This window comes from Aerococcaceae bacterium DSM 111021 (assembly GCA_020112395.1).
Taxonomy (GTDB): domain Bacteria; phylum Bacillota; class Bacilli; order Lactobacillales; family Aerococcaceae; genus Ruoffia.
The window spans coordinates 1,095,757-1,153,427 of the sequence record JACCEK010000001.1; the positions used below are offsets into that span (position 1 = coordinate 1,095,757).

General features: G+C 36.7%; 56 protein-coding genes (2 of these 56 only partly in view). 13 read left to right on the top strand and 43 right to left on the bottom strand.

Annotation, left to right across the window (positions count from 1 at the left end):
• The 3 genes in view from HYQ40_05030 to HYQ40_05040 are tightly spaced (at most 28 nt apart) and all read right to left on the bottom strand, a layout consistent with a single transcriptional unit that may run on beyond the window.
• A protein-coding gene (locus HYQ40_05030) for a metal ABC transporter permease (protein ID MBZ6527133.1) crosses the window boundary here: on the bottom strand, positions 1-350 show its 5' portion. Its footprint begins 484 nt before the window's first position; only the first 350 of its 834 coding nucleotides appear in the window; its start codon is at positions 348-350; the stop codon falls past the left edge of the window.
• Positions 311-1,003 carry a metal ABC transporter ATP-binding protein gene (locus HYQ40_05035; protein MBZ6527134.1) on the bottom strand — a complete coding sequence of 231 codons (693 nt, stop codon included), beginning with the start codon at positions 1,001-1,003 and terminating at the stop codon, positions 311-313. Before HYQ40_05035 ends, HYQ40_05030 begins: the two co-directional genes overlap by 40 nt.
• A 28-nt stretch (positions 1,004-1,031) precedes the next feature.
• Positions 1,032-1,985 (bottom strand): zinc ABC transporter substrate-binding protein, encoded by a 954-nt coding sequence (locus HYQ40_05040; protein ID MBZ6527135.1) that lies wholly within the window; start codon positions 1,983-1,985, stop codon positions 1,032-1,034.
• Positions 1,986-2,302: 317 nt separating this feature from the next.
• On the opposite strand from HYQ40_05040, the gene HYQ40_05045 reads away from it, so the two are divergent.
• Positions 2,303-3,241, top strand: a complete 939-nt coding sequence (locus tag HYQ40_05045) for an ABC transporter ATP-binding protein (protein MBZ6527136.1) — start codon at positions 2,303-2,305, stop codon at positions 3,239-3,241.
• Positions 3,225-3,986: a hypothetical protein gene (locus HYQ40_05050; GenBank protein MBZ6527137.1), complete on the top strand. Its 762-nt coding sequence runs from the start codon at positions 3,225-3,227 to the stop codon at positions 3,984-3,986. Before HYQ40_05045 ends, HYQ40_05050 begins: the two co-directional genes overlap by 17 nt.
• Before the next feature lie 19 nt (positions 3,987-4,005).
• Here the strand turns inward: HYQ40_05050 and HYQ40_05055 are convergent, their stop codons facing one another.
• From HYQ40_05055 to HYQ40_05110, 12 genes are all read right to left on the bottom strand, one after another.
• The gene (locus HYQ40_05055; GenBank protein MBZ6527138.1) at positions 4,006-4,413 is read right to left on the bottom strand and encodes a YbaN family protein; all 408 of its coding nucleotides are present in this window, start codon (positions 4,411-4,413) and stop codon (positions 4,006-4,008) included.
• A gap of 146 nt (positions 4,414-4,559) precedes the next feature.
• Positions 4,560-5,768, bottom strand: coding sequence for a 50S ribosome-binding GTPase (locus tag HYQ40_05060; GenBank protein ID MBZ6527139.1), 1,209 nt, complete (start codon positions 5,766-5,768; stop codon positions 4,560-4,562).
• Between the two features lie 27 nt (positions 5,769-5,795).
• Complete coding sequence (locus tag HYQ40_05065) at positions 5,796-6,476, bottom strand: zinc metallopeptidase (GenBank protein ID MBZ6527140.1); 681 nt, start codon at positions 6,474-6,476, stop codon at positions 5,796-5,798.
• Between the two features lie 206 nt (positions 6,477-6,682).
• Positions 6,683-7,963: a uracil permease gene (locus HYQ40_05070; protein MBZ6527141.1), complete on the bottom strand. Its 1,281-nt coding sequence runs from the start codon at positions 7,961-7,963 to the stop codon at positions 6,683-6,685.
• 400 nt (positions 7,964-8,363) lie between these two features.
• A complete protein-coding gene (locus HYQ40_05075) occupies positions 8,364-9,176 on the bottom strand; it encodes an ATP-binding cassette domain-containing protein (GenBank protein ID MBZ6527142.1) in 813 nt (270 codons plus the stop codon).
• The gene (locus tag HYQ40_05080; protein MBZ6527143.1) at positions 9,176-10,093 is read right to left on the bottom strand and encodes an ABC transporter permease; all 918 of its coding nucleotides are present in this window, start codon (positions 10,091-10,093) and stop codon (positions 9,176-9,178) included. Before HYQ40_05080 ends, HYQ40_05075 begins: the two co-directional genes overlap by 1 nt.
• Before the next feature lie 70 nt (positions 10,094-10,163).
• Positions 10,164-11,114 carry an ABC transporter substrate-binding protein gene (locus HYQ40_05085; GenBank protein ID MBZ6527144.1) on the bottom strand — a complete coding sequence of 317 codons (951 nt, stop codon included), beginning with the start codon at positions 11,112-11,114 and terminating at the stop codon, positions 10,164-10,166.
• A 12-nt stretch (positions 11,115-11,126) separates the two neighbouring features.
• Positions 11,127-12,083, bottom strand: coding sequence for an ABC transporter substrate-binding protein (locus HYQ40_05090; protein MBZ6527145.1), 957 nt, complete (start codon positions 12,081-12,083; stop codon positions 11,127-11,129).
• A 19-nt stretch (positions 12,084-12,102) separates the two neighbouring features.
• Positions 12,103-13,125 (bottom strand): ABC transporter substrate-binding protein, encoded by a 1,023-nt coding sequence (locus HYQ40_05095; GenBank protein ID MBZ6527146.1) that lies wholly within the window; start codon positions 13,123-13,125, stop codon positions 12,103-12,105.
• 449 nt (positions 13,126-13,574) lie between these two features.
• On the bottom strand, positions 13,575-14,666 hold the full coding sequence (locus HYQ40_05100; GenBank protein ID MBZ6527147.1) for a D-2-hydroxyacid dehydrogenase: 1,092 nt from the start codon (positions 14,664-14,666) through the stop codon (positions 13,575-13,577).
• 103 nt (positions 14,667-14,769) lie between these two features.
• Positions 14,770-15,402, bottom strand: coding sequence for a YdcF family protein (locus HYQ40_05105; protein MBZ6527148.1), 633 nt, complete (start codon positions 15,400-15,402; stop codon positions 14,770-14,772).
• A 246-nt stretch (positions 15,403-15,648) separates the two neighbouring features.
• A complete protein-coding gene (locus tag HYQ40_05110) occupies positions 15,649-16,698 on the bottom strand; it encodes a branched-chain amino acid aminotransferase (GenBank protein ID MBZ6527149.1) in 1,050 nt (349 codons plus the stop codon).
• Positions 16,699-16,911: 213 nt separating this feature from the next.
• On the opposite strand from HYQ40_05110, the gene HYQ40_05115 reads away from it, so the two are divergent.
• The gene (locus HYQ40_05115) at positions 16,912-17,616 is read left to right on the top strand and encodes a hypothetical protein (GenBank protein ID MBZ6527150.1); all 705 of its coding nucleotides are present in this window, start codon (positions 16,912-16,914) and stop codon (positions 17,614-17,616) included.
• Positions 17,617-17,689: 73 nt separating this feature from the next.
• On the opposite strand, the gene HYQ40_05120 is transcribed toward HYQ40_05115, so the two are convergent.
• The 4 genes from HYQ40_05120 to cls all read right to left on the bottom strand — a co-directional run bounded on the left by HYQ40_05120 (position 17,690) and on the right by cls (position 23,072).
• Complete coding sequence (locus HYQ40_05120; GenBank protein MBZ6527151.1) at positions 17,690-18,991, bottom strand: RNA polymerase subunit sigma-54; 1,302 nt, start codon at positions 18,989-18,991, stop codon at positions 17,690-17,692.
• 158 nt (positions 18,992-19,149) lie between these two features.
• Positions 19,150-20,499, bottom strand: coding sequence for a polysaccharide deacetylase family protein (locus HYQ40_05125; protein ID MBZ6527152.1), 1,350 nt, complete (start codon positions 20,497-20,499; stop codon positions 19,150-19,152).
• Between the two features lie 36 nt (positions 20,500-20,535).
• On the bottom strand, positions 20,536-21,486 hold the full coding sequence (locus HYQ40_05130) for a neutral zinc metallopeptidase (GenBank protein ID MBZ6527153.1): 951 nt from the start codon (positions 21,484-21,486) through the stop codon (positions 20,536-20,538).
• Between the two features lie 26 nt (positions 21,487-21,512).
• Positions 21,513-23,072, bottom strand: coding sequence for a cardiolipin synthase (gene cls, locus HYQ40_05135; protein ID MBZ6527154.1), 1,560 nt, complete (start codon positions 23,070-23,072; stop codon positions 21,513-21,515).
• Positions 23,073-23,242: 170 nt separating this feature from the next.
• Here cls and HYQ40_05140 point away from each other — a divergent pair, with 170 nt between their 5' ends.
• Complete coding sequence (locus HYQ40_05140; GenBank protein MBZ6527155.1) at positions 23,243-23,686, top strand: YaiI/YqxD family protein; 444 nt, start codon at positions 23,243-23,245, stop codon at positions 23,684-23,686.
• Between the two features lie 78 nt (positions 23,687-23,764).
• On the opposite strand, the gene HYQ40_05145 is transcribed toward HYQ40_05140, so the two are convergent.
• The 6 genes from HYQ40_05145 to HYQ40_05170 form a co-directional block, all read right to left on the bottom strand.
• Complete coding sequence (locus HYQ40_05145) at positions 23,765-24,472, bottom strand: hydrolase (GenBank protein ID MBZ6527156.1); 708 nt, start codon at positions 24,470-24,472, stop codon at positions 23,765-23,767.
• Between the two features lie 218 nt (positions 24,473-24,690).
• On the bottom strand, positions 24,691-25,053 hold the full coding sequence (locus HYQ40_05150; protein MBZ6527157.1) for a winged helix-turn-helix transcriptional regulator: 363 nt from the start codon (positions 25,051-25,053) through the stop codon (positions 24,691-24,693).
• A 50-nt stretch (positions 25,054-25,103) separates the two neighbouring features.
• Positions 25,104-25,853 carry a CPBP family intramembrane metalloprotease gene (locus HYQ40_05155; GenBank protein MBZ6527158.1) on the bottom strand — a complete coding sequence of 250 codons (750 nt, stop codon included), beginning with the start codon at positions 25,851-25,853 and terminating at the stop codon, positions 25,104-25,106.
• Between the two features lie 9 nt (positions 25,854-25,862).
• Positions 25,863-27,014: a hypothetical protein gene (locus HYQ40_05160; GenBank protein ID MBZ6527159.1), complete on the bottom strand. Its 1,152-nt coding sequence runs from the start codon at positions 27,012-27,014 to the stop codon at positions 25,863-25,865.
• Between the two features lie 26 nt (positions 27,015-27,040).
• Positions 27,041-27,748 (bottom strand): HAD family hydrolase, encoded by a 708-nt coding sequence (locus HYQ40_05165; protein ID MBZ6527160.1) that lies wholly within the window; start codon positions 27,746-27,748, stop codon positions 27,041-27,043.
• A gap of 106 nt (positions 27,749-27,854) precedes the next feature.
• A complete protein-coding gene (locus tag HYQ40_05170; protein MBZ6527161.1) occupies positions 27,855-28,541 on the bottom strand; it encodes a hypothetical protein in 687 nt (228 codons plus the stop codon).
• Positions 28,542-28,754: 213 nt separating this feature from the next.
• Between HYQ40_05170 and HYQ40_05175 the strand changes: the two genes are divergently transcribed.
• The 3 genes from HYQ40_05175 to HYQ40_05185 all read left to right on the top strand — a co-directional run bounded on the left by HYQ40_05175 (position 28,755) and on the right by HYQ40_05185 (position 31,343).
• Positions 28,755-29,483, top strand: a complete 729-nt coding sequence (locus tag HYQ40_05175) for a glucosamine-6-phosphate deaminase (protein ID MBZ6527162.1) — start codon at positions 28,755-28,757, stop codon at positions 29,481-29,483.
• Positions 29,484-29,579: 96 nt separating this feature from the next.
• Positions 29,580-30,314, top strand: coding sequence for a helix-turn-helix transcriptional regulator (locus HYQ40_05180; GenBank protein MBZ6527163.1), 735 nt, complete (start codon positions 29,580-29,582; stop codon positions 30,312-30,314).
• 219 nt (positions 30,315-30,533) lie between these two features.
• Positions 30,534-31,343 (top strand): helix-turn-helix transcriptional regulator, encoded by an 810-nt coding sequence (locus HYQ40_05185; GenBank protein MBZ6527164.1) that lies wholly within the window; start codon positions 30,534-30,536, stop codon positions 31,341-31,343.
• Positions 31,344-31,584: 241 nt separating this feature from the next.
• Here the strand turns inward: HYQ40_05185 and HYQ40_05190 are convergent, their stop codons facing one another.
• The 3 genes from HYQ40_05190 to HYQ40_05200 are packed head-to-tail and all read right to left on the bottom strand — an operon-like array spanning position 31,585 to position 34,596.
• Positions 31,585-32,769 carry an ABC transporter substrate-binding protein gene (locus HYQ40_05190; protein MBZ6527165.1) on the bottom strand — a complete coding sequence of 395 codons (1,185 nt, stop codon included), beginning with the start codon at positions 32,767-32,769 and terminating at the stop codon, positions 31,585-31,587.
• A 25-nt stretch (positions 32,770-32,794) separates the two neighbouring features.
• On the bottom strand, positions 32,795-33,544 hold the full coding sequence (locus tag HYQ40_05195) for a hydratase (protein MBZ6527166.1): 750 nt from the start codon (positions 33,542-33,544) through the stop codon (positions 32,795-32,797).
• Positions 33,541-34,596: a branched-chain amino acid aminotransferase gene (locus HYQ40_05200; GenBank protein MBZ6527167.1), complete on the bottom strand. Its 1,056-nt coding sequence runs from the start codon at positions 34,594-34,596 to the stop codon at positions 33,541-33,543. The genes HYQ40_05195 and HYQ40_05200 overlap by 4 nt, the downstream gene beginning before the upstream one ends.
• Before the next feature lie 833 nt (positions 34,597-35,429).
• On the opposite strand from HYQ40_05200, the gene mgtA reads away from it, so the two are divergent.
• Positions 35,430-38,096 (top strand): magnesium-translocating P-type ATPase, encoded by a 2,667-nt coding sequence (gene mgtA / locus HYQ40_05205; GenBank protein MBZ6527168.1) that lies wholly within the window; start codon positions 35,430-35,432, stop codon positions 38,094-38,096.
• A gap of 43 nt (positions 38,097-38,139) precedes the next feature.
• Here mgtA and HYQ40_05210 read toward each other — a convergent pair whose 3' ends face one another.
• The 9 genes from HYQ40_05210 to HYQ40_05250 all read right to left on the bottom strand — a co-directional run bounded on the left by HYQ40_05210 (position 38,140) and on the right by HYQ40_05250 (position 46,790).
• On the bottom strand, positions 38,140-38,949 hold the full coding sequence (locus HYQ40_05210; GenBank protein ID MBZ6527169.1) for a helix-turn-helix transcriptional regulator: 810 nt from the start codon (positions 38,947-38,949) through the stop codon (positions 38,140-38,142).
• A 333-nt stretch (positions 38,950-39,282) separates the two neighbouring features.
• The gene (locus tag HYQ40_05215; protein ID MBZ6527170.1) at positions 39,283-40,164 is read right to left on the bottom strand and encodes a methyltransferase domain-containing protein; all 882 of its coding nucleotides are present in this window, start codon (positions 40,162-40,164) and stop codon (positions 39,283-39,285) included.
• Positions 40,165-40,253: 89 nt separating this feature from the next.
• Positions 40,254-40,682 carry a GNAT family N-acetyltransferase gene (locus HYQ40_05220; protein MBZ6527171.1) on the bottom strand — a complete coding sequence of 143 codons (429 nt, stop codon included), beginning with the start codon at positions 40,680-40,682 and terminating at the stop codon, positions 40,254-40,256.
• Between the two features lie 90 nt (positions 40,683-40,772).
• Positions 40,773-42,125, bottom strand: coding sequence for a phosphoglucosamine mutase (locus HYQ40_05225; GenBank protein MBZ6527172.1), 1,353 nt, complete (start codon positions 42,123-42,125; stop codon positions 40,773-40,775).
• Positions 42,126-42,152: 27 nt separating this feature from the next.
• Positions 42,153-43,274 (bottom strand): hypothetical protein, encoded by a 1,122-nt coding sequence (locus HYQ40_05230; protein ID MBZ6527173.1) that lies wholly within the window; start codon positions 43,272-43,274, stop codon positions 42,153-42,155.
• Positions 43,274-44,092, bottom strand: coding sequence for a TIGR00159 family protein (locus HYQ40_05235; protein MBZ6527174.1), 819 nt, complete (start codon positions 44,090-44,092; stop codon positions 43,274-43,276). The genes HYQ40_05230 and HYQ40_05235 overlap by 1 nt, the downstream gene beginning before the upstream one ends.
• A 714-nt stretch (positions 44,093-44,806) precedes the next feature.
• Complete coding sequence (locus tag HYQ40_05240) at positions 44,807-45,784, bottom strand: NERD domain-containing protein (GenBank protein MBZ6527175.1); 978 nt, start codon at positions 45,782-45,784, stop codon at positions 44,807-44,809.
• A 115-nt stretch (positions 45,785-45,899) separates the two neighbouring features.
• Positions 45,900-46,172, bottom strand: a complete 273-nt coding sequence (gene yidD / locus HYQ40_05245) for a membrane protein insertion efficiency factor YidD (GenBank protein MBZ6527176.1) — start codon at positions 46,170-46,172, stop codon at positions 45,900-45,902.
• A 15-nt stretch (positions 46,173-46,187) separates the two neighbouring features.
• A complete protein-coding gene (locus tag HYQ40_05250) occupies positions 46,188-46,790 on the bottom strand; it encodes a TVP38/TMEM64 family protein (GenBank protein ID MBZ6527177.1) in 603 nt (200 codons plus the stop codon).
• Positions 46,791-46,933: 143 nt separating this feature from the next.
• On the opposite strand from HYQ40_05250, the gene HYQ40_05255 reads away from it, so the two are divergent.
• Positions 46,934-47,980 (top strand): aminopeptidase P family protein, encoded by a 1,047-nt coding sequence (locus tag HYQ40_05255; protein MBZ6527178.1) that lies wholly within the window; start codon positions 46,934-46,936, stop codon positions 47,978-47,980.
• A 47-nt stretch (positions 47,981-48,027) separates the two neighbouring features.
• Here the strand turns inward: HYQ40_05255 and HYQ40_05260 are convergent, their stop codons facing one another.
• The gene (locus tag HYQ40_05260) at positions 48,028-49,524 is read right to left on the bottom strand and encodes an amidase (GenBank protein ID MBZ6527179.1); all 1,497 of its coding nucleotides are present in this window, start codon (positions 49,522-49,524) and stop codon (positions 48,028-48,030) included.
• A gap of 60 nt (positions 49,525-49,584) precedes the next feature.
• A complete protein-coding gene (locus tag HYQ40_05265; protein ID MBZ6527180.1) occupies positions 49,585-50,394 on the bottom strand; it encodes an aldo/keto reductase in 810 nt (269 codons plus the stop codon).
• Positions 50,395-50,641: 247 nt separating this feature from the next.
• Between HYQ40_05265 and HYQ40_05270 the strand changes: the two genes are divergently transcribed.
• The gene (locus HYQ40_05270) at positions 50,642-52,999 is read left to right on the top strand and encodes an LPXTG cell wall anchor domain-containing protein (protein ID MBZ6527181.1); all 2,358 of its coding nucleotides are present in this window, start codon (positions 50,642-50,644) and stop codon (positions 52,997-52,999) included.
• 72 nt (positions 53,000-53,071) lie between these two features.
• Here the strand turns inward: HYQ40_05270 and HYQ40_05275 are convergent, their stop codons facing one another.
• The 3 genes from HYQ40_05275 to HYQ40_05285 are packed head-to-tail and all read right to left on the bottom strand — an operon-like array spanning position 53,072 to position 54,528.
• Positions 53,072-53,755, bottom strand: a complete 684-nt coding sequence (locus HYQ40_05275) for a hypothetical protein (GenBank protein MBZ6527182.1) — start codon at positions 53,753-53,755, stop codon at positions 53,072-53,074.
• Positions 53,756-53,776: 21 nt separating this feature from the next.
• Positions 53,777-53,932: a helix-turn-helix transcriptional regulator gene (locus HYQ40_05280; protein MBZ6527183.1), complete on the bottom strand. Its 156-nt coding sequence runs from the start codon at positions 53,930-53,932 to the stop codon at positions 53,777-53,779.
• Positions 53,933-53,985: 53 nt separating this feature from the next.
• Positions 53,986-54,528, bottom strand: a complete 543-nt coding sequence (locus HYQ40_05285) for a cysteine hydrolase (protein MBZ6527184.1) — start codon at positions 54,526-54,528, stop codon at positions 53,986-53,988.
• Between the two features lie 149 nt (positions 54,529-54,677).
• On the opposite strand from HYQ40_05285, the gene HYQ40_05290 reads away from it, so the two are divergent.
• A complete protein-coding gene (locus tag HYQ40_05290; protein ID MBZ6527185.1) occupies positions 54,678-55,544 on the top strand; it encodes a polyphosphate--nucleotide phosphotransferase in 867 nt (288 codons plus the stop codon).
• A gap of 136 nt (positions 55,545-55,680) precedes the next feature.
• A complete protein-coding gene (locus tag HYQ40_05295; GenBank protein MBZ6527186.1) occupies positions 55,681-56,160 on the top strand; it encodes a tryptophan-rich sensory protein in 480 nt (159 codons plus the stop codon).
• Between the two features lie 290 nt (positions 56,161-56,450).
• Here the strand turns inward: HYQ40_05295 and HYQ40_05300 are convergent, their stop codons facing one another.
• Positions 56,451-57,359, bottom strand: a complete 909-nt coding sequence (locus HYQ40_05300; protein ID MBZ6527187.1) for an acetamidase/formamidase family protein — start codon at positions 57,357-57,359, stop codon at positions 56,451-56,453.
• 238 nt (positions 57,360-57,597) lie between these two features.
• Here HYQ40_05300 and HYQ40_05305 point away from each other — a divergent pair, with 238 nt between their 5' ends.
• On the top strand, positions 57,598-57,671 hold the 5' end (the start) of the coding sequence (locus HYQ40_05305) for a hypothetical protein (GenBank protein ID MBZ6527188.1). Its footprint extends 556 nt past the window's final position; 74 of the gene's 630 nt are visible here — the first part of the coding sequence; the start codon lies at positions 57,598-57,600; its stop codon lies beyond the right edge, outside the window.

Consider the following 57,671-nt stretch of genomic DNA (forward strand, 5'->3'; position numbering starts at 1 on the left):
TCTATTTGAAAATTACCCGAGTTCGAATTTAAACTTACCAAGACTAAGGCGATGGCCATCCCCGCTGACATCATGATTGCGACAGATATTTCCGAGAATGTACTATAGATTGTTCGTAAATATTCTATAATAATAGACGCACCTATAACAAATAATAAAGTCGAAAGTGTTGGATCTGTTTGAAGGAACATTCCTAGAGCCACACCGGCTAAAGAAATATGAGATAAAGTATCAGCCAATAAAGACTGTCTGCGTAAAATTAATAATAAGCCAATAATGGGTGTTATAAATGAAATCGCAACGCCGGCAATTAATGCACGTTGGATGAAGTCATACTGAAGCAACTCCATGGTGTTCCCTCCTCTCTGACAAGGCGAATCTCACGGTCAAATAAGCCTTCTAACTCATTATCTGCGTGAGTTACCATCAGAATTGCTTTTCCGTGAGCTTTAGATGTATGGTGAAGTAATTCATAGAATGATTTTCTCGACGCCACATCCATACCCGTCGTTGGTTCATCAAAGACAAAAAAGTCTGGGTCCATAGCAAACGTACGTGCTAAGTTAATCCGTTGCTTTTGACCCCCTGATAATTCTCCGACCTTGCGGTCTCTCAAGTGATCCATCCCTACTGACTTCAAAGCTCTGTCCACATGTTCATAATCCGTTGTATCTAATTTCTTGAACCAACGACCTTTAGGATAGCGTCCTGATTCAACAAGTTTTTGAACAGTACTCGGAAAACCTGCATTAAATGACGTCACATTTTGCGGAACATACCCAACAGAGAGTTTCTCACCATGTTGGTTTAATTTCGCATAAATAACTCTTCCTGTTGCTGGTTTTAAAAGCCCTAGCACATTTTTTATTAAAGTTGATTTTGCTGCACCATTTTCTCCAGTTAAGATAACAAACTCACCGGGTTCAATGGCAAAGCTAATATTATTTAGCACTTTCTCATCATCATAGTAAAATGATAAGTCATGCACTTCTAATAAAGACATAATTGTTACACCTTTCTTCCAATTCACATTATTTCGTTAATTGAGCTAAATTCTCTCTCATTATACTAAAATAATCTTCGCCTTGCTCAAGTTCTTCGTTTGAGATGAATTCTAATGTTCGCAGTGGTCGCATTTGCACACCGGTAGCATGGCTAACGGTTTCTGAGATATTCGTTGACGTCGTTGGATCTACGTAGATGACTTGGACATTATTTTCTTTTACAAAATCCGTCATTTCAGCAAGTACTTTAGCACTTGGCTCTGCGTTATTCGCTAATCCTGTGATAGCCAATTGTTCCAAATCATAGGCATGGGCTAAGTATCCAAACGCTTCATGTTGGACAACAATCGTTCGATCCTCTAACTCAGATAATCCAACATTAAATTCTTCATCTAAGGTAATTAACTCTTCAATTAATTGTTGTGCGTTTTCTTGATAGATTGACTCATTGCTTGGGTCTAATTCAATCAATGCATCCCTAACATTCTCTGCTTGTAGCGAGTAAAACTTTGGATCCAACCAAGTATGCGGATCATAATCGTGTGAATGACCTTCTTCATGATCGTGGTCATGATCGTGGTCTTCTTCATGATTAGGCTCTTCCTCTTCGTGATCATGATTGTGATCACCAGATAATAACTCTATACCTTCTGTTGATTGAATTACTTGAGTTCCTTCTTGGTCTACAATACTTAACAAATCACTTACAAAAAATTCCATCTCATCATCTTGATAGATAAACAAGTCGGCTTCTTGCACGGCAACAGCATCTTTAGCTGTGGATTCATAAGAATGTGCATCTTGGCCACCTTCTAAAAGCATCTCAACATTAACTACGTCCTCACCAATTCTTTGGGCTAAGTAATAGACAGGGTAAAATGTTGTCATGACTGTTTTTTTGTCTTGTGCATGTATGCCTGCTCCAGGAATAACCATCGCTACTGTAATCAAAGTTAATACTAATGTCTTAAAATATTTCATAAATCCATACCTCTCTTAAACGTAATTATTACAATTTAGACTTTTACTATGTTACTCCCGAATTTTATGAAAGTCAAGATGATTAAACATGACAATTTAATCATATGAAGAAACATAAAATTTTATGACCTAATCTTCGTATTTAATATCTGACGGTGTTATTATATATAGAAGATTCAAGTGAGCGCATGTTGAAAATAACGTTTTATTCTATATTTTTACAATATACACCTAGAGTCCCATGGAAATTCCATTCGACTCTAGTATATTTAAAGTGAGAAAAGCGTATCTTAGTAATATAAATGAGAGGATTATTTATGAAAGATTCAATAGTATTAGAAGTCAACAAAGTATCTAAACAATACGGTAAGCAAAAGGCTTTAGACCGCTTTAGCTTGCAAGTAAAAAAAGGTGAAATTGTCGGCGTAGCTGGGCCTAACGGTGCAGGGAAAACGACCTTATTTCGAATTATAACAGGAATGACACCCAACTATCATGGTGAACTTCAATTATTTGGTTCATTAGATGTCACAGCCTTAAAAGAAAATCGGAAGTATTTAGGTACGATTATTGAAGACCCGGCTTTCTTCCCTGAGATGTCAGCCAAACAAAACTTAGAATTCTACCGTATACAACGTGGAGTTAAGAACAAAAGCCGTATCGATGAATTATTAAAACTTGTTGGTTTGGCGGATGTCGGGAATAAGAAGTTTAAAAGTTTCTCTCTAGGGATGAAGCAGCGTCTAGCGATTGCCTTAGCTTTAATCCATGAACCAGAACTTCTTATCTTTGATGAGCCTACGAATGGCTTAGATCCAAGTGGTATCATCCAAGTCAGAAAATTACTTCAAAAACTGGCGGAGGAAACAAATTTAACGATTCTTGTATCGTCTCATATTCTTTCTGAATTAGAGAACTTAGCAACCCGCTTTGTGATTGTCAATCATGGCCAAAAAATCGATGAATTTACTAAAGATGAGTTGCAAGAACGTCTTCAGAGCTACTATGAATTGCGCGTAGACGACAACCAATTTGCAAGTCAGCTTATTGAAAAAAACTTGAATACATCTAATTATGAAATAACTTCTGACGGGATGATTAAATTATTTGATGCTGATATTGTAGCGAGTGACATCGCAGATATGTTAGTGAAAAATAACATCAAACTATCACACTTAGCACGTAAATCACACAATTTAGAAGAGATGTTTATTAACTTAACCGAGGAGAGTGATTCTAATGATGAGACTATTTAAAGCTGAATTGTATCAACTCTCAACGCGTCTAGCACCTAAAATTTGGTTGTTGGTTGGTTTATTACTCGGTACAGCAATTCCTTTACTTTATTATTTAGGGACATGGTTAGATGAAGGTACTCGACCAGTACTTCAGACTCTTCCAGCTGAGCCGTTGATTTATTTTGCATTTATACCGTTAATGACTAGCACGGCGATTTTCTTATTAATCGGCTTGGGTAATACCGCTTACCACGATGAAACTCGAAACCGGACATTAATTAATACGGTTAGTACAGGACATTCACGTTATAAAATTTACATCATTAAATATTTAAGTAGTTTGGTTCTAGCAACTTGTTTCTTGTTTGTTGCAATTCTGGGCTTTGCTGTGGCTGGTGCGATTATTTTTAATGGCGATATTTCTATTTATTTTGAGATCATTGTCAAAGAAAGCATACTCAGCTATATTCCAATTTGGTTGATGTATTTGGCACTCTTCCAAATCATTTATTTCTTTTCTACAAGTAACGCGTTAATGAACATAACAATTTTAGGTATCATTGCAATTCCTTTAATATTACAACTCTTAGCGTTTCGCTTTGATTTTGTTGCAAAAATTGAGCCTTATGTCTTTACACAATTGAATCCAGACAATCCATTAATGATTAATAATATCAATTTGACCCCTTGGTTAGCTCTTTTATATTTTGCTATTTTTATTGGAATTGGGATATTCTTCTTCAACCGTCGAGAGATAAAATAAAAATACGAATCACGCCAAATTAACTTTGGCAGTGATTCGTATTTTTTTCGGAATTTCCGCATTTTTCTGGACGGTCGGGCACAACTAAGAATAGTACATAGGTAATTCCAAACATAAGTAAAGTTAATAACACTTTCACAAACATAATGGGTGCGAAATAAATAGATGCTCCCATTAAAATATATATATTTACAATCATTTTGCGTTTCTTTTTACGTGGAATTGACTTGGTTTCGACATAGTCTGATACATAAAATTGATACATCTTAGTTTGTTGTAGCCAGTTATTGAAGCGTTCAGAGCTTCTTGTAAAGAAGAAACCAGCTAAAAGCAAGAAAGGTGTTGTAGGTAGAATTGGTAAGATGGTTCCAATAAAACCAATAGTAAAAGTAACAAATCCTAATACGATGTAAGTATATTTTTTAATCAATTTATATCTCCTCTATTCCAATCGCCTATAAGTAATATTTATTGTAACGCTACTTGAATAATAATTCAAAGCTTTATTTTATTTTAAGCAAAAAAAATCAACAATTAAACCAATACGCATTGGATTTAATTGTTGATTTTTCACTAAGATTGCTGTTTAAGGAATGAACCAAGCCATTCCGGTAAATAGTTTTCTTTAATTTTGTCTGGAATATTATCAAAAACAGTATCTAATTGTTCTGATAAATTTTTATTCATTATTTGTTGGATCTCGTTAATCTTCATATCTCGTCCTTCAACTTCAGCGATTGAAATCTGACGAAGTACTTCAATATAACTGTAGGCCAAAGCAATCGTTAACATCCCAGCCGTTGTCCCAGATATTACACCACCTGTGACCGTTCCTATTCCTGGTATCATTTTAAAGGCTGAGGACACAATTATCTTACCAAAATACGTTGCACCACCCGTACCACCAATACCAGCAATAATAGATACAATTTGAGCTTTATCAAGTGATAGGCCAAATATCGACGTAATGTGGGCTAGCATCGTTACTTGCATTGGAACAAGCAAGGTTGCATCTGCAATTGGAATAGGCGAGAAACCAACTCCAAAGGCTGAGGCAATATATTTATTCGCCCAACGTCTAGCATGCTCCACTTTAATGTTTAAATCTATTTGTTGGGCGTTGATAAAAGCTTTATGTACCTCTGATGGTACAACTTCTAAGGTTGTATCAATCAGTTGTTGTAAACCAAATGCTGGAATTCGTTGCTCTCCACGAATGATATACGTTTTAGCTAATACTGGAATAATAGAAACAACGGGCATATTCTGTTCTTTTAAGTAAGATTCAAACTCGCTATTTCTCTCACCGATTGCTTGCGTTAAGATTAACAACACTGGCACATGTTCAGCCATCGCTTCGATTAATTCAATCTCAAAAGGTTCAATTCGCGCCATCGTACTATTAATACAGTAATAGACGACATCAATCGCTTCATCCGTTCCTTTTGACTTTTGTGATTTGATTAAATTAGATAGTGAAGTTAATACTTCATGTTGAGAATTAGGGTTCAATTCTAGGCCTTTAGTATCAAATAAAGTTAAAGGTACACCCTCTTTAGTAATTCGCTCAACATGTTGAGTTATTGGCTTTCCAACGCCTGTTTCAGCTAATTTTTCCCGAAACACAGCATTGATTAAAGTACTTTTTCCACTACCTGTTTTACCTGCGACTAAAATATTAATCGGTTGAATCCGGTCCATTTCTTGTTGAGTTTTCTCAATTAAATTATTCGCTACGTCGCGATTTGCTTTACGTTGCAATACTTTATTCCATAAGCTCACTGTCTATCATCCCTTTCAAGTCATTCTTTATCTTCTACGGTTTGAGATTAGAATGAGTCGTACTAATTGAAGTGCCGTACTTAGTGTTGCTGCGATATATGTAAACGCGGCTGCATCTAATACTTTCTTAGCTGCTGGTACTTCTTCAGTTACGAAGACACCTGTATCACCTAAGATTGCAAGTGCACGTTTACTTGCATCAAACTCTACCGGTAATGTCACAAGTTGGAAAACTAATACTAAACCAAATGCGATAATTCCGATATTAACTAATCCCGTAAATTGTAGTAACAACCCAATAAAGATCAAAGGCATTGCAATTGTAGACCCGATTTGAACAACCGGCGCAATAGCACTCCTTACTTTTAGATAAGCATAGTCTTTTTGATCCTGAATCGCATGCCCAACCTCATGCGCTGCAACAGCTACTGCTGACACAGAAGTCTGATTGTACGTTGCTTCTGATAAACGTAACACTTTATTCCTTGGATCATAGTGGTCTGTTAATCGACCTTTAACCTGCTCAACTTTCACATTTGTGATACCCGCTGATTGTAGGATATGTTCAGCTGCCTGTTTACCTGTAATTCTCTTTTCTGTTTCTAATTGATCATATTTATTAAATGTCGATTGTACACGATTCTGTGCAAACATTACAATTCCCATTCCGATAAGGACTAATATATAAGTCCAATCCATATAAAACATGTGTATTCCTCCTTAGTTGAAATCACCATAATTATACCATATTTACCTTTAAATCCCGCATCTGACAGCTTGTATTGACTATATCGCAACAAGATTAATCAAATATGAATAAAATAACCGGAACGCATAATACGTTCCGGCTTGTAGATTAGCGTAAGATTATTATCTCATAATATGTTTGATAAACATCCACCTTAAGACGGAGATTATTTATCTTCAGCTGGTAAAACTAAGTTTAAGATAATCCCAACAATTGCACTTAAAGCTGTTCCTGAAATAACTAAAGTTGAACCCACTTCTAGAACTGCCCCACCTAAACCAATAACAAGCATTGCACTCGCGATTATTAAGTTACGTGATTGGTTGAAGTCTGCTTTATTACTAATTAATACTTTCAATCCGTTACTTGCAATCACTCCGTAAAGTAAGATTGACATTCCTCCTAAAACTGATTGAGGAATTGTTGAAATTAAGGCAGTAAATTTACCTAAGAAGCTAATGATAATTGCGATAATTGCTGCATTACGAATGACTGATATACTCGCAACTTTTGTCATACCAATTACTCCTGTATTTTCCCCGTAAGTTGTATTGGCTGGTCCACCAATCAAAGCTGAGAATAGAGAGGCAATTCCATCACCTGCTAAAGTTCTATCTAATCCAGGCTTTTTAATATAGTCATGACCTGTAATTTCTCCAAGAACCATCACATCTCCCATATGCTCCGCAATCGTTACAAACGCAATTGGTATAATCGCTAACGCTTCAGCACCAAAGTAGAAGTTATATCGATCAGGACTGTTCCCAAATGGTAAACGAATATCAGGTAGTGAGAACCAACTTGCTTCTTGAACCGGTGTTAAATCAACAATCCCTAGTAAAATAGCCACAATATAACCAACAATAATTGCAATAAGGAATGGAATCACTTTCGCAAAACCTTTTCCTTTAAATGTGACAAATACAGCTACGGCAAAAGTTAGAACTGCCGTTAGAATTTGGCGCCAGTCCCCACCTTCAACAAAACCAGCATTTTGAACCGCTGTCGCTGATAATCCCAATCCGATAACAATAATCATTGGCCCAATAACAATTGGTGGGAATAATTTATTTATCCAGTTGCTTCCCACTTTATGTATGATTAATGCAACAACAACGTAAACAAGTCCAACTAACATAATTCCTGTTTGAGCAGCATCGATACTTCCACCCATTTGATCAATTGCAAATGACATCGCTGTAATATAAGCAAATGATGAACCCAAATATACTGGTACTTTAAACTGAGTCACAACCATATAGATCAGTGTTCCAACCCCACTGGCTAATAGCGCTGTTGACACTGGCAAACCTAATACTAAAGGCACCAAAATTGTCGCACCAAACATTGCAAACACATGTTGGAAACTTAATAATAAACCAGGTATTAAAAATGGCTTCTCATGTACATCCAACAACATTCTTTTTTCTTTTCCTGAATTTTCCATATAAACAGCTCCTTTTTGTTTAGGTTCACTTTGGACAAAATAAATAGCCCTTTGCAAAAACAGGGCTTTAAAGAAGTTCATATGTAAATTGATGGCTCGCTCAACGCAATACCCTCTATAAAATGAAGTCTTTAGTAACCTCTCGGGATTACTTTAAAAGTCCCTTTAACCTGTACAAATTTTACCATGCACGGAAAAAATTGCAATAGTAAATTTATTAGACGAGAGAATTCGAGTGTTGCTTGGCTAATAGACACTGTCATGGGATAACAATGGGGTTGTATGTCTAAGTCACCGTGTCACCACTTTATACGGTGACTTAGACATTACTCACCACAATGAACACAAAAATCGGCCAGTTATCTTTAACTGATAACTGGCCGATAATGGAATATGTTTTTTAAGATAACAACATTGCATCGGATGCTAATGTTTCACCTGATTCTTGGCGGAAGAGTTCCATTAAACGATCAATCGTTAAATTTTTCTTTTCTTCGCCGCTTACATCAAGGATAATTCGACCTTGATGGAGCATAATTAGGCGGTTACCATATTTGACTGCATCATTCATATTATGGGTAATCATTAATGCAGTTAATTGTTGTTCGTTGACAATTTTATCAGTTAATTGAAGAACCATCTCACTTGTTTTAGGATCTAATGCCGCTGTATGCTCATCAAGTAATAAAACTTGCGGCTTACGTAAAGTAGCCATTAAAAGCGTTAAAGCTTGACGTTGTCCACCTGATAAGTAAGCAACATCAGTTGTTAAACGGTCTTCTAAGCCTAGATCAAGAAATTTCAAACGTTCTTTCATCTCTTGACGGTCTGCTTCTTTAACCCCTTTACGTAGTCCACGTTTTAGACCACGGCGGTTTGCAAGAGCCATATTCTCTTGAATTGTTAGGCGTGCAGCTGTTCCCATTTTTGTATCTTGGAATACATAACCAATCGAATCAGCGCGCTTATTCATTGGAAGACGCGTAACATCTGCGGAGTTAATCTTGACAGACCCTTCATCTGGAATCAGGGATCCGTTAATTGTGTTTAGTAATGTTGATTTACCAGCTCCATTACCTCCGATTACAGTGACAAAGTCGCCGTCATAAAGAGATAAGTCGATTCCTTTAAGAACATGGTTCTCATTAACCGTTCCGCGTTCGAATGACTTTTGAATACCTGATAACTCTAATTTAATTTGTCTCTCAGTCATTATTTCGCACCTCCACTTACTGCGTGTTTCTTCCGACTACCGAAATGTTTCTGAATTTGTGGGAAATATAACACAAATCCAAGTAAAATCGCAGAGAATAAACGTAAGTCAGTTGGACGAATATCAATCCAAGGTTGGTTTAAGATAAAGTCAATAATTAGACGATAAATGAAACTACCTGCAACGATTGACGTTAAACGGAAACCAATTGATTGATTTGGAATAACAACCTCAGCAACGATTACAGAGGCAAGACCGATAACGATTGTACCGATACCCATACTAATATCTGCGAAACCGTCTTTTTGTGCAACCATCGCTCCACTTAAGGCGATAAGACCGTTACCGATAATGTAACCTAATGTCTTCATACGATTTGTATTAATTCCGTTAGCTTCACTCATTCGAGGGTTATCACCCGTTGCTCGAAGTGATAATCCCATTTCTGTATGTAGGAATAAAACTAAAAGAACGATGATGATAGCAAGAATAATTAGGGCTAAAACTGTTACAGACATATTTTTACTTAAACCAAACATATCTGCAATCGGTGTATAAATCGTTTCTTGCCCAAGTAAAGCTAAGTTAGAACGTCCGCCCATAACGTGTAAGTTAATTGAATACAGACCAGTCTGTAACAAGATACCCGTTAATAATGGTGGAATACGAAGCTTTGTATGAATCCAACCAGCTAGTAACCCACCGAGTGAACCACCTGCAAAAGCCGCAGCAGTTGCGATAAACGGATTCACTTCATTCGTAATTAAAATTGCAGCGATTGCGCCCCCTAATGGGAACACCCCTTCTGCTGATAAATCTGCAATATCAAGTAGTCTGAAGGTAATGTATACCCCGATAGCCATGACTGCCCATACAACTCCTTGGCTAAAACTTGATGAAATAACATCTAGAATCATAAATTAAACATACTCCTTTAATAAAATTTCAAAATCTTTTAATATTTTAACATATCTAATATTAAGATCGCTAATCTATTTGAATTGAACTTACATCAATTTCAACTTTATTCGCGTAATCTTCATTTACAACTAATTCAAAATTGTTCCCAACTTCAACCGGCATATTTGCTGGCGTTAAATCTTCATCCAACATGCGTTTAACCATATCAGCAGTTTGAACTCCGTAATCGTAATATGAATTAGATATCGTTGCAAGCCCATTCGCATTAATCGTTGAATCTGATGATCCAATCAAAGCTAATTTTGCTTCTTTAGCGATATCTCCAACTAATGAGATTGAACTATCAATCGTGTTATCTGTTACTAATAAGATTGCGTCAGACTCATTCACTAATGCATTCATTACTTGTGAGATATCATTCGTGCTTACCACTGATTGTACGACATGATTCAAGCCTTTCTCTTCGATAACCTCTGTTGCGATATCCACTTGATGTTGCGCATTCACTTCACTTGAATTATAGATTGTTCCAATATTTTTTGCTTCTGGAACAATTTCTAATAATAAATCAACGTGGTCTGCAATCGGTCCTAAGTTAGTTGTCCCAGTTAAATTACGTCCTGGCTCTTCCATTGAATCAACTAATTTTGCTTCAACAGGTGCTGCTACTGCTGCAAAAAAGATTGGTTTCTCTTGTTCAACTGATGCTAAAGCTTGAGCAGCTGGTGTTGCAATCGCAAAGATAATATCATTATCTCGCGCTACTTTCTCAGATAGAGACTGTAAGGTTGACATATCGCCATTAGCGTTTTGTAAATCCCATTCGACATTCCCTTCAAAAACTTCATCGATGTGATCAACAAATCCATCTCGTGTATCATCTAAAGCAACATGACTCACATGTTGCAAGATTCCGATTTTGATTGGTTCGTCTTGTGCTTTAACTGGTTGAGTTAAAGGCATAATAGATACGAGCGCTAAAGCGATAATTGACACTACTTGAATGATTTTTTTCATTTGTATAGGCTCCTATTCAATTTTTGACGGATCGACACCAATAGCTTCAGCGAAATCTTCGTTTACAACGATTTGGAAGTCTTTTCCTAATTCAATTTCCATTTCACCAGGGTTTAAGTCTTCATCTAACATACGAATAACCATTTCAGCTGTTTGAATACCATAATCTTCATAAGAGTTTGATAGAGTTGCTAATCCATTCGTTCGAACAACCGAATCAGAAGATCCAATCGTTGGAATCCCTGCATCTTTCGCAATGTCACCAACTAATGAAATCGCACTATCAATTGTATTATCCGTCACCATGAACATTGCATCGACATTTCCTACAACCGAATTCATAACTTGAGCAATATCATTTGTACTAATAACTGTTTGTACTTCAGTCTTTAATCCTTGTGCTTCAAGTAATTCAACCGCTACTGCCGCTTGGACTTGTGAGTTTACTTCACTTGAGTTGTAGATTAATCCAACTGTTTCGACATCTGGAAAATTACGTACTAATAAGTCGACTTGTTCTTCAATCGGTGCCATATCACTTGTTCCGGTGATATTGCCACCTGGAGCTACAAGTGATTCTGCTAATCCTGCTTCAACAGGATCTGTCACTGCTGCGATAAAGATTGGCTTCTCTTGTTCTACAGAGGCTAATGTTTGAGCAGCTGGCGTTGCAATAGCGAATAAAATATCATTGTCTCGTGCTACTTTCTCACTTAATGATTGAAGACTCGCTTGATCTCCACTGGCATTGTTGATATCCCATTCAATGCGACCAGCGTAATCTGAGTTATCTAATGTTTCTTGGAATCCTTTAAGAACAGCATCTAATGCTTCGTGTTCTACATATTGAACGACACCAATTTTAATTGGTTCTTCTTGTGCTTGAGCAACTTGGCTACCTGCTAACATTGGAAGTAAAATTAATACTACGGTAGTAATAACATTTAATAATTTAAATCGACTGTTCATAGTGAATTCTCCTTATAGTTTATTCAGAATCTTCAGAACTCGCTTCCTCTTCAGATTCTTCTGTGTTTTCTTCTTCTGATGCTTCTACTGTTTCTAAGTCAATATTTGATAAGTCTAAACCTAATTTTTCTGCGTTTCCTTCATTAACTACTAATTCTAAATTATCTGCTGATTCAACCGGGATAATCTCGCCCGATTCTATGATTTCAACTAACATCCCTGCTGTCTGTTTACCTAGTTCGTAATAGTCTAATCCATAAGTAGCTAAACCATTTGCGATAGTCATATCCTTTGATCCACCAATAATTGGAAGACCCGCTTCAACTGCTAAATCTCCTACAAGCGACATAGCACTTGCAATTGTGTTGTCTGTTACAGTAAAGATAGCATCAACATTATCATTGACTAAACTGCTCATAACCTGAGAGATATCATTTGTTGATGTTACCGTGGCTTCAACAACTTCAATACCAGCTTCTTCTAGAGATACTGTTGCTTTTTCTGCTTCACTCACTGAGTTCGCCTCACCTGAGTTATAGATAATACCTACGCGCTTTGCTTCTGGAACAATAGCTTTTAATAATGCAACTTGGTCTTCTATGGGACCGGCATCTGTTGTCCCTGTAACGTTCGCTCCTGGCTGTTCTAAGTCATCAACTAACCCCGCTCCGATTGGGTCACTTACAGATGAGAATAATAACGGTTTAGATTGTTCTACATTGGCTAATGATTGAGCAGCTGGGGTAGCAATTGCGAATATATAGTCACTACTGTTAGCAATATTCTCACTCATTGATTGTAAATTCGCTGTGTCTCCTGATGCGTTTAAGTAATTAAGAGTTAAATTTTCACCGTCGACATAACCTGCTTCTTCTAATCCATCAATAAATCCTTGATAGTTTTGATCCAACGATTCATGTTCAACAAATTGAAGGACACCTACGTTGATTGCTTCTTGATCTTGTGCGCTTGCCGACATTGGTGCTACCACACTGCTTAATGCTAATAATGAAACTAAAGCTGTTTTTAAATATCGATACATAATTTATTCCTCCATTTTTTCTATTTTTTATAACAAAAAACCCCTGTCAGATTTGATTAAAATCTAACAGGGGTAAAGAACTTCTCTTATCCTCTATATAGGTGAACCTCTTTGATACACCCGCTTTAGATTTTAATCTTTCGATTAGTTATCTATGCGGGCATCATAATTGACAGCTCCTCATAGATACAAACGTTAACGTTTACGGTTTGTATCTATAGTTCTAAGATACAAACACTATCTAAAGTAGCTGTAAAAATATGATGATAAATGTATACAAAGATTGTTAGTCATCGAGAATGTTCCTTTCCAGTAGTTTTTTGTTGTATATAATATAACCGACCCATTATTAAAAGTCAACACATAATTGAAAATTATTTTTAATCTTTTTATCATTTAAATTTTAAGCGTTTTTAATGAATTGGAAACGCCTTAATTTTATTTACACATTAATTCACTCGGTTTTGAGCTGTACCTGTTTGGATTACTTCTAAAGCTGAGTTTAGTCCGCCTTCAACTAAATTTTGAACAGCTATATCAGTATAGTAAGCAATGTGGGGGGTGTAGTAAATGTTAGGATGGTTGAGTATTTGTATAAATACATCATCTTGAATCTCTTTACCTTCCCAATTTTGAGGGATAAATGGTCCTTCTCCTTCATATACATCTAAAGCAGCATTTTTAATTTGACCACTATCAATGGCTTCAACTAAATCTTGTGTCTTAACAATCTTCCCACGTGCTGCGTTAATTAACGTCGCACCTGTCTTCATCTGATTGAATAATCCGCGGTTAAATTGATGGTAATTATCTTCTGTTAAAGGCATATGAATCGTTATTACATCAGCATCTTTTACAGCTGTAAGTAAGTCTGGTTGGTAGTCTACATGCTTTCTAAACTCATCTCGCTCCACAATGTCATAAGCAACAACTTCCGCACCAAAACCATGTTTGTAAATTTTAGCTACTCTGGATCCAATTCGACCTACACCAATAACCGCAATCTTTAAATTTTTAATCGGACGACTACGGATAATTGGTTCCCAAGTGAAATTTTGGGCTTCAACACGCTGATCAATTAAATCACTGTTTCGGATAAGACGCATCGCTGCAAAAACCGAAAACTCCGCAATTGACTCTGGAGAATAACTTGGGACATTTGTAATAATAATATCGTTCTGGCTTGCGGCTTTTAAATCATACATCTCATAACCCGCACTTCTTTGGCCAATAACTCTAATACCTAATTCTTTAAGCTTTGTATAGACTGGTTCCACAATATTAGATACTTGCATATTTGTAATCCCATCGTAACCTTTGGCCAAGTGAACAGTTTCAGGAGTTAAATATTCTGGTGTCATGTCTACGTGAATATTTTGGTCCGTTGACCACTTTTTTACAACTTCTGCCTCTTCTTGTGTTACACCAAATGCGATAATTTTCGTCAAAATAATCTCTCCTTTTAATCTAAAAAAAAAGGCCCGCTCAGATAAATCTAAACGGACCTTTAAATGATGTCGTTGCCTCAAATTGTACGTCATGTACTATCATCCATGTTATTTATGACGTCTATTAGATAATTTGATATCTGTATATTACGATAACAGATGTGTTAAGTCAATAATATCTAATCCAATTCTCATCTTAATTTAATTCTTCTTTGTTATCAGTTAAGTCACCTGAATCATTCATGTTAAAGCCTAACGCAGTTTCAGGTTGCACGTCCTCATAGCCAAGATATATAATCGAAAAATCTTTTAATCGAGCAAATACTTCTCGAAGCTCGCGTTCAAAACGAGTAGAATCAACTTCTTCAGAAGCAATACCAATCGCATCAATTCCTAAACCATTTGCTAAAAGCAAAGCTCTTGGTAAGTGATATCCTTGTGTGACTATCACTACTTGGTGTGTATCAATCACTTCTTTTAGTCGATAAAGACTTGCGTAAGTTGAATAGCCTGCATGATCTAAGTAAATTTGATGACTTGGTACGCCTTTTTCAACAAGGTAGTTTTTCATCACACCCACTTCATTGTAATACTGATCAGCATGGTCCCCGCTCATTATAAGCGGATTATTTGGATTATCCAGATGAACTTCATAGGCTTTATCCAAACGATTCGCTAAGATATTACTAGGGTATTCGTTGTTGACAACCCCTGCACCAAGAACAAGAATCGGAACCTCTTCACTGAGTGCTTGGTTTAATTCATCCTTGTCAACGACTTCTGACTGGGTTGAGAGAATAACAAACAAGTTAATCGCAATAATACTCAAAACCAAAAGCACCCCGACACTTAAGACAAACTTACCTAACGTTTTTATTAAAAACCAGATAAAATTTACGATCGTAACGATTGTTATTCCCTCCTTTGAAATTAGACTGTTAAATATGTTACCAATCATTTATAGGGTGTTCAATATTAAATAGCCATATTTAATAAATAATTATACTTATAACAAGTTTTTTATAACTAACATAAAAAAACCTACACAATCTAATGATTGTATAGGCACTTTAGACTATTTATTTACTTCGACTTTTTGAACCCAGCCTTCTGGTGCTTCAACGTCTCCTCGTTGAATACCTACCAGTTCAGCGTAAAGTTTTTGTGTAATTGGACCTACTTCTGCCCCTGATGTGTACTTAAATTCTTTGTCTCCATAAGTAATCGAACTAATCGGAGCAATGACTGCAGCAGTTCCCATTGCACCCGTCTCAGCGAATTGATCTAATTCATCTACATACACATCACCTTCCAAAACGCTTAAGCCTAGCCGATTTTCAGCTAACCAAAGCAATGAACGTTTGGTAATACTTGGTAGTATCGATGGTGATTTTGGTGTGATAAATTGGTTATCCTTAGTAATCCCAAAGAAGTTAGCTGATCCTACTTCTTCAATTTTAGTATGGGTTGCTGGGTCTAAATAGATTGCATCACTATAACCTTGATCTTTCGCTAGTTTTCCGGGTTGGTAACTACTCGCATAGTTTCCACCAACTTTTTGAGCGCCCGTTCCTCTTGGAGCTGCTCTGTCAAAATCACTCACCAGGAATTTAGATGGTGCCATACCACCTTTAAAGTAAGGACCTACTGGTGTGACAAAAATTGTAAATAAATACTCATCCGCAGGTTGAACGCCTACAGTGTCACCTATTCCAATTAATAACGGACGAATGTATAACGTTGCTCCACTTTCGTAAGGAGGCACCCAATCTTCATTCGCAGTAACCACTTCATGGATTGCTTTAACGAAATCTTCTTCTGGATATGCTGGCATTAATAATTTTTCCGCTGAAGCCATCATACGTTGTGCATTTAGTTCGGGACGGAATAATTGAATCTCTCCCGTTTTAGTCCGGTAAGCTTTTAATCCTTCAAAGGCTTGTTGGCCGTAGTGAAGCGCAGTAGATGCTTCTGAGATAGATATGTTTTTATCTGTTTCAATTTGGCCTTCAGACCATTTTCCATCTTTATAATAAGCACGGAATTTTTTCCCGGTATCGATATATCCAAAGCTTAGTTCGCTCCAGTTAATTGTTTCTGGTGTTAAATTAGTCAAAACGCTCATCCTTCCAATAATAAAATCATAGTCATATACTACATCTAATTTGTTAAAAAAGCTAGAATTCTATGAGAGAAAAATTTGAATTATCTCATAATCATGTGTTGAGGCTTTTTTGGCGTGTTTTGCAATAAAGTTGTTATGGTTCTGTTATAGATTCATGATACAATGCTAATACAATTTTATCTGAATATGATCTATGAAAGGATATATAAACTAATGAAGAAATTTTTACTCTTAACTATACTCTTTACATTAAGTGGATGTAGTTACTTTACAAGCGAACCCGTAAGTTTAACCTCACCAAATCAAGGGCCTCAATCGGAGAGTCAAGTCGAGGACGTTACAGAAGAAGAAAAGGAATCTTTCCCTCTTAACGATAGCTTTGAAAATGTTTTTGACGAAACTGTGATAGGACAAGACAGATATCCAGCAACATCATTACCAGACTCAATTCCAATTAGTGAATTGCGTGTTGCTATTGAAGACTTCTATACTCAAGCACTTCCTGAAGACGAAAAAGAAATTAACTACGAAAAAATTGATCCTGATACGCTAAGTACACTACAAAAAATATTTAGCGAAAATGAAGTGTATGAACCGCTCGATATTACAGTCGATCAAATTTCATTGGACTTAGGTGGCGAAACGAATTATATCGCCCGGATTGTTGTTGGTATGACTCATGAAAAAGCTGAAAATATTATTGATGAGCATGATATTTTAGTCTTAAATGAAGCTCTTAGTCAATTAGATAACCGCATTGTATTAGTGGCCTACTATGATGAAGAAAAAGACTCTCTAACGCCTTATCATTTAAACAACAGCACAACAAGTATCTTCTCACTTGCTGACTCGGATGCTACTACTGACAGTTCAAACTCAAGTGAATCTGACGTTTCAGAATCAGAGGAAGAAAATTAATTAGACTCAAATAAATACACCTGACTGAGTTCGTTATGAACTTAGTCAGGTGTATTTTTTTACTTTATTTCAATTATTTGCCTAGACTTCGACGATAATTTTTAACGATTTGTTGGCCAACAATGATTTTGTCATCCAACAGAATCTTAACAATTTCTTCATCGCTGAGCTCTCTGCCAACATCTTCAATAATTTGGCTAATCGTATCTTTAATATAGTTAGCAGAAAGTCCATCGCGTGTTAGGGAACGTGATGTATTAATAAAGTCTGTGAATGCATATACTTGTTTATTAAACTCAACATTTTTATTCGAAGCAATATGGTAAACAATTGGCTCTGGCAAGCGAGTCTCTTTCGCAATATCTTTAATTGACAAGGTTGCTTTATACTCATCTTGACTTAAAAAATACGATTTATGGGCTTTGGCCATACACATAACCACTTCTAATATTAATTGTTCTCTTATACGTAAGTTGTCCGCTAAACGTTGGTAGCCATTTTTGTGTGGCTTAATATAGTCATTTAACGCATCATCTTTTTGCGCTGCCATCTCATCAAAATAACTCTGATTAAATGAAATCTTAGGATAATATTGACGGTTATAACGGATTTGTATACCTTCGCCTGCTGGCGTTATCGTTACATCCGGAATTAAATTAATTTTATCTACTTGGTTGAATAAGGCCGCTGGATTCGTACGAAGTGTATGGAAATAATTAACACTTTCCATTATCTCTTCATACGATAATTGCGTCTGAGCTTGAATCTCAGCGTAATCCTTATCACGTAGTTCATTAAAGAACACTTCTAATAAGTAGTAAGCGACATTTGGTGCATGTTCATCTTGTTCTGTTTGAAGCATCATCGACTCACGTAAATCAAACGCGCCAATACCTGCTGGCTCTAATTGTTTTATTAACGTGATCGCATCCAAGGTGATAATCTCAGGCATATCAATTTTTTCAGCTAAATCTTTTAACTCGAATGGTAAATAGCCTCGCTCATCTAAGTAGTCAATCAACTTTACCATCGCATCACGAATAACAGTATGACGGTATAATAATATTTGTTCAAACAAATAGGTATCTAAACTTTGCGTGCTCTCCTTCATTTCTTCCGCCTGTTGCGTTCCCTCGAAGCGCTCAAAAGCTGGAATTTGTTGCTCAATATTGTACTCTAAATCAATGAAAGGATTATCTAAAATTGCATCTTCTAAATAATATGTTAATTGCTCAGCATTCAAATCAAGTATATCTAATAATTGCGGGTTACTCATAATTGCTGAGTTTTTTAATCCTTCAAAAACTTTAACCGGCTCATTATCTTGAATCGTCACTTGATCTAATGGTTCTTTATGAACGTCTTGTTCTTTCATCGTTTCACTCCTCTCAATCTTATTCTCCCTACTATTATAGAATATTAAAGGGCTTTCGTCTATTATACCAAAGTAACCGCTTAATCGTACTATGATATCACTTCAACTAACAACAAAAAAAGTTGAATGCATCTTGCGATACATTCAACTTATTCTCATTATTCATCAAAATATCGATGTTGGAATTCTAACTCCATTGGTGAAACAAATACGTAACCTTGTTCAATTAATTCAGGTACAAAACGAGCTACAGCATCAACTGTATACTGCGCAGTATCATGCATCAATACAAGCATGTCACTTGATAAATTTGACATAATATTCTGATAAATCAGTTCAGCGTCTTGAAGTTGCCAATCTAATGAATCGACGTTCCAAAGTATTGATGTCATATCCGGAAATAAACGAACAGCACGTGGCCCGCCAGCACCAAATGGCATACGGTATAAAGTCGGCTCGTAGCCTGTCGCTTCAACGATAGAGTCTTGTGCCCACTCAATCTCTTGAATGATTTCCTCATCAGGTATTTGACTGAAATCAGGATGTGAATAACTATGGTTTGCAATGATATGCCCTTCATCAACAATTCTTTTTGCCATTTCAGGATTCTCATCTACATATGCACCATATACGAAGAATGTTGCTTTTACATCATTTTCAGCTAAAATCTCTAAAATTTGAGGTGTAAACTCTGTATTCGGTCCATCATCAAATGTTAATGCAATTTGAGGTGACGGATTAAGCGGTGTACCTTTTAATCGTTCACTCAAAACAGGGTTAGAGAAAATGGCATCGAGTAGCAACTGCTCATAATGTCCGTAACTATGCCCATTAATAATCGCATTCACTAAATTATCCAATGATTGGTTATAAATTTCATAAGTCTTTGCCATGTATGGTTGATTAGTAAACTGAGTCACTTTATCAGTAAGCTCATTCGCTATAAGTACCACATCATATAAGTTGCTTCGCGTCACGGTTTTAATCTCCGTGAAGGTCCCCATCTCACTTCTCAACGCCTCCATCTCTTGAATAAGCGTTGGGACTTCGTCTAACAGATTCTTCGCTTTAGTCACATATTCATTGTCTTCTTTAGGCAAAGAGTTTTGAGTTTGAGTAATTAAATCACTCGTTACACCCTCTTTCACTAAAAGTTCTGTTTCACCAATTAAAGGATTCCCTTCGAAAACAGGTGATATAACAGTCAGCACATCAAATTGAGACTGAGCTTTGCTAATAATTGTGTTTAATTCTTCTTTTTTGTCATGAGGTAATTTATTCACAGAATTTTCTGCTTGTTGTATTTCCTCTTGGGTGACTTCAGCTTTTAATACATTGTTTTCTTGATTTTCAAATAATACATTAATATCTGCTTGGGCAGCTTGTAATCTTTCTTCTTCCGAAGGATAGAAAACACTATACAGTACACCCAATATTAAAAACACACCAAGAATTGATAATAATATTTTTCCTACATCTGATTTTACAAACTCTAATATATATTTCATTACAACAAGTAGACCTACCTTTTTTATTTTACCTTCTTATTCTATGTCTAGATACGTATTAAACGTATCGCCGTGTTCAAAATCTCCATATTCATAACCACGCATAAACCATGCTTGACGCTGTTGTGCCGTACCATGAGTAAAACTGTCAGGCACAACGTGTCCTGTGGCACGCTCTTGAATCGTATCATCCCCAACCGCAAAAGCAGCTTGGAGGGCTTCGTCAATATCTCCAGTTTCTAGCAAGCCTTCTTGCTCGGCATATTGAGCCCAAACACCAGCGAAGTAGTCCGCTTGGAGTTCTAAACGCACATTTAATTCGTTCGCTTCCGTCTCTGATAGACCTTGTCTAACATTATTATACTCATCCATCACACCAATTTCGTTTTGAATGTGGTGCCCAACTTCATGGGCAATAACATAGGCCATCGCAAAATCTCCAGGTGCTCCGTATTGTTGTGACAAGTCACGCCAGAAAGATAAGTCGATATAGACATTATCGTCAGCAGGACAATAGAACGGCCCTGCTTGGGCACTACCAAATCCGCACCCGGATGTGGCAGTCCCATCTTCATATATTACCATACCTGGCTCATCATAAGTCATATTCTCTGTTGAAAATTCTTCATTCCAAAAATCTTCTGTACTCGCAAGCACAGCAGACACAAAATTAAACTCGTCATCCGTCACACCTGTATCACTTTGTTGGGCTTCATTATTAACTTGAATACCACTCGATGGGGCATTCATATTACTTCCACCAAGTAAATCACCAAATCCGCCTAATGCACCCCCACCTAAAACTGAAAAGAGAATAATCGCTAAGACAACCCATTTCCCTTTACCTGGTATGAGAAACAACAGATTCATTAAGCTACCGCCCATTGATGAGCGAGAGCCACCTCGGTTACGACCAAATGATGATCCACCAGATTGTCCACGACGATCTTGAACATTTTTACTACGACGTAAATCTTCCCATTTCATAATAATTCCTCCATTTTGGGTTATTTTTAAACAAATGGCGCTATCAGCCGAAGAATAGCATCCCAAACACTACCAATGAGACCCACTTTAATATCTTGTAACTGGATACGTCTAGATTTCGCTTGAGAATCTAGAAAATCTTTACTAATATCTTCAATCACTGGGTGATAATAAAACATCGTGCTCGTTTCAAAGTGCAAATAAAGTGACCGATAATCTAAATTAATCGTACCGACGGTCGCTACTTTATCATCTGAAACAAACGTTTTTGCATGCAAGAAGCCGGGTGTATATTCATAAATTTTAATCCCAGCTTTCATTAACGGTCTATAATATGAACGTGTCAGCCTAAATACCATCTTTTTGTCCGGAATGCCAGGTGTCATTAAACGAACATCCACCCCGCGCTTAGCGGCTAATTGCATCGCTGTTTGTAATTCATATGAAATCACGAGATACGGTGTATAAATATACACATAATCTTGGGCATTATTTAAAATTTCACGGTAGACATTCTCCCCTACGGGTTCAACATCCAAAGGTGTATCTCCAAAAGGCTGAACAAAGCCCATCTCATCCATCGCTGTTTCATCTTCTTGTAATTCGCGTGTTTCATTCATAATATGATCAATTCGAAATGGTTCATAGGATTCGTCCGTATAATAAAAAGAATTCCACATATTCAAGAATAAATTCGTTAAATTCCATGTTGCTGGCCCTTGAATTCGAACCATATTATCTTTCCAATAACCAAATCGTTCCTTCATATTAATGTATTCATCCGCAATATTTAAACCACCTGTATAACCAATCTCACTATCAATAATGACAAACTTTCGATGGTCACGAGTATTATAGACCATTGAAATTAATGGCTTTACCGGATTAAACTTTAAGGCTTTAATACCTAACTCTTCAAGTTGCTCATCAAAATCTTTAGGTAGACGTGTAATAGATCCAAAATCATCATATAAGAACCGAACATCGACACCTTCTTTGGCCTTTTCCTTTAATACTTCAAAAATCGAATCAAACATTACGCCTGTTTCTACGATGAAAAACTCAATAAAAATTGTACTCTTTGCTTGTTTCAAGTCATATATTAATGATGACATCATCGATTCTCCATTCGGAAAATACTTTGCATCAGTATTTGTATACACCGGCATATGCGCATAATTGCTTATATATTGGCTTAAAGCAGAAAGTCTTTTATCTTTCTTCTCTAAATATTCTTGCGCTGATGGAACCGATGTCATTTCTTTTGAATGCAGCTTTTGCAATAAATCCACGCTTCGACGCATCCAAATTATTGGTCGCTTGTTACCTATCATTAAATACAGTATCCCACCAAATAAGGGGAATAATGTAATGGCAATGATCCAACTCATTCGATATGCTGGACTCTCATCTTTATTCACTAGATACAAAACCATGATAATTGATGCAAAAGTGAAAGCAAACTGAATATAAGCTGAATAAGCAACAATATTGTTCATAATGATGACAAACCACACAATCTGAACAATAAATGCCACTGCAAGAACACCCACGCGTTCTAGCGTTGACTTTTTCTCTGGTTTCATTCTTTGCATCCCCTCCATAATACTTATTTTTAACTACTATTTATTATAGTAAATATTTGCCCAGAAGACTATCAAACTATAGTCTTATTTTAGCTTTTTGACTTTTTGTCCTTGATTTATCATAATACTCATATGAAATTCAACTATATACTTAAGAAAGGAGTCCCATTATGAAAATACTTATCGATGCAGATGCTAGTCCAGTAAAAAACGAAGTCATCCAACTAGCCGAAGAATTCCAACTAGAAGTAGTTATCGTCTCAAGCATTTCTCATTATACCTTCGACACTTATCCAGATTTCGTCAAAGTCATCTATGTTGAGACTGGTACAGACCGCGCTGACTTTAAAATCGTTCAACTTGCTCAGCCAGGAGACATCATCGTGACTCAAGATTACGGTCTTGCCTCATTATTACTGCCTAAGAAATGTCGCGTCATTCACCATAAAGCTTACGAATATACACAAGAAAATATCGATCTGCTTTTACATCGCCGCCACTTTAGTGCGATGGAAAGACAAAGCGGTATCCGTACAAAAGGACCGAAAGCTTTTACAGATGCTGATCGCAAAAAGTTTTCACAATTTTTATTACATATTTTACAAAACTCATAAAGGTAAATATTAAAAAAAGAGCCAGAAGGTTGAGTGATTCTCAACCGCTTGCTCAATGTAATAATTTTGACTTGTAATTTAGTTAGATAACGAGCGATAATTAACCATGACTTCTGCAAATATTTCAGCACTTGTCGGTGGTGTAAAGGTAATAGCATTCGCACCCGCTTCGATCGTTTCTTCAATTGATTCCTCAGTTGGCCCTCCGGTCGCTATGATTGGCACCATTGGTCCAACTTCATCACGGATTTGTTTAACCAAGGCTGCTGTATTGGCTCCTGCCGATACGTTTAGCATATCTGCTCCAGCGTTTAGCTTCGTAATATAATCATCTTTATCACTTGCAATCGTTGCAATCACTGGTACATCGATGCGTTTATTGATTTCTGTAATCACTTCTTTCTTCATCGGTGCATTGACAATGACACCGTAAGCTCCCATTTGTTCAGCTTGAAAGGCAAGGTCTACACTTCGTTGACCCGTTGTCGTTCCGCCACCCACTCCAAGGAATACAGGCACTGAAGAAACATCGACGATCGATTGCATAATTGTTAATTGTGGTGTAAATGGATAGACAGCAATCACAGATTGAGCATTACTGTTTTTGATAATCGCTACATCCGTTGTAAATAAAAGTGATTTAATCCGTTTTCCTAATATTTTCACTCCAGATGCTTTATAGATCGCATCAGGCATTTCAACAATTCTTGTTTTTAACTCTGCTTGAAATTCTGGAATAAACTTCTCTTTCTTTTCAGGTTGTTCAGAAACAACATCTGTTAAAATTATACGTTGTTCATTGTCTTCTGTTATTTCCGTTGTAACAGCTTGATAACTTGGTCCTGGCTGTTCAAATCGATCACTGTTAAATTTTTCTTCGTTTGTCATAATTCACACTCCTTAATAATACTTCTACCATTCTATACAAAAAAGACCACAAATTAAAGTTTTCTCACCTACGGTTACCGAGAGCACTTTCTTTGCGGTCTTTTATAATTTTCCTATTAAACTTTTTCAGTCATCATCGAAATATCTTTCGCTACATCTAGTAAAGACATCACTTCTTCATTTTCTAAGGCATAAACAACACGTTTACCGTGTTTTTCTGACGTTATCACACCACTGTTACGTAATGTAATTAAGTGATGAGACGTCGTTGCGACTGACGCATCGATAAATCGTGAAATTTCATACACGCATAATTGCTTATAGTGCGCTAGGAGTTCTACGATTTTAATTCGATTTAAATCACCTAATACTTTAAATATATCAGCTTTACCTTCTACTAGATTAGTGTCAATTATATTTTTAACGTTAGCCATTTCCAAATCAATGGCTTCGTCATTTAGGCATTCATATTGAGACATATTGTCACCTCTCATTTTGCAAATATTATAATTTGGTTATCACCATAGAATTATAGCATTTGTATTGCCATAAATCCAATGAAGTTTTGAATGATATGTAAAAGAATTGGATATTCAAGGCGTCTCGTATATAAATAAACAAAGGTAAACCCTGCAGATAATACAAAGTACACCATGAAATCAATCCAGTTAGCTGGACCATGTAACATCGTAAAGATGACTGCAGCCACAAATGCCCCAATGATTGGCATTAAAGAGAATGTATACTTCATGATTAGTCCTCTTAAGATATACTCCTCAGTAATCGGCGTTAAAATAACGATATTAATAAACATTAAAATTGGGTTCATATTTTGAACTAAGGACTCGACCGTCGTTTGGTTCCCTGGTTGGACATAATCCGGTGCCACAAACATAATAATCATATTAAGTAGCACTTGAAGTAAATAAATGAATACATATATTTTCAGTGCTGTGGTAACATTTTGCCAACTGAAGGATTTAAAATCAAAAAATTTAAACCCTAACAACTTGCCTGTCACAATGATTAAAACCGCTAGACCGAGCGTCTGTAGAAAATACTCCATCGGTGCATGCGTCATTAAATTAAGTAAATTGCCTTCTGTCAAAGTTTCAACAGTTAATTCAACTTCGGCATTCAGCGCACCTCGGCGAATGACCCATGTCTCAGCTAGGACCCGCACATAAAAGTAGGCGGCAATCAAAAGTGGGGCTTTCCACCAACTCCCTTTTACTTGATCAGACCATGGTCTCTTTAATTCATTCCATACACCTTGCATAACTTACCTCTATTCTTCAGTTGTCTCGAACATATCTGGCGTGAGTTTTGCTTCTAATTCATTGATTTCTTGAATAACATCAAAGCCTACAAATTCAGCGAACTCTTCATACGAATAAACGATCTCATCTGTAAAATCAATGATTGTCCCCGCACTTTCAAGTAAGTATAATTCGATACCTGTCATTTGTTCTTCATCGTTCATCGCAACGAGTCCCATACCGAACACACCATTCTCATAGTCGACGTTCATCGTCCCTTCAATCGCCGTTGTCGCTCGATCGAAGAACTCAGATAACTCTGGGTATTCTTCCTGTTTCGCTTGCGCAATTTCATTGTAAAGTGTTCCAATGTCCCCCGCAATCATGACTTGCTCGCCCATCTCGTTCGCTTCAAACGCATTGATGACTTCTTCATGACCTAACCACTCAATCGCAACTTCAGTTAAGAAATCTTCCACTCGAAACATTTCTAAATTGGCACTATTTAAACCACCTTCAGTCGAATCCAATTGCACAACTTTCCCTTGAAGTTCGTCATAGTTTTCTTGAGTGAAGACATAAAAATCTTCCACGACCGTCCCAGCATAAATTTGAGGCTGTGAATTCAAAGCATCGGCAGCATATTGAATTAAATCATCCACTGAAATATGTGCTTCTTGAATGGACTCACGGTCACTTCTTGAGAAGATGGCACTCGGTAAATAAGGAGGTCTTAATTGAGCGGTATAATATTTATCCCCGTCTTTTAATGAGTTTTGAGAGATTAAATCCATTTCCTCACCGACAACAACAAAACTAGCATATTCAACTGAACGTTGTTCTAATTGACTCACACCTTCTAAAAAGGCAAGCGGTGAAGAAGTATCCAAAGCTGATTCCATTGGTACTTCCTCAGTTTCTACAATACTTTCAACTTCCGAACTCTCTTCAGTTGATGCATCCTCTGTTGCCTCTTCTGATGTTTCTTCTGAAGTCTCCTCTACCGATTCATCAGAACTTTCTTGACTTTCTTCTTCAGCTGGAGCTTCCGATATAGACTCTTGTCCCCACTCAACTGATTCGATGGGTGAGATGTTTTCCGCAAAAGTTGTTATGACAGGTGAAGATAAACCGAATAAAAGCGCCAACACAAGGAGGCTAAGACTTTTTTTATTGTTCATTTACTTTGTTCCTTTCTAAATGACTTTTACTGAGCTGCATTAATAATATCTAACGTATCTAGCAATTCATCAAAGTGGCTAATAATATAATCCGCTTCTTTAAGATGCTCACGGTGACTTTCTTCAGTAGCTAAACCAATCGATGCATGTGTATGCTTTCCATACTCCATATCAACCGTTGAGTCGCCGACATAAATCATCTCATCTAAACGAATATCATATCGTCTGGCAATTTCGTGAAGAGCAGTTGGGTTTGGCTTTGGTCCAAAGTCATCGGCACCGCCAACAAATTCAAAGTATTGATCAATGTTTGCTAACTTTAACGTTTCCTCAGCAATCCGGCGATTATCATTGGTAACAACAGCTAATATATAATCATCTTTGAGGGCTTCCAGTGCATTCATTGCGCCGTCCATTACCAATACATGCTCACCGTGACCTTTGACATAGTCTAAATAAGTATCTTCTAAGATTTCTTCAATTTCAGAGACCGGCATATCCAAAATCTTACTAAATTCTCTAGCTTGGTCAATGATACTGCCCGCAGCATAAATTGAATTGGCCACTACTGTGTCGCCTTCCACACCCATATGTTTTCTGAATGCCTCTTTTTCTTCATCATTTAAATCTGTCTTATCAAGTAACAAATTCGTCACATCAACACTCGGTTGATCCCAAGTTCTTCCTAGTTCTATTAATGTTCCATCTTTATCTAAAATAATTGCTTTAATCACATTGGAGTCCTCCTAAAGATTGTTAAATTCTCATTAATTGTATCATATTTACATATAAAAAAAGAATGCAAACAATGGATGTTTACATTCAGGTTTACTATATTATTTAATTTATGAAACCGAAAAAAATCACTTCATAAATATAAGACAGCGGAACAAGAGACCCTGTCCAATGAATTGGCACGAAATCCGCAACAGTCAATGCTTTAGATATTACTGATAACGGGTAACTTTGGCTACCTGCTAATTCAATAAGAAAACAAGCAAATTGATGGTATGATACGTTAAATCCACTTGTATTCGTCTGGATTATTGATTCAACAGGCGATGTTATCGCCTGACTTGATACATTACTTTCTGGTGTCTCATCAGTGCCTTGGGTTGATTCCGGATCTTCACCTGTTTCTACTATAGAAGACTCTGGTCGTGAGCTAGAACTACTACTATTATTGTCGCTAGATTGTGAAGGTGTTTCATCCTCTTCTTCATTTCCCTGACTTGAACCTGAATTTGAAGACGCAGGTGGTAGACCAACAGTCTCATCACTACTTGATTCAACAGGAGCTGGCTCGATATTTTCAGGTGGGTCAGGTGGAGGTGGTAATTCATCCTCATTACCATCTGCAATTGGTTTTTCATACTCTTCACGTTCATCCTCAAAATAACTTGATTCTTCAGTGGATGAATTCGTACGAGCTGCCTGAACATGTATTGTTTGGCTACTTACAAAAGTTAATAGCAATAAAACAATTACGCTTAGGAAGACAGTTCGACGTTGCTTATTAAACTTCATAAGAGCCTCCTTAAATTATTTAATTTTCTTAAAATAAATATATCATAATAAAGACGAGCAAAGTCGATTAATATGCATTTGTATCCATATCATAATCATTTTAATACAATTAGAAATTATTCTGTCATAAATTTGTAAAATATCAATAAAAGCTTGCATACAAGGACCTCTGTAAAGTAGAATAAATTATACTAATAACCTAGGAGGATATACATGAACATTTTTGTATTTGAAACATCTCTAGAAGCATCACAATACGCATACGACTTAGTAGCAAAATCTTTAGAAACTGGTGCAAACACGTTTGGTCTAGCAACTGGTTCAACACCTGAAGAGTTATACTCAATTATACGTGACTCTGACTTAGATTTTACTTCTGCTAAAGCAGTAAACTTAGACGAATATTACGGTTTGCCGGCAGAAAATGATCAAAGCTACGCTTATTTTATGAAAAAACACTTATTCGATGCAAAACCATTTGCAAATACTTTTATCCCAGACGGAACTACAACGGATATTGAAAAAGAAATTGAAGACTACAATACTATTTTAGACGAGAATCCAGTAGACTTACAAATTTTAGGTATCGGTTCTAATGGACATATTGGTTTCAATGAACCAGGTAGTCCATTTGACTCTAAAACACGTTTAGTTGACTTAACAGACGAAACAATCCAAGCCAACAAACGTAATTTTGAATCTGAATCAGATGTCCCTAAAAAAGCTTTCTCAATGGGTATCGGTTCGATTTTAAATTCAAAACAAATCATTTTAATGGCCTTTGGAGAAAACAAAGCTGATGCTATTAAAGCAACCCTTCACGGTGACGTGACGACAGATGTTCCAGCAAGTGTCTTAAAAAACCATTCAAATACAGTGATTTTATTAGATAAAGCTGCGGCAAGTCAATTAGACCCTAGCGACTACGAAGTTATTGACTAATAGGTAAATTAATAATACATGACTATAAATTACACGCACAATCGAGCAAAGCGTTCGAATTCTCTTTATCATCCTTTTCGTGTTCAAAAAGATTGCATGACAACTGGTAGTCACGTTGATTACCCAGGTTTTTCAACATATGCCCTCTTGTTTATCACACAAGGAAAGGGAGAGTTAATTACCAAATATGAGACCTTCTTAATTGAAGGTCCTTTTTGCGTTCACATTCCTAATGCCTTACCTTTTAAGCTTGTCTCGGGCGACGAGGCATCAATGGAATGTGTGATGATTGAATATACGTTGAATCATAATCGAAAAAACCAGATGAATCTTAATCACTTTAGAGTCATTAATTTAAATAAAAAGCGAATGGACACCATTTTCTCGCTGTTATTACATGAAATTGATTCCCCTTCTAGTCATTTTAATGCTATAATAGGACATATTTTCAATTTAATCATGATTTTTGAAAAAAATGAGACGAATCAAAAACTTATGGAACTTAATTATACCCGTTTAAGTCAAAATGTTCGTACTGCTCAGTATTTTATGGATCATAATTTCAATAGAAAAATTTCGATTCAAGAAATCGCTACACATGTGAACTTAAGTCCTGATTATTTCATTAAAGTATTTCATAATGAAATAGGTATGACGCCCCATCAATATATCGTTCGTTGCCGAATGGAGCACGCACATCTTTTGATAGAATCTACTCAGAAAACGATCCAAGACATTGCAAAAGAATGTGGATATAACTCTGTGAGTCACTTTTCTACAAAATTCAAAGAATTTTATGGATATACCCCACGAAATTTAAAAACAAGATAATGCTTTTGCTTCTAAAAAATTATATTATTTAATAATTTGAAGATACCATGTTAATATAGGTTGTAAGAACTGAACTTTGTAACACTTTTAATGATTTCGCAACATACTGATAATGTTTTTGTGAACTTTTCACAAATTTAATCGTTTATTTTATTCATTATGTGTAATATAATGAATTTATAGAAATAAGCACTCATATAGAAAAAGGAGGATAGGTTTATGTATATATCAAATATTAATTCATCGTCAATTAAATTACAGTCAATCGAAACTGAAAATGTTACTACAACTAATGAAACTGTTACTGTCTTTTCAGAAACCAATCTAACATTACTTTATATCGTTAAAGGGGCAGCAAATTACGTTGTCAACGAACGACAAGGCGATGTTAAGAAACGTGATATGATTTTACTTAACCCTGAAACTGTTCTTGAAATTACGCCTTTACGTAAAGTTGAATGGATTAAAATTTCCTTAACTGGAATTTTATTTACTTCTAGTTTAGATATCGACTCAAACAGTCGAATGTTTATTACTGAAGATACATCTCAATCAATCAAGCGTTACTTAGATCTTGCTATCTTAGAGTATAATCATCGTTTCCGTGGAACCGAGTTAATTCTTAAGAAATTACTCGAATGTATCATGGTACATGTTTTGAGAAATAGTGAATTATCAATTAAAGATGCAAGTGTGCAAGTGAAGAATGATGAAATCGAACGTATTCAACAATATATTCGTCAAAATTATTCTGAGAAGATAACTTTAGATGATTTATCTAGTCATGTTGGAATTAACAAGTATTACTTAATTCGTCTATTCAAACAAAAAACTGGGTTATCACCAATTGATTACCTTATTCATGTTCGTTTAGCTGAAGCCGAGAAGTTACTTGCAACGTCTAACGTTACAATTTCTAAGATTTCTGACATGGTTGGTTTCCACTCACCCTCTCATTTCTCTAAAACATTCAAAGAATCTAATCACTGTACGCCTTCTGCTTTCCGTAAGAAGCACAGTAATGATTAATTTTAAGCTCTGATATAAAAACATCCTGTTTACAACTAATGGTTAGTTGTAAACAGGATGTTTTTGTTTTAAAAATAATAATCTGTAAAAGCATGAATAAATTGCTCATTCCAGTGAGAATGTTTCGGATGCCGTATTGGAACGCAATGAATTGGTGACGAGCGATATCTGACGTCGTTCCTTCTACGCTTTTCATAGCAATCGTCCACTCTTTTACAGTTTCGTTTATATTTTGTATTGGTTATTCTACGTTCACTTCTACAGCATTTACAACCTCGCCGTTGTCTAACGTCACCATTACAGCTGGTTTAACCGGGTTATGTTCTTCGTTGATTGAGAACGTTCCTGTGACACCTTCGAAATCAACTGTATCCGTTAGTGCTTGATTGACCGCTTGCGCTTCGGTAGATCCTGCTCGTTCGATTCCATCAACTAAAAATCCAATCGCATCATAACCTAATGCTGCAAACGTATCTGGAGTGTGACCATATTTTTCTTCGTAAGCTGCGACAAAGTCATTTGATTTTTGACTCTCTAAAGATGTATCGTAGTGAGTCGTATAATGAACATCTGCTGTATTCTCTGGCCCAGCTAATTCACCGAATGTATCACTTGCGAACCCGTCAGCTCCAACTACTGGCGCTGTAACCCCCATATCACGCAAAGCCTTTACTAATAAACCTGTCTCAGTATAGTAACCAGGCATGTAAATTGCATCAAATTCATGTCCTAATACCGTTGTTGCTAGAGAAGAGAAGTCTGTATCTCCTGATGTATAAGCTTCTGTTGAAACGACCGTTCCACCTTTTGCTTCGTAATCTTCAACGAAAGCATCTGCTAGACCAAGTGAATAATCCAATGCATTATCAACAATTAATAATGTGTTTTTTGCTTCCAGATGATTGTAGACATATTCTGCACCTGCACGGCCTTGATACGAATCTTCATAAGCTGTTCTGAATAAGTTTTGTACTGCTTCTCCGTCAGAAGCTAATGTTAGCCCATCACCCGTTGTTGCTGGAAGTACATTTGGTTTGCTTGAATCTTCAATAACCGGTTTCACTGCATTAACTACACCTGAGGCGTTTGGACCAAGTACCGCTACGACGTTTTCGTCATTCGCTAAGCGAGTTTGTAGCGAGACGCCTTCTGTTGTATCTGTCTTATTATCTAAAACAACTAATTCTAATGGTCTACCCTCTAAGACACCACCTTCCATATTTTTCTGTTCAATATACAATTCAAAAGCCTCAACAGCTGGAACACTATATGGAGCAGCAGGTCCCGTTAATTCTAAGTTGACACCTAATACAACCGGTTCTCCCGTTGCTTCTTGTGCTGATACATGTTGTGTAAACGGTATTGCTAAAGCACCTACAAGTGTGACAGCAGATAAGAATAATTTAGTTAATTTATGCTTTTTCATTTTAATTCTCCCCTATTCAAATTTATTATGGTTTAACGCGCAATTCAACTTGCCCAACGTTTTCATAAGTGACACGATATGTTCCTACTTCTAATTTCACCGGTAATACAAACGTTCCAGATGATACAAATCGACCTGCCTTTAATTTTTCGCCTCGGTCTTCTAATGCTTTAGCTAACCACTTAACAGCGTTCACTGGATGACCTAATACTTCTGTCGATCTTCCACGAACTACTTCTTCATCGTTCAGATATAAAACGCCTTCGACATCATCTAAGTCTTTGTAGCTATATTGTTTTGCCTCACCATATGTGACAGCACCGTTCACAGCCCCATCAGCAATAACTTCATAAAATGTCGTCTTAGGAAACCAGTCGTCATAACGACCATCTGGTGCAACAAGTCCTGGTGCAACTAAACATTTTTTCATGACTTCTTCGTCCGCGTCATCCCCATTAACGTCTTCTTGTATTAAAAAGACTAATTCTGTTTCTAAGAGTGGCTCATTATAATCTGATAATGATAATTCGTTTTTGACTGTCACATCAGTCATTTTCCCAAATAAGGGTGAATCACTTTTGAATAAATCTTGGGTTTCTTTACTCGTTAAACTTATTTTGTAGCCTTGTAACTTTTCCCCATTCGCTTCTTTCAAAGCTAATACTGAGTCTTGAACGCTGTATGCTTCTTGAGTAGATTCAAAATTGAGTACGCCTTTTTTCAAGGGCTTGTTATCTCGGTATGCTTGATATAATTGTTCTGCTTTATTTGTCATTTTAATGATCCTTTCTTAACCTCGACTGTTTGTACCCAACCTTCTGGACCTTCTTTTTCTCCAAATTGAATACAAGTTAATTCATCATACAATGCTCTTGTTAAAGGACCGACTTCAGTTTCTGAATGAAAGACTGTCTTTTTGTCCCCCTGTGTAATACTTCCAATGGGTGTGATAACAGCTGCTGTTCCCATCGCTCCAGCTTCTTTAAAATCATCTAAATTTTCTACGTAGACATCACCCTCTAATACATCCAAACCAAGAACATTCTCCGCGAGGTGGAGTAATGAATACTTTGTAATACTTGGAAGAATCGAAGGTGATTTCGGTGTGACGAACACATTGTCTTTTGTAATGCCAAAGAAATTCGCAGCACCCACTTCCTCAATCTTCGTATGTGTCGCAGGATCCAAAAAGATTGAATCCGCAAACTGTTGCACTTTAGCTTCTTGACCCGCTTTAAAGCTTGACGCATAGTTGCCTCCAACTTTAGCTGCACCCGTACCTCTTGGCGCGGCCCGGTCGTAATCACTAATCATAAAAGGAGCTGGTTGTAAGCCACCTTTAAAGTAGGCCCCTACCGGTGTCACGTAAATTCCAAAAAGTGCTTCTGTTGCCGGTGCAACTCCAACTACATTCCCTACTCCAATTAAAAATGGTCGAACATATAGAGTTGCGCCTGATCCATATGGCGGCACCCATTCTTCATTCGCATTAACAATATCATGGACTGCTTGGACAAAACTTTCAACTGGATACTCTGGAAGCATGACTTGATTGGCTGATCTTGTTAAACGTTCAGCATTTTGATCGATACGAAACAACTTAATTGAGCCATCTTTTGCTCGATACGCTTTTAAACCTTCAAAACATTGTTGACCTAGGTGAATAGCTGGAGACGCCTCACTAATTGTGATTGAGTTCGACTCAACGACTTGCCCCTCACCCCAGACGCCATTTTTAAAGTAAGCCCGGTAACTTTTACCTGTATCAATATAATCAAAAACAAGTGTTTCCCAATTTAATTTCTCTGGACTTGCAACTGCTTCCATACTATTTTTACTCCCTTTCCCAACTAAATTTAAAAATAAAAAAGCCTATTTAGATTAATTAATAATCTAAACAGGCTTAAACTGTATATAGGTATGCGAAATGAGATTCCGCTGCCCGTTTAGATTATTAATCTATACGAGCAACAAAAAATGTTAGCACGCATAGATACAAACTCGAAAGTTTTTCCGTGTTTGTATCTATGATGCGGATACAAACACTATCTAATAATGCTAATAATTGCAGCGAATTTAAATGTATGTGTACTAAATTTTTTCATGTTATCTCTCTCCAAATATCTTAATACCGTTATATTACGTGCTTAAGATTAGAAAGTTAAGCTTAATTCTAATTTATTTATCATTTCGTTTAAATCCTCTAATATTCATATAATGTTAATGAAAGTATTTGACTTCTTTTCCTATAATGGTTATAGTTGGGTTTGGAAAATTTAATAAGATTTGTTAGGTGAGGCTCCTATGCATACATAGGCTACTGCCCAAAAACGTCCAGAGACGCCAATGGGTATAACAGGAATTGTCGAAATAAGGCTCTTCATAATGTAGCTAACGTTAACCGTTTACGATGCATAGTGCTAAAACTCCACAAAGAATCCGTACGAATTTTTTTGTGCATATTTTTTGAGTCCTCACTATTTTATTGGTGAGGGCTTTTTCTATTTCTTATGGATTTCCATGCATTAGAACTAAAAGGAGGGAAAACAAATGGACTCGTCCATGACGAAGAGATTTCAAAATAATAATGACGCACCATGGCGAACCAGTTTGTCTACCAACAGATTCGTCTAATAGCTCATACAATTGAAGTCTCGTTAATGACAATTAAGGAGGCTATGGCCATGAAAGATAAAAAAGCATTAAGCTACTTTGACTTAGCAAGTTTAAATATTCAGACATTATTAGAGCAATTAGAAACAACAACACAAGGTTATACACACGAGGAAGCTGAAAAAATCCGGGAGGTTTACGGAAACAACGAAATTATCTATGGAAAAGATAAACCTTTATGGAAATTATTTCTCGAATCATTCTCATCTCCATTCACGTTAGTCTTGATTGTTTTGGCAATTATTTCTTTTGCAACAGAGTATATACTCGTTGCACCTGGAGAAAAAGATGCAACAAGTGCGGTGATTATCATCCTACTCGTTATCATTAGTGGGGCAATGTCATTTGTTCAATCAGTCAGATCAAATAATGCAGCCAATGCATTAAATCAATTGGTTGAAGTAACGTCAGCTGTCAAGCGAGACGGTGCCTTTCAAGAAATTGCGACTGAGCACATTGTCTTAGGTGATATTGTTCATCTATCTGCCGGCGATATGATTCCTTCTGATATTCGCTTAATAACTACAAAGGATTTATTCATCTCGCAAACATCATTAACGGGAGAAAGTTATCCAGTAGAAAAAATAGCATCAGCAACAATTAATAAAGTGGACTCTGATACGAGTTACGACACACTCGTTTATATGGGAAGCGAAGTTGTTAGTGGAAGCGCTGAAGGAATTGTTGTTAAGACAGCAAATAACACCCTTTTTGGTCAAATTGCTCAAGAATTAGAACAAGAACCGGTAAAAACGAGTTTTGATAAAGGCATCCAAAGCACATCTCACTTACTCATACGTTTTATGATGATACTTGCACCGACGGTAATTCTCATTAACGGTCTGACGAAAGGGGATTGGTTACAAGCTTTACTCTTTGGTATTTCAGTTGCTGTTGGGTTAACGCCAGAAATGCTACCTATGATTGTCACTTCAAACTTGGTTAAAGGGGCCAGTTCAATGGCTAAAGAAGGAACCGTGATTCGTAATCTCAACTCAATCCAAAACTTTGGTGCGATTGATGTACTTTGTACAGATAAGACAGGAACTTTAACCCAAGATAAGATAGTCCTACAATATCACCTTGATATCGAAGGTAATGAAAATAACCGCGTACTCCGTCATGCTTTTTTAAACAGTTACTACCAAACGGGTTTAAAAAACTTAATGGATGTCGCAGTCATTGAAGCTTCACAAAAAAAGCTCGATACAGAAGCGTTTGACTATACTAAAGTTGACGAGATCCCCTTTGATTTCAATCGCCGCCGTATGAGTGTAGTTGTTCAAGACACTAAAGACAAAACTCAAATGATTACTAAAGGCGCGATTGAAGAAATGTTAGCCATTAGTACTTACGTTGAACAAGACGGCGTAGCAAAACCTCTGACAGATGAAGTCAAAGCAAATGTCCTAGAAACTGTCACTAAATTGAATGCAAGTGGCTTGCGTGTATTAGGTCTTTCTCAAAAATCAGACCCTGCAAGGGTTGGTGAACTTTCTGTTAAAGATGAATCAGATATGGTTCTCATTGGATACTTAGCTTTTCTAGATCCACCAAAAGAATCAACAAAAGAAGCATTAGATACTTTAAGAGAGCATAACGTTGAAGTGAAGATTTTAACTGGAGACAATGCGCTCGTGACTCAATCCGTTTGTATGCAAGTTGGGATAGATGCTACAGCATACTTAACAGGCGAAGCGATTGCGGATATGACTGAGGCTCAACTGGCAGAAGCTGTTGAATCTTATAATGTTTTTGTAAAATTAAATCCAACACAAAAAGCGGAACTTGTACGCATACTTCGAAACAACAACCATGTCGTTGGCTTTATGGGTGATGGTATTAATGACTCACCTGCTATGCGTGCAGCGGATGTAGGTATTTCAGTGGATAATGCGGTTGATATCGCTAAAGAATCGGCTGATGTTATTCTTTTAGAAAAGGATTTAATGGTCCTAGAGAAAGGAATCGTTTCTGGACGTAAAGTATTTGGCAATATTATGAAGTATATTAATGCAACAACAAGTTCTAACTTTGGGAATATGTTTTCAGTACTCATCGCAAGTATTTTCTTACCATTTCTACCGATGCTACCGATGCAACTCTTATTTCTAAACTTACTTTATGATATTTCTTGTATGTCGATGCCTTGGGATAATGTTGACTCAGAGTATTTAAAATCACCAAAAAAATGGGAAGCATCAAGCATTCAACGCTTTATGATTTGGTTTGGTCCGACAAGTTCTATCTTCGATATGATTAGTTTTGCGGTCCTATTCTTTATTATTGCACCACAATTTTTGGGCGGTAATTATTCAAGTCTATCCCCAGATTTACAAGAACAATTCGTTGCCTTATTCCACTCGGGCTGGTTTGTAGTATCCCTATGGACTCAGACTATTGTTTTATATGCCTTGCGCTCTAAGAAAGTACCCTTTATAGAAAGCCGTCCATCATTTATTATGACAGTATTCACTTTATTGGGTATATTCATAGGAACAATTGTACCCTATACACAATTAGGGACTGCCCTTGATCTAACAGCATTGCCTAATACCTTCTGGTTGTTACTCATTGCGATTATTATCGCTTACTTAATCTTAGTCACTATTGTTAAACATTATTATGTGAAACGATACGGTGAATTATTATAACAAGCAAAAATCCTCGATGTCTAAGAGACAATCGAGGATTTTTTTAATCTGTTTTACTATGAATTTTTCTAAATTCAGATGGCGTGCAATGATTCACTTCTTTAAAGGTTTTTGAAAAGTAAGATGGGGAATGAAACCCAACACGATCAGCAATTTTGGATACGCTGAAATTCGATTTCGATAGCAATTTTTCTGCTTCAGCTAAGCGTACTTGAATTAAATAATCAATCGGCGATAAACCTGTTCTTTGTTTGAATACTCGGATGAAATAATACTTTTTCATACCGATATAACTCGCTAATTTTTCGAGTGTAATGCGTTGAGAATAATTCTCGCGAATATAACTTTGGACACGCTGTAACCCGTCATCTCCCTCTTGGATACCACTATCTTTGATTGTTAAGTCCTTACTTCTTAAAACTTGAGCAACAATACATTCAAGCAGCTTTCTAAGAATTAACGCAGTTCCCTCGAATTCATTCACAGCTTCTAAAAGAGCTAGGTCAAGGTATGATTTAATCTGACGTGTCTTATCTTGAGTGATGTATAACTGTTTGGTTGAATTGATATCAATACTTGAGATAAATAAGATGCCCGATAAGGTTACTTTAATCCACTCTAGCTTCCGCAGCGGTGTCATAATTAAATCCATTCCAGGATTTAACATGAGTAAGTCACCTTTTTTTACTTCTCCTTCACGTAGTTTAGCTTTAAATGATGCCCCACCTTTGACGATATAAAGTAATGTAACGTGTTCTTCTGAACTGATTGTGATTGGTTGTTTGGTTGTCATTTCTTCTGTTTTTATTTTATGTACTTTGATTGATGATGAATTGATATTTGATATATACATAACTATCCCCCACCTTTTTCTTTCTTATGAATTAATGATTTTAATTTTTAACATGTATTCGTTATAACTTAGCTAAATACGTCAGATCTCCGATAATAAAGCACATTCAATCCTCCATTAAAATATTCTTCGGTTATTTTAGCCAATATCATTCAAATAATATCAAATTCCAATCACTATCTAATAGCGTATCATATTCAGACAGAAATTTCTGGAAAAGTGTGTTAATTGTTGTGTTAATAGTCTTGAGAGAGATTTTCTTGTAATCAGTATGCACATAATCCCTAATTGATAAAACCCACAGCAATTTCACTTCTTGAAATTGCTATGGGTTTATAGTTTTCCATGTAAGACTGTAACATCTAATGTAATAACGCCGTTTAACTTTGCAAGTAATGTTTGACGCTCTTCTTCTGTTAACTGCCACGTTAATGGCGTCATAACAATAAGGTCTTCTAATTGACTAGAAGTTAGAGTTTGAGACGCTTTAATTTTTTTCATAGTCACATTTTGATAGTGAGTTTTGAATACATCAATGACATCTTCGTTCGAGTAAGGATGAATATTTCCAATATTCATATCAATTAACGCTTGTCGAATCTCTTGCAAGTAACCTGAGTTAGGAATGATTTTAATCAGCTCACCGCGTGGTTTCAAGATACGTTCAAATTCTGCATAGTTGGATGGCGAAAAGATAGATAATACAATGTCTAACTGATGATTCGCTACTGGTAATTCCGCAAGGTCCGCAATCATTGACAACATGTGTCCATTATAATCAGTCGCCGCTTGAATCGCGCTTTTAGCCAAATCCACGCTAATCAAGCTATATTGATTCTCTTCAACCTGTCGCGTCATCTGCCATAAGTGGCTTCCTTCTCCACTTCCTGCATCAATCATCGACACATCATTTGAATAATTATCTTTTAAATACTGTCCGATATATTCGTGAAGTGGTCGGTAAAGTTCAGTATTTAAGATAATCTCACGTCTTGAACTGAATAAGGACGTATCGTATTTTGTATTGGTAGTTTTTTTGGCCATAAAGAAGTAGCCTTGTTTAGCCATATCGAAGCGATGTCCATTGGCACAAACTAAGCTATTGATATCTAGTTGTAAGTCTTCATGGCAATGAATACAACTTAAGTTAATCTGCTGATGTTCCTTTAGCCAATGAAGTGTACGGTCTTTCTTATTTAATTCATTTAGTTCCATAATAATGGTGTTGCCTCCCAATGCTTTTTATCTATTACAACTATTATAGTCTTTTTTAGATGATTGGCAAAATGCGTTTGTAACCATCTTTACTGATCAGCCATCCTTTTATAATAGTAAGCTCTAACATCTCCTAATCGTGGCACGTCTTCTAATTGAGCAAATTGCGTATAGCCATGACGCTCATAGAAGGCACCCGCTTGATATTCTAACGTATTGAGCGTGATTGTTATGATGTCTTTTTCTTGAGCGAGTAATTCTACATGTTCTAATAACTGGCTTCCTATCTTTAAATTTCTAAAACCTTTTTGAATAGCTAAGTAGTCTATCTCCAATGTTTGAAATTGTTGATGAGCGATAATTCCACCAACGAGTTGTTTATCTTTATACGCTCCTATGGATATTATATCTTCATTGCGTGCTTGGGATTCACCAACATATTCTAACCGTTGTTGCTTAAAAATGTCATAAATCATTGGTTTTAAATCTTCTGAATTAATTGGTTGGTAATCAATCATCGTCTTGTCTCCTTCATTCATTTGTCTCATTATAATATATAACAAAAAAGCACTGAAGAAATACCTCCTTCAGTGCAAAATTATATAAATTTATTCCATTCCACGAACTTCGCGGATAACGTCTGCGATTTGGTCAACGTAGCGGTCAACACGTTCTGGTGTTGACGCTTCAGCCATAACTCGTAGAATTGGTTCTGTTCCACTTGGACGAACTAAGATACGACCATCTCCGTCCATCTCTGCTTCAACTTTACCAATAATATCTTTTACTGCTTGTTCATCCATTACAGTATGTTTGTCGTGTACACGGATGTTAACTAATTTTTGTGGGAAGATGGTTACTTCGCCTGCTAATTCTGATAAAGTCTTACCAGTTTCACGCATAACTGCCATTAATTGAACTGCAGATAATAGACCGTCACCTGTCGTATTATAATCTAACATCACGATATGGCCAGATTGTTCTCCACCTAAAGTATGGTTACCTTCACGCATTGCTTCCACGACGTAGCGGTCTCCTACTTTTGTTTTTAAAGCTGTCATGTTATTTTCTTCAACTGCTTTGTGGAAGCCAATATTACTCATGACAGTTGATACAATCGTATCATTAGCTAAACGGCCTTTTGATTGTAGGTGTTTACCTAAGATGAACATAATCTTATCACCATCAACAATCTCACCCGTCTCATCTACAGCAATGACACGGTCACCATCGCCATCTAATGCTACTCCGATGTCAGCTCCTTTTTCTTTAACCATTTCTTGTAAAGCTTCTGGATGAGTTGATCCAACACCTTCGTTAATGTTGATACCATCTGGACGATCTCCCATTGTATAGAAATCAGTCTCAAGATCTGCGAATAATTGGTTAACTAATGGCGCTGTTGCACCGTTCGCTGCATCAACACAAACTTTTAAATCATCTAAGTTCGCCGAAATAGTAGATTGTAAGTATTGAACGTATTTGATTGATCCTTCAGGAAAATCATCTGTTACGCCTAAACCATCTGCACTCGGACGTGGTAATTCATCTGTGTCGCTATCTAATAAAGCTTCAATCTCAGCTTCTTGGTCATCAGATAATTTAAAGCCGTTACTTCCAAAGAATTTGATTCCATTATCGTGTGCTGGATTGTGTGAAGCACTAATCATTACTCCGGCAGCTGCACCTTGTGTTTTTGTTAAATAAGCGACAGCTGGTGTAGAGATAACACCTAAACGCATAACTTCGATTCCGACTGATAATAACCCTGCTGTCAAAGCGTATTCCAACAATTCTCCAGATATACGTGTGTCACGAGCTACAAGTACACGCGGGTGCTCAACATCTGAATGTTGTAATAATACATATCCCCCGTAACGACCTAATTTAAACGCTAATTCAGGTGTTAATTCACTATTCGCTACACCTCTGACACCATCTGTTCCAAAATATTTACCCATTGTTGATTAATCTCCTAACTTTTCCTATTAGTTATTTTCTGATTCGTCCTCGTTATCTTGTGTTTCTACAACTGATGATGCACTGCCTTCAGTCGTTTCATCCACGCTATCAGATTCGGGAACACTACTTTCTTTTTCCTCTTCGGTTGTTTCAGTTCCATCCTCAGAACTCTCTTCACCTTCGCCACTTGGTGCGATAGGTGTAATTGTTACTACGACCTGAACATTTCCACCGTTTATCACGGTCATTCCTTCTGGCACTTGTAACTCACCAGTAATCGTTGTTGATTCTGTTATACCAGTTACATCAGCTACTACACCGATGGTGTCAACGGTATGTTGACTGCCTTGAATCACCAAGCTCTGTGGTGTAGTAATCGTATAATCATACGTATACATTGCTTGGTCTTCCCCAAAAGGGATAATATGCATACCTACCTCAGTTTGAGGCTGACTGACTTCAACTTGTGCTTCAATCTCTGATACATTTGAGTTTACGTCTAGAACTTCTCCTTCTGCATTCACAATTTGTAAATGATATGTTCCAGTGAAACTGCTATTAGTTGGTTGCGGATTTGCGATTGTTATAAAGACGCGATCAATTTGTTGGATTGTTTCAACATCTCCAGTTAATTGAACTTCTGTTGGGTTCAAACTAACATTATCTACATTAAAGCCTTCTACAACTGCATTAGGATCAATTTCATACTCTATTGCTGATGTGATTTCGTCAAGTTGGGATATTTTTACATATCGTCTTGATGGCGTCACTTGATAATCGACCGTTTCTGGCAAATCTGCAATGATGAATTGAATTTGTTGCGTTCCTGGTGGTACATCGGTTAAATCTTCTGTTTGGACTGTAATCTCTTTTTCTAACACTTGGTTAATGATATTACGGGGTCCAGTCAGACGAACTTGTACAGATTCCGGCAACCCACTTATGAATGTATTTTCCGGAATGGCACCAACGGTCACCGGTACATTATCAATAGTTTCAGTTACGTTAATGCTTGCAAACTGTTGATTCGCAGCACTTTGAAAGATGAATGCATTGTTTTCAGATGCAACGAAAATGTACAAGAAGATCGCGAACAGTAGAGAAATAAGTCTTACGGCCCATTTATTCTCAAATAGCCCTTTCTTCATTATTTATCACCTCGTTGTAAACTGTCATTAAGAAAGTCGCGTATAATTTGAAAGATATCTTTCTGACTCTCTTCTTCTACAAATAAGTACTCTTCAAGAATTTGGCGGAATTCATCCCGATTAAGCCCTCGGTTCATCTTGTCCCCTTTAACGACACTGATGTCACCCGTTTCTTCTGAGACAATCACTGTAACCGCATCGGTAACTTCACTTAGCCCTATCGCGGCACGATGTCTTGTTCCTAATTCCTTAGGAATCAATGTACTTTCAGATAGTGGTAAGTAACATGAAGCTGCTGCAATTTGATAATTGCTTATAACAACTGCACCATCATGCAAAGGTGTATTTGGAATGAATATGTTAATAAGTAATTGATTCGTTAATTCCGCATCGAGTGGTATCCCTGTCGAAATATACTCACCTAACCCATCTTGACCTTCAATTGAAATCAATGCCCCAATTTTTCGTTTTGACATATACTGAACAGATTTCTCTAAGTCATTGATTAATTTCTCGCTAGGATTATTTTTGTTTTTACGATTCTTAAACAAGTCACGCCCTAATATCTCAAGCGCTCGTCTAAGTTCCGGCTGGAACAAGATAATCATCGCGACAACACCCCAAGATAGCACTTGGCCCAAAAGCCAGTCTACAGTCTGAAGCCCTATAAGTGAACTCACACTCTTAGCAATGAGGAAGATTCCTACCCCTTTCAGAAGATTCATCATCTGTGTTCCCCGTGCATACATTAACAATCGATAAATCAAATACCATACCAATAATATATCAAGTATTCTAACTATCGGCTGATTCGTCATAAACTGATTCAAAAAATCAAACACCTTGTCACCTTCTTTCTAATCACTCTTTGATATTATAGCATATCAATCTTTCATACTTAATCAATTGATGAATAAAAGTTGAAATGAAGTGATAATTATTGAAGTTGGTGGAATAAAAACCTTTAAATACCGTGTCAGTCAATGTACCGTGTCATCAAAATACTTAATCGACTTGTCTTCGGGTGACACGGTGACTTAGAGCGCTTAATCGACTTGTCTTCGGGTGACACGGTGACTTAGAGCGCTTAATCGAATTGTTTTCAAGTGACAAGGTGATTTAGAACGCTTAATCGACTTGTCTTCACGTGACACGGTGACTTAGAGCGCTTAATCAACTTGTCTTCAAGTGACACGGTGACTTAGAGCGCTTAATCGACTTGTCTTCGGGTGACACGGTGACTTAGAGCGCTTAATCAACTTGTCTTCAAGTGACACGGTGACTTAGAGCGCTTAATCGACTTGTCTTCACGTGACACGGTGATTTAGAGCGCTTAATCGACTTGACTTCAAGTGACACGGTGACTTAGAGCGCTTAATCGACTTGTCTTCGGGTGACACGGTGAATTAGAGCGCTTAATCGAATTGTCTTCAAGTGACACGGTGATTTAGAGTACTTAATCGACTTGTCTTCTGGTGACACGGTGAATTAGAGTATACAAGTCGTTTTATCTATTTAATTTAAAGTTATAGTTAATTTTTTGTGTTTTTAAAAGGAAATTTCTTGTTAATAAATGCATATTCAAATATTTCATTTTTATTAATATACGACGTGTATCTTCCACGATTTTTCATTGTAAAATGTTTCCGAAGTATTTTACTAATGTAATTTTTACTCACTTGTCCTGCAAAGAGAATCTGGCATTCACTCACAATGAGCGGTTCGTTGTATCTTATTGCGCCATACTCACACAATGTTCTTACGATCGCTCTTTCTTTCACTTCTTGGTGAGAACAGTGGTTGCAGATTACTTTGTATTGAGTGATTGTTAAGTTAAAGTGATGGCAGTAGTCGCAACATATGCCTCGTTTCATTCGACGAATATCTTCAATCGTTTTTGCAGTTGGTGGGAATGGATTTTCGATTTGAAATTCATTGATTATTCGCTCTCTTAATGCATATGACTTAATATTCGCTTGCGCAAAATTCTTTTCTTCACGAGCAGTTTGTTTAATCCATTGCACAAACTCTGCTCGGTTCATACCTACTTCTGCAGCGGGTTGATCTAAGCGAATTAAACCTTCTGGATTAATAAAGGCAATTTTACCTTGAACCTGGCCGTTGTATTTTAACTTATCGACCATCGTATTGACTTTTTCCATCGATCGCTCCAATTGAGTAAAAATACTTTTATTTAAAAGCCGTCCATTTGCATATGATTGCTGGTTTTGATGAACAAATTCTACAGTATAGTTTTTCGCATCAATAATATAAATACCACTCGACGTCATTATAACGATGTCAAGTTGAGTCGTACCTCCCGCATTAATCCACACATCATGTAAATGAACCCAATCATTATTACCATGTTTAAGGATTAATTGGTGCGTGTCCACTTCTCCTTTATGACCTTCTATATTCACTTTAAATTGATAGGTTTCTTCTTGAGATAACCCATTTCGATAGTGACAAAGTTCCTGTTGTTGAAGTTCTAGATTTTTCTTTAGCATAGCTCGCTCTCTTTCTGTTTTTTTGTCCTGTATATAGATACAAGAAAAAGAGCCGTTTTCATTATTTTATTTTAAAAAGTTTAAAAAAGCCTATTAGCCGTTTGGGCCAACAGACTTAGTCTTCTGGATGGGGTGGGTCGCCGTATTTTCTAAAATACTGGCGCTTGAGTGTAAAATTCTTTGGGACGTGATCAATCCCACCTTCTGCAAAAGGATGACAACGGCCAATACGTGCGATGCCCATCGTAGTCCCTTTAAGTGCACCATGCTGTTCGACAGCTTCAATCATATAACTTGAACAAGTTGGATAGTAACGGCAACTTGATGGAAGACCTGGTGAGATAAATTTCTGGTAAAATCTCACGGGCTTAATGATAATGTTCTTTATGTTACTCACCTTCTATTAATTAAAATATTCGAAAATTAGTTGGATGAAATTTGACGTGAAGTATGTATAAATGAAAACTGACACGGGTCTATACGCTATGACCATGCCGATAAACTGCTTGAAACGCATATTAGATACACCAGCTATCATACAAAATATATCATCTGGAAAAACAGGGGCGAGAAAACCAATTCGGAGTAATCGTTTAAAGCGGTGTCCATGATTCATCATTCCCATATACTTAATATAATCGTCATCCGAGATAAAAGCACGAATAACGGCGTGGCCGAAGCGAGCACCGATAACAAAGTTAATCGATGAGCCGATTATCATCCCGATTGTGTTGAATAAAAACCCCCAGAAATGACCAAAAATTAAATCCCCTATCACATTGGTTAAACCTAATGGAATAATAGGATAGATGATTTGACTGATCTGAACAAGTATAAAAATAATCGGCGCCCAGACACCTAAACGAAGTAACAAGTCCGAAAAACCGCCGTCTGGTTTAAAGTAATCGGCTTGGCTAATATATATTGAACCGACAATGGTTATGATAACACCGATTATAGTAGTAAAGCGGATGATACGTCGCTTCTGCTCGATAGTTAGTTTCATACATCGACTCCTAAAGTATATTCGTGGTCTCATTCACTATTTCATCTACTTTTAGCACATTGTATACTATAATATATTGTAACGGAATTGAATCTATAAGTGGAGGTTATTTTTTGGAAAAATTAAAACAACTTGTTAGTACTATGAAACAGCATCAAATTAGCAACATGATTATAACAGATACGTATAGTATCCGCTACTTAATCGGCTACTACACTCAACCTGGTGAGCGTTTATTAGCTTTAATCGCTACCGCATCAGGTGATCATTATCTAATCTTAAATAACTTGTTCCCACGTGCCGATGAAACTGGTAATTACTCAGTCCTTTATTATCAGGATGGTGAGAAGATTATGGAACGCATCGCAAATGTGTTAATTGACGGTATCACAAGTATTGACAAATTTTGGCCAAGTCATTTCTTACTTGATTTAATGGATATAAAAGCAGACTTACAACCGGTTAATGCTTCATATATCTTAGATGACATGCGTGCTATTAAATCTGAGGATGAAATTAGCATTATGCGTGAAGCGTCTAAATTAAATGATCAAGTCATGGAAAAACTAATGAATGCTTTAAGAACGGGTAAAAGTGAAGCTGAATACGCTGAACAATTAGCTGGTTACTATAAAGAACTTGGACACTCAGGCTTTTCATTCGATCCTATAGTTGGATATGGCGCTAATGGTGCTGATCCGCATCATACTACAGATGAATCTTTACCAAGAGTCGGTGATACAATTGTCCTTGACATTGGTGGAATGTATAAAGGATACGCATCAGATATGACTCGAACAGTGTTCTTCGGTGAGCCGCATGAAGAAGCTGTAGAAGTGTACGATGTTGTTCGCCGAGCTAACTTAGCTGGTATTGCTGCGGTTAAACCTGGAGTGTCTTTAAGTAGTATCGATTTAGCAGCGCGTAAAGTGATTACTGATGCTGGTTACGGTGAATACTTTACACACCGACTAGGTCATTTCATTGGCCAAGAAGCGCATGAAGCCGGTGATGTATCACAGTTCAACGATGAGTTAACAAAGGTTGGTCAAGTCTTTTCGATTGAACCTGGTGTTTATTTACCTGGTAAATTTGGTGTTCGAATTGAAGATTTAGTCGTTGTAACTGAAGATGGTTGCGAAGTATTAAACCATGTCACAAAAGAACCGATTATTATTGAAGTGAATTAAATTAAAAACTAGGAGCGTCTCAATGACGTCTCCTAGTTTTTTTTTACTTAAATTTCTTCAACTATGCTCGTATCTAAATACCCTGCATCTTCTAACTGTTTGGCTAGTTGAAGTAGTAAATACTCTCCGCCTTTTCGTGTAGAAAATTGAGCACCAAGTGGTAAATTGTTTTCTAATTTATGCATAGGTAAACTTATTGCTGGTTGACCGGTCAAATTCATCTGCTGAGTAAACGGTGTCCAAGCCAAACTTTCTTCAAACATTTGCCAGACTAATTTCTGTTGTAGCTGAGCATCTACGTGTTCAATATTGCGTAATCCATCCAACAGTTCATCTGATTTCGTAAAAGCTGTATGAAGTGGTGCCGGTCCATTTGTTGCTGGCATTAATAAAACATCATAATCACTGAAAAAAGCTTCGGACACAGCTGTAATTTCGTCCCAATACGATAGTACTTCGGAATATTCCACCCCAGTAACCTTTAGCCCTAGTTGATATATTGCCCAACTCATTAATTCCATGTCATCTTGTGTAAGTGGTCGGTCTAACGCCTGTTCAAAGCCCGCTAACATGGACGCAGTTTCCACCCCGTTCACTTTATAATAAGTACTCATTGCTTTAACACCATCAATATTTGGTTCTGCTTCAACTAGTGTATGTCCTAGAGATTCCAAAACACGTATAGTCTCTTCCATCATTCGACGTGCTTCTTCTGTGATTGATTCACCAATCGGTGTATTCATCGAATAAGCGATTCGAAGAGGTTTACCTAGATCCACTAATAGGTCATGTGGGATGCGAGGTAGTATAAAAGGCGCTTCAAATTGTTCTGTCTGCATCCATTTTAGAAGTGTCCAAGTATCACGAACTGATTTGGTTAAGGCAAAATTCACCGACGCACCTTGCCATCCGCGGTAACCACCTGGTCCAACCGGGATTCGTCCTCGGCTTGTCTTGAGTCCGATTAAACCACTAAAGGACGCAGGTATCCGAATCGATCCGCCTCCATCACTAGCCGTTACTATCGGAACAACACCTGCTTTCAAGGCAGTTGCTGCCCCACCACTTGATCCACCTGGGTTACGCTCTAAGTCTATGGGGGAATTTACTCGACCTGTCCATTGAGAATCACTCACATTTTTAAAGCCAAATTCAGGAACATTTGTCCGACCAATCACAATAAATCCTGCAGATTCAATACTCTTTGTAAAGTTATCCGTCTGACTAGATTCAAATTGATCCATCAAACGGGCTCCGTTAGTTGAACGTTGTCCTGATTGGGATTGTCCTAGGTCTTTCAATAAGATGGGCACACCAAAAAATGGTGGTAAATCATTATGCTCTCCTGTGTTTAATTGATTAAAATACTGATCATATTGCTTGGCAATATGACGCGCAAAGTCGTATTGCTTATGAACTACGGCATTCAAGTTTTCATTTAACGATTCGATATTTCTAATTACTCTTTCAACCAAGTCCGTTGCAGTGACGGTTCCATCTTTTATTTGCCAAGCATAATAAGTTGCATCTTCATTAAATAACATACTATCTCTCCTTAATCTAATAAAAAACCACTTCTATCTTTCAATAGAAGCAGTATGTATTTAAAGGTTATAAATTTCTTGTTTATCTTCTTGAGTTAATTCAAAATCGAAAACATCTATGTTTAACTTTTGACGATCAGCATTATGTGATTTAGGAATGACAATAACGTCTCGGTTGATTTGGAAATTCAAGACAACTTGCGCCCACGTCTTATCGTATTTCTGACCGATTGCTTTTAACCGATCACGGTCAACTTCGTTCACTCGTGATAAAGGTCCCCAAGCTTGAGCATAAACATCATGCTCACGACCAAATTCGATAATTTCGTGATTCCAATTACCTGGATGTGATTGAACTTGATTAACTGTTGGTTTAATTGTTCCATTATCTAATATTAATTTTAATTGTTCTTTTGAAAAGTTCGATACACCTATCGATTTTATCGTACCTTCTTCAACGTGCTTCTCTAATACTTTCCAAGTTGCAACCATCTCTTCATCTTTATCCCATGGATGATGAATTAAATACAAATCAATGTAGTCGGTTTGTAGTGCTTTTAACGAGTTTTGAACTGCTGCATCAATTGTTGCTTCATCTTTTATATATTCAGGTTCACCTGGTAATTTTGACGTTAAGAAAAATTCTTCTCGCGGTAAACCAGATTCAGCAACTGCTTTTCCGATAACAGCCTCATTACGGTAAGAAATTGCCGTATCAAAGTGCCGGTAACCTCCAACTATCGCTGATTGTAATTCAGTTGTATCGTTCGTAATTTCTCCAGAATAATCATTACCTTCTTTACCATAAGTGTTTGTTCCACTTCCAATAATGGGTATTTGCTTGTTATTATTTAATGTTATCATTTTCATCTTATTAAACGCTCCTCTCAATAATCGTACTATTATTGTATCAAATCTCATTCATCCAGCCTATTAAAGTGGATTCTATACAGATAAATAAAATAACAAAACATATACCTATGTTCATTGATACAACAACACATCACCTATATGTATCCGTTTCACTTGTTACTTTATTGACTTATGATATAGATGATTATTTCATTTTAGAAACCAATCCTGTTATAATAACAATACAGAAGAGGAGGAGTTATTCATGAATTACAAACGCTTACGTTATACAATTTCATTAGCACTCGCAAGTCTATTAGTTACGTCACATGTAACACCCTTAGCCCTGGCACAAGAGGAAAATCTTCCGGATGAATCAGAAGTCGTTCAACAACAAGAGGCAACCTTTCCAGTCGGTGTAGAGGTACGAAGCCTTAACGGCACACGAACAGATCAAGTTGACATCACGCTTTATGATTCTAATGGCGTAGAATACGACGGATCATACAATGAGAATACTCAATGGATATCGGCAAATACGTTTCTTGAAGGCGAATATTTTATCTCATTAACAACTCCCGAAGGAACCATTAGTCAAATTAATAATACTGCACCTCAATATGCAGTACCAACTGAAACCCCAAATGTGTATTCAATCTACCTAGATGAAGAGAATTTGGGCAGTTTATCTGCTGTATACGGGGCATTCCAACTCGTTGAAGAACCTGTTAGTGCAACGTATCGAATTGGTACTGAAATCCGAGGTTTAGATGGTACACGAACAACAGATGTTGGTATAAAAGTATCTGATGCTAATGGAACGGTGTACGAAGGTGCGTTTAATGAATACGCACAGTGGTTAACAACAAACGTATTACCTGAAGGTGTCTATTACATAACACTTTATACACCCGAAGGTACGGTGAGTCAAATTAGTACTTCACCTAGTCAATCTGCTGTCGCAACTGACACACCGAATCTATATACAATCGAGTTAAACGAAGCAACTTTAGGTATTCTTTCAGCTGTATATGGCGCATTTGAACTCATTGAAGTCGCACCTATTGAACAGAACTTCCAATTAGCCGCAGAAGTTCGGGGGATAGATGGAATACGTACAAGTGACGTTTCAATTTCAGTATCTGATGTAAATGGCACTGTATATGAAGGTATATACAACGAATACTTACAGTGGTTAACAACGGAGCTTTTACCTGAAGGTGAGTACTTTATCACATTAACCCCACCAGATGGATTTACAACGGAGCTGAACTTAAGCACTGATCAATACGCTATGGATACTGACACACCAAATGTTTACTCAATCTTCCTAAACGAAGATAATTTAGGTAATAGTTCAGCTGTTTACGGTGCATTCAATCTAGTTGAAGCACCTGTTGAAGAAACTTACCGTTTAGGTGTTGAAGTTCGTGGATTAAATCAAACACGAACGAATGAAGTTGGTATAACGGTAACAGATGCGAATAATCTTGTTTATAAAGGTGCATACAACGAATACATACAGTGGTTAACAACGGATGAATTACCTGCTGGACAGTATACAATTACTTTAAATCCACCTGAAGGAACTGTATCCACCATCAATGATTCAACTGATCAATATGCTATTCCCGCTGATGAGCCGAATGTATATAATATTATTGTGAATGAAGAAAATATAGGTAGCAGTTCAGCTGTATACGGCGCGTTTAGATTAGTTGAAGCACCCGCTGAATCATATCAATTAGGTGTTGAAGTTCGTGGACTGGACGACACACGAACAAATGAAGTTCCTATCACTGTAACTGACAGTGATGGTGTCATGTTTGAAGGTGCATATAACGAATACTTACAGTGGTTAACAACTAACGAATTAAATGTAGGTACTTATGTAATTACTTTAGATACTCCTGAAGGTACAGTGTCTGAAATTAACGAAACAACCAATCAATATGCTGTCTCTACGGATGAAACTGATGTGTATACAATTGAAATAAACGAAGAGAACTTAGGTAGCAGTTCAGCTGTATACGGCGCATTTAGATTAGTTGAAGTGCCTGCTGAAACATATCAATTAGGTGTTGAAGTTCGTGGATTGGATGACACACGAACAGATTCCGTTCTTATTACTGTAACGGATAGTGATGGTGTCGTGTTTGAAGGTGCCTATAACGAATACTTCCAATGGTTAACGGATAATGAATTACCTGTAGGTACTTATATAATTACTTTAGACACCCCTGAAGGTACAGGGTCTGAAATTAACGAAACAACGAATCAATATGCTGTATCTACAAATGAAACTGATGTGTATACCATTGAAATAAGCGAAGAAAACTTAGGTAGTAGTTCAGCTATTTACGGTGCGTTTAGATTAGTTGAAACAGATGATAATGGTGGTGGAAGTTCTGAAAGTTCGGATGAGTCAGATGATGAATCAAGCGATGAATCAGATCATTCAGATATTTCTGATGACGAGTCTGAAAAAGGAAGTGTCATTGTAGATCAAGACGATGATGTGTTACCTCTAACAGGTGAGAATAATTCGATTATCATCACTGTCATCGCAGTTGGTTTGTTAGCTGTCGGCGGTCTTCTACTTTACCGCAAAAAACGTAGTTAAATTTGATTTCTAACGTAAAATGAGTAAGAGACTGTAGCTCTTAAGCTGCAGTCTCTTTTGCTTTCATTTATTTTACTGATTGATTTCCTTTGAATCTGTTGTTTTCGGTTTTAATTTTTCTCGTTCCCAGTAAATAAGTCCTACACCTATACCGATTAAAATAATAATCCCCAACACATTCCATATTGTGAATAAAGGAACATTAAACTGCATACTAATGACTAAATTAACTACAATTACTACGGGTACTAAACCGAATGCTGCAATCGCTAAAAATCGCCATAAGGACAACCTCATCTTTTTATAGATAAAATATAATGCCCAAAGATATAATAAAAATATCCCCGTTATCGGAATAGCTACATTAAGGAGTATATTATTTGTACTGATTACTAGATTTAAAAGGAATAGGTAGGGAATAATCAACGCGCTAAATGCAATTAAGCTCGACATGACAGGGGTGGTTAAACGGAAGAATAATGGTAAAATAATCCCCCACGCGAACAGGATAGATACAGAAGCAATACCTGACCAAGTAATGGTGTTAACACTTAACAAATCAATGATTATACACGCTACAATCACGAAAGCTAACACTCCTGTAATAGCAATTAACCACTCTCTTCGCGTGCGTTTAAACTGTTCACTCATATTGTTATTGGCATAAGCTAATATATTTTGGGTTACATCATGTTCTGATGGTGCGGGCTCATCGACTGAATAGCGTTCCCCACGCAATAATTCATTCACTGTCACATTATATAAGTCCGCTAAAGGTTATACTTGACTCATCTCTGGTAATTTTGATCCACGTTCCCATTTTGTTAAGTCATCTTCGCTAACATTTAATGCTTGAGCTACTTCCTCTTGTGACAAATTTTTATCTCGACGTAATTCAAGTAAAAAATGTCCAGTGCTTTCACGATCTCGCATTTTATATTCCCCTTTCTATCCACTCAGCTTTAATCATTGGTTTCTCTAAGAAATTAATCTACAATTTCTGTATGGAAACAACGTGTCATATGTTCCAACATCGTCTCGCCTAAATCAGTAAACGTCGCAACCCCACGTCGGTGTGTAACAGTTTTAAAACCTTCAGCGTCAGCCCCACCAATCGTTTGAAACACACAAATATCTGTTGTAACACCAACAACATGAACCGTCTCTATATCTAATTTATGCAATGTATCTGCTAAACCTGTTTCAAAGAATGAATTGTAATTTCCTTTTGGAAAATAATGGACATTCTCATGGTCTTTATTCTCTTTGAACCACTCATCTAATTCACCGTATAATTCTTGACCCGGTGTATTCACCACGTTATGCGCTGGCCACAAATCAAAATGTGAATCGTTTGGCTCATGTGCATCCATCGCAACTACAACATTGTTATTTGCACTTATAAAGTCTTCGGCTAAGCTTTTAATATAAGGGACAATATCTTGACCGGGTTTACCTACTGTTAACGTCCCTTCATCAGCAACAAAATCGTGGCTCATATCTACAATTACTAATGCTTCTTTTGTCATTTTGTAAGCTCCTTCGCTTTTTCTATATTATCCCACAACACTGCACGAATTTAAATGATTTTGAGCTACATACCCCTTTATATCAATAATCATATGATAGGACTACTAAAATTGTTCATGATATAATTGAAATAAATTGGAGGGATAGAATGGACTTTAAAGATTTCAAAGTGACAAATCAATCGTTTAATTTATCTGATTTCAAAGAAAGTTACTTATCTGATAAAGAAGACAAGTATTTCCGCGACAAAGTGTATGATGATGATGTCCAAGAGATGCAAGAATGGCATAAAAAGCTCAATGCAGAAGGAAAACAAGGCGTTTTAGTCGTTTTACAAGCTTTAGATGCGGCTGGTAAAGATGAACTAATCCAATATATCTTCTCAACATTACTTCCACAGGGTATTAAAGTAACCTCGATTAAACAACCAACTAAAACTGAACAACAACATGATTACTTATGGCGCATACGTGATGGGCTACCTGCTCGAGGAGAATTGGCTATTCTTAACCGGTCATATTATGAAAATATTATTGCGCCTCAAATTCATGATTCTTTAGAGGATAGTTTGCTGCCTAATGTAGTTAAAAAGGATGAAGATCTTATACAAAAGCGTTACAAACACATTAATGGCTTTGAGGAGTATCTATTTGAAAACGGGTTTCCTGTCATTAAGCTATTCTTCCATATGTCTAAAGAAAAACAACGTCAACGTTTTTTAGAACGAATAGAAAATCCTGATATGCAACATGAATTCTCTTTTTCTGACATTGATGACCGTAAGAAATGGGTTGAATATCAAGATGTTTTTCAAGATATGCTTAAACACACAGCAACAGAAGCGGCACCTTGGTATATTCTCCCAGCAGATAATCCATGGCTGTCCCGTCACATTGTCACTCAAGCTATTATAGCGACACTTAAACAAATGAATCCTGAATACCCAACTTTCTCGCAAGACGAACAAGAGAAAGCAGAAAAAATTAAGCGACAATTGAAAAATGAAGAGTTGTAATACGTTAAACTGAGAATCTTTGCATCCGTTTAAATAATTTAGTCAAATCTTTTGGTCGGATTCCTATACGTCTTAATAATCAGCATAATTATTTAATAGTAGTCAAAAATATTCTTAAATAGAGAAAGGTGATGACATGTTAGCAAAAAAAGCATTCCAAGTCCTATTTCCTGTAATTGGAGGTTCAATTATTGGTAAATTAACCACTTCCAATGCAAAAAAAGATTATAAAAAATTCAAACAAGCTCCCTACTCACCACCCAAAGAAGCTTTTGGTATTGTTTGGCCACTTTTATATACAACAATGGGTATCGCTTATAGTATTGTTAGCGAATGTAAAGACAATAAAGAGAGTAAATATGCTTATTATATTCAATTAGGTTTAAATTATTTATGGAGTCTGCTTTATTTTAAATTCAAATTAAGGGGAACAGCCCTTATCGAAAGTTATGTCTTATTAGCAGCTGTCATTGTGACCACAGTCAGCTTTTATAAACACAATAAATTGGCTGGCATTTTACTGATTCCTTATGTGATTTGGTCTGCATTTGCTAGTTACTTGAATGCTGGCAATTGGATATTGAATAGAAACAACAGAAAATACTCTAACGAATAAATTCAATAATAGGTGTTTTTAGACGATACATTCTCATTTTCATTACTTTTTTTCATGTTAACATAGGCTTAATATTAAATTTAGTTCCCAAATAAAAATAAGTAGTATCCATGCGAATCAAGACTTCTAATACATACTAGCTCTATTACTTTTGTAAAAAGTATAGATAGTCCTGAAGGTATTGATGTTCGACTTTATGAAGAACGTACCACTATAAATTTGTTGTTTTGGTTTGATGACTAGATAAAAAAGCTGCCTCTATTCTTAATGAATGTGAGGCAGCTTTATTTTTAAATAGTTTCTTTAAACCCTTTTGCTAACTCTACATATTCCTTTAATATCCCAATCCGCATTGATACGTCAGGATTAACCGTTTGACATGAAGCTACATTCGCTTTAATCGTCATCAGCATTCCTGCTTGATTATAAGTCAAGTCTGCTTCTTTCATTAAGAAGTCTATCATGTGGTCGTTCGACATTGCTGTTGCTTCATCGATTGTCCTACCATAGCCATATGAATAATACGCTTCTTCTGTTTCTACCATTGGCACCACATGTGGATAGTCTTTTACTACTTCTACAGTTACATGTGCTTCTCCACCAGCTTCAACCCCGCAACCCCATACTTCTCCATCACCCATTGATGCGTGCATATCTCCAATAGAAAGTAGTGCACCTTCTATATAAACTGGTAGATACACTACAGAACCTTCAGCAATTGTTGTATTATCCATATTTCCACCATGTGGTCCTGGTGTACCAGTTGTAATACCTTCATCACCATTCGCTGTTCCAATAACACCAATCATCTTGTTCATAGGGAATTCTACACCTTGAAATTCAAACATCCCAGCTTCTTCATTAATTGAACACATCACTGTTTGTTCTTTTTGAATACCTTCATTGAAGAATCTATTTAGCCCAGGTGCAGAAACTACTACACCTTGATCATTCAACTTGATTGCATCAATCGTTACTTTTAGTACATCTCCAGGTTGTGCACCTTCAATATATAAAGGGCCAGTTGCTGGATTTACCTTCTCAAAGTCTATTTCACTAATCACATCAGACTCACTTTTAATCGTATCTGAGAAACAGTCTTTCGTTTCAAATACAACTTGAGCCCCACTCTTTACAGTCGCTACTGGTTTATTGGTTTTATCCATACTATAGATAACATTCTCTTTAGATATTCTCATGCTTATCCACCCTTTCATTGTCTAATATTATTATCATAACAGATTCTATTCATAATAGAACAAATGAGCTCGGCGGTTACAGTGGTTAATGATTAAATATCTCTTTAAATACCTTGAACACTCTTCTTTATTCAAAATATTATGCGCTTTATTCAAATAAACTTGCTTTTACCATTGCGTTTAATCTGTTTATGGATTAATCTTAAGTATATAAGAAACTGAATGAGGGGAGAAAATCATGAGTGAATTAATCACAGTCAAACAATTAGCAGATAAGTTGAGTGTTCCCAAGAGTAAAGTATCCTACCAAAG

What these genes read in the sequence shown, in the direction of transcription:
- HYQ40_05195 (MBZ6527166.1), bottom strand. Translation starts at nt 33,544, where the DNA reads ATGACAAATAAAGCAGAACAATTATATCAAGCATACCGAGATAACAAG.
- HYQ40_05125 (MBZ6527152.1), bottom strand. Translation starts at nt 20,499, where the DNA reads ATGAAATATATATTAGAGTTTGTAAAATCAGATGTAGGAAAAATATTA.
- HYQ40_05225 (MBZ6527172.1), bottom strand. Translation starts at nt 42,125, where the DNA reads ATGGGTAAATATTTTGGAACAGATGGTGTCAGAGGTGTAGCGAATAGT.
- HYQ40_05110 (MBZ6527149.1), bottom strand. Translation starts at nt 16,698, where the DNA reads ATGAGCGTTTTGACTAATTTAACACCAGAAACAATTAACTGGAGCGAA.
- HYQ40_05140 (MBZ6527155.1), top strand. Translation starts at nt 23,243, where the DNA reads ATGAAAATACTTATCGATGCAGATGCTAGTCCAGTAAAAAACGAAGTC.
- HYQ40_05150 (MBZ6527157.1), bottom strand. Translation starts at nt 25,053, where the DNA reads ATGTCTCAATATGAATGCCTAAATGACGAAGCCATTGATTTGGAAATG.
- HYQ40_05180 (MBZ6527163.1), top strand. Translation starts at nt 29,580, where the DNA reads ATGACAACTGGTAGTCACGTTGATTACCCAGGTTTTTCAACATATGCC.
- HYQ40_05040 (MBZ6527135.1), bottom strand. Translation starts at nt 1,985, where the DNA reads ATGAAATATTTTAAGACATTAGTATTAACTTTGATTACAGTAGCGATG.
- HYQ40_05155 (MBZ6527158.1), bottom strand. Translation starts at nt 25,853, where the DNA reads ATGCAAGGTGTATGGAATGAATTAAAGAGACCATGGTCTGATCAAGTA.
- HYQ40_05250 (MBZ6527177.1), bottom strand. Translation starts at nt 46,790, where the DNA reads ATGAAACTAACTATCGAGCAGAAGCGACGTATCATCCGCTTTACTACT.
- HYQ40_05085 (MBZ6527144.1), bottom strand. Translation starts at nt 11,114, where the DNA reads ATGAAAAAAATCATTCAAGTAGTGTCAATTATCGCTTTAGCGCTCGTA.
- HYQ40_05170 (MBZ6527161.1), bottom strand. Translation starts at nt 28,541, where the DNA reads ATGAAGTTTAATAAGCAACGTCGAACTGTCTTCCTAAGCGTAATTGTT.
- HYQ40_05100 (MBZ6527147.1), bottom strand. Translation starts at nt 14,666, where the DNA reads ATGACGTACAATTTGAGGCAACGACATCATTTAAAGGTCCGTTTAGAT.
- HYQ40_05290 (MBZ6527185.1), top strand. Translation starts at nt 54,678, where the DNA reads ATGGACTTTAAAGATTTCAAAGTGACAAATCAATCGTTTAATTTATCT.
- HYQ40_05130 (MBZ6527153.1), bottom strand. Translation starts at nt 21,486, where the DNA reads ATGAAATGGGAAGATTTACGTCGTAGTAAAAATGTTCAAGATCGTCGT.
- HYQ40_05230 (MBZ6527173.1), bottom strand. Translation starts at nt 43,274, where the DNA reads ATGAAGAAAGGGCTATTTGAGAATAAATGGGCCGTAAGACTTATTTCT.
- HYQ40_05095 (MBZ6527146.1), bottom strand. Translation starts at nt 13,125, where the DNA reads ATGTATCGATATTTAAAAACAGCTTTAGTTTCATTATTAGCATTAAGC.
- HYQ40_05215 (MBZ6527170.1), bottom strand. Translation starts at nt 40,164, where the DNA reads ATGGAACTAAATGAATTAAATAAGAAAGACCGTACACTTCATTGGCTA.
- HYQ40_05300 (MBZ6527187.1), bottom strand. Translation starts at nt 57,359, where the DNA reads ATGAGAATATCTAAAGAGAATGTTATCTATAGTATGGATAAAACCAAT.
- HYQ40_05190 (MBZ6527165.1), bottom strand. Translation starts at nt 32,769, where the DNA reads ATGAAAAAGCATAAATTAACTAAATTATTCTTATCTGCTGTCACACTT.
- HYQ40_05260 (MBZ6527179.1), bottom strand. Translation starts at nt 49,524, where the DNA reads ATGTTATTTAATGAAGATGCAACTTATTATGCTTGGCAAATAAAAGAT.
- HYQ40_05265 (MBZ6527180.1), bottom strand. Translation starts at nt 50,394, where the DNA reads ATGAAAATGATAACATTAAATAATAACAAGCAAATACCCATTATTGGA.
- HYQ40_05240 (MBZ6527175.1), bottom strand. Translation starts at nt 45,784, where the DNA reads ATGCTAAAGAAAAATCTAGAACTTCAACAACAGGAACTTTGTCACTAT.
- HYQ40_05070 (MBZ6527141.1), bottom strand. Translation starts at nt 7,963, where the DNA reads ATGGAAAATTCAGGAAAAGAAAAAAGAATGTTGTTGGATGTACATGAG.
- HYQ40_05295 (MBZ6527186.1), top strand. Translation starts at nt 55,681, where the DNA reads ATGTTAGCAAAAAAAGCATTCCAAGTCCTATTTCCTGTAATTGGAGGT.
- HYQ40_05065 (MBZ6527140.1), bottom strand. Translation starts at nt 6,476, where the DNA reads ATGTTTTATATGGATTGGACTTATATATTAGTCCTTATCGGAATGGGA.
- HYQ40_05235 (MBZ6527174.1), bottom strand. Translation starts at nt 44,092, where the DNA reads ATGACGAATCAGCCGATAGTTAGAATACTTGATATATTATTGGTATGG.
- HYQ40_05255 (MBZ6527178.1), top strand. Translation starts at nt 46,934, where the DNA reads ATGAAACAGCATCAAATTAGCAACATGATTATAACAGATACGTATAGT.
- HYQ40_05075 (MBZ6527142.1), bottom strand. Translation starts at nt 9,176, where the DNA reads ATGACTGAGAGACAAATTAAATTAGAGTTATCAGGTATTCAAAAGTCA.
- HYQ40_05220 (MBZ6527171.1), bottom strand. Translation starts at nt 40,682, where the DNA reads ATGATTGATTACCAACCAATTAATTCAGAAGATTTAAAACCAATGATT.
- HYQ40_05115 (MBZ6527150.1), top strand. Translation starts at nt 16,912, where the DNA reads ATGAAGAAATTTTTACTCTTAACTATACTCTTTACATTAAGTGGATGT.
- HYQ40_05185 (MBZ6527164.1), top strand. Translation starts at nt 30,534, where the DNA reads ATGTATATATCAAATATTAATTCATCGTCAATTAAATTACAGTCAATC.
- HYQ40_05280 (MBZ6527183.1), bottom strand. Translation starts at nt 53,932, where the DNA reads ATGCGAGATCGTGAAAGCACTGGACATTTTTTACTTGAATTACGTCGA.
- mgtA (MBZ6527168.1), top strand. Translation starts at nt 35,430, where the DNA reads ATGACAATTAAGGAGGCTATGGCCATGAAAGATAAAAAAGCATTAAGC.
- HYQ40_05200 (MBZ6527167.1), bottom strand. Translation starts at nt 34,596, where the DNA reads ATGGAAGCAGTTGCAAGTCCAGAGAAATTAAATTGGGAAACACTTGTT.
- HYQ40_05045 (MBZ6527136.1), top strand. Translation starts at nt 2,303, where the DNA reads ATGAAAGATTCAATAGTATTAGAAGTCAACAAAGTATCTAAACAATAC.
- HYQ40_05050 (MBZ6527137.1), top strand. Translation starts at nt 3,225, where the DNA reads ATGATGAGACTATTTAAAGCTGAATTGTATCAACTCTCAACGCGTCTA.
- HYQ40_05285 (MBZ6527184.1), bottom strand. Translation starts at nt 54,528, where the DNA reads ATGACAAAAGAAGCATTAGTAATTGTAGATATGAGCCACGATTTTGTT.
- HYQ40_05210 (MBZ6527169.1), bottom strand. Translation starts at nt 38,949, where the DNA reads ATGTATATATCAAATATCAATTCATCATCAATCAAAGTACATAAAATA.
- HYQ40_05160 (MBZ6527159.1), bottom strand. Translation starts at nt 27,014, where the DNA reads ATGAACAATAAAAAAAGTCTTAGCCTCCTTGTGTTGGCGCTTTTATTC.
- HYQ40_05080 (MBZ6527143.1), bottom strand. Translation starts at nt 10,093, where the DNA reads ATGATTCTAGATGTTATTTCATCAAGTTTTAGCCAAGGAGTTGTATGG.
- HYQ40_05035 (MBZ6527134.1), bottom strand. Translation starts at nt 1,003, where the DNA reads ATGTCTTTATTAGAAGTGCATGACTTATCATTTTACTATGATGATGAG.
- HYQ40_05120 (MBZ6527151.1), bottom strand. Translation starts at nt 18,991, where the DNA reads ATGAAAGAACAAGACGTTCATAAAGAACCATTAGATCAAGTGACGATT.
- HYQ40_05090 (MBZ6527145.1), bottom strand. Translation starts at nt 12,083, where the DNA reads ATGAACAGTCGATTTAAATTATTAAATGTTATTACTACCGTAGTATTA.
- HYQ40_05175 (MBZ6527162.1), top strand. Translation starts at nt 28,755, where the DNA reads ATGAACATTTTTGTATTTGAAACATCTCTAGAAGCATCACAATACGCA.
- cls (MBZ6527154.1), bottom strand. Translation starts at nt 23,072, where the DNA reads ATGAAACCAGAGAAAAAGTCAACGCTAGAACGCGTGGGTGTTCTTGCA.
- HYQ40_05270 (MBZ6527181.1), top strand. Translation starts at nt 50,642, where the DNA reads ATGAATTACAAACGCTTACGTTATACAATTTCATTAGCACTCGCAAGT.